The following is a 57,005-nucleotide window of genomic DNA, read 5'->3' as shown; positions in this document are numbered from 1 at the left end:
ACCCCCGGTCGCACGACCACACTGCTTGCCGAGGCCGCGGCAGTCATCGGCGTCGTCGGGCTGTTCTTCCTCGCCCCGGTCTCCACCTCACTGGCCGTCATGGGCGGTGGGGTCTTCGGTGCCGGACTGCTGGTCTTCCTCGTCATGCGCCACACTGAGAAAGCCCCGGAGGTGGCCCCCACCCCGGCCGCCCGCCAGGTCTCCAGCACGTCACGGCCCACACCACGCCCCTCGGCCCGGCCAAGCACAACAACGAGCACCAGGTCCGCCGAAACGACCAGCGACTCCGCGGCGGTCACAGCGTCCGATCTCGTCACCCGGTGGGACACCGCCACGACCGGGCACGACGATGTCCTGGAACGCTACGCCGCCTGGGAACTCGACCCCGAGATGCTGCTGCGCTTCCCCGCCTTCTGGGACCTGTCACTGCAGGTGAACCAGGACTTCCACAATGCCATGGAACGAGCCACCCAGCTACGCACCACCACGGTGCCCGGCGGCACGAGCACACCCCTCACGAAGGCCATCGACGACTACGACACGGCCGTCAACACCCTGACCCGGACCTGGAAGATCGCTGAGCAGAACGCCCGACGCACTGGCCTGGACAACCTCTCCGACCAGCTGCGCGGAGATGCCGACCGGGCACTGAAGCTGATCCGGCACGCCGACCAGGCCGCCACCCGGCAGGAGGAGGCGTCCTACCTCGACCAGGCCACCAAACTGCTGCACCGGCTGTCGGACCGGGGGATCATCCCGCCGCACACCAAGGTCGAGGTCGCCATCGAGGAACGCAGTGTGCGCGCCCCGAAGCCCGTGTCTGACCAGACGTGATGTGCCAGAGTCCCTCGTTTCACCGGGACACACCGTAGGGTGTTACGAGTAACCCGACCAACCCTGCCCACGGGATACACACAGGAAAGCCTGTGACGGTCCCGAGGCAGAGAACGGAAAGGCCCCGTGCCGCATACGCCGGAGAACGACCCTGATGGTCATCAAGACGGTTTCCTGAACTCCGCCTCACACCGTGATGTCGGGGTCTACCCCGACGACATGCACCCCGGACTGGTGCCCGGTATCAGCGTCGATGAGCAACGCAACCGCTTCGGTCTGGACAAGATCGTGTTCAGCATCACCGCGGTGCTGATCGTCTCGTTCATCACCTGGGGCGTCACCAACCCCGATTCCGTCTCCGACGTCTCCTCGACCATGTTCTCCTGGGCAATGGAGAACACCGGATGGCTGCTGAACTTCGTGATGGCAGTCGCCCTGATCGTGATGATCTACCTGGCGTTCTCCCGCTTCGGGCAGATCAAGCTCGGCAAGGACGACGAGGAGCCCGAATTCTCCCGGTTCTCTTGGGTCGCGATGATGTTCGGTGCCGGCATCGGCGTGGGCATCTTCTTCTTCGGCCCCTCCGAACCGCTCTGGTACTACATGTCCCCGCCGCCGCACACCGTGGAGGCCGACACTCCCGAGGCCGTCCACCAGGCGATGGCCCAGTCTCACTTCCACTGGGGCCTGTCCCCCTGGGCGCTCTACGCCCTGGTCGGCGGCGCACTGGCCTACAGCACCTACCGGCGTGGCCGGGTGTCCCTGCTGTCCTCGGTGTTCCGAACCCTGTTCGGTGAGAGCCAGACCAATGGCTTCGCCGGACGCCTCGTCGACATCATGGCGATCATCGCCACCCTCTTCGGCACCGCGGCGACGCTGGGCCTGTCCGCCATCCAGATCGGTACCGGTGTCGAGATCGTCTCCGGCATCGGCACTCTCGGCAACAACGCCCTGATCGTGGTCATCGCCGTGCTGACCCTGGCGTTCATCATCAGTGCCGTCGCCGGTGTCGCCCGCGGTATCCGGTACCTGTCGAACCTCAACATCACCCTCACCCTGGGGCTCGTCCTTTTCGTCTTTCTCGCCGGACCGACCCTGTTCCTGCTCAACCTCATCCCCTCCGGTATCGCGTCCTACGCCTCCGGGCTGATCGACATGATGGGCAAATCGCTGTCCTGGGGCCAGGACACCGTGGACTTCCAGGCCTCGTGGACCGCGTTCTACTGGGCCTGGTGGATCGCCTGGACCCCGTTCGTGGGTATGTTCATCGCCCGCATCTCCCGCGGCCGAACCCTCCGCGAGTTCGCGACCGTCACCACGCTGGTCCCCACCGCTATCCTCATCCTGGCCTTCACCATCTTCGGCGGTACCTCGATCAGTCAGCACCAGGACAGTGCCGAGGGCATGGACGGCGACGGCTCCTCCGAGCAGATCCTGTTCTCCATGTTCGACAACCTGCCGGGTGGGGCAATCACCCCGTTCATCATCATCTTCGTGCTGGCCGTCTTCTTCGTCACTTCCGCGGACTCCGCCTCCCTGGTGATGGGCACCCTGTCGGAGAAGGGCAACCCGTCCCCCCGCAAGCTGGTCGTGGTGTTCTGGGGCCTGTGCATGGTGGGTATCGCCGTGGTCATGCTGCTCACCGGTGGCGAGGACGCCTTGACCGGGCTGCAGAACCTCACCATCCTCATCGCCATCCCGTTCTCGGTTGTGCTGCTGGTGCTGATCGTGGCGTTCCTGCGGGATCTGGCGAACGACCCGGCGGCGATTCGTCGGACCTACGCCCGCACCGCAATCCAGAACGCCGTGGTCAAGGGCCTGGAGGAGCACGGGGACGACTTCGAGCTGTCCATCGCCCGCTCTGCCGAGGGTGAGGGAGCCGGTGCCGACTTCGACTCCACCGCAGACAAGGTCACCGAGTGGTACCAGCGCACCGACGAGGACGGCAACGACGTCGGCTACGACTACGATTCCGGTGAATGGGCCGACGGCTGGACCCCCAAGGAAGGTCGCGCCGACCACGTCGGTTACGAAGATGCCGACGGTGACCCCGAGACCCCGGAGCGCAACAAGGATTAACTGGTTGACGGACCAGGAGCGGATGTCCGCTACTGCAGTTTCACCGTCAGCAGTGAGAGCAACAGGTCGTGCAACGGGGTCTCCACACCGGCACGGTCGCCTGCCCTGACCACCGCGCCGAGCTGGGAGTCAAGCTCACCGGGATTGCCGTCGGCGATGTCACGCTGCATCGAGCTGGTCGCCTCCGCCGACTGTTCGTCGGTGAAACGCATATTGTTCTCCACCGTGTCCTCCGGCAGGTCCACCCCACTGGCCCGCGCCGTCCGGTGGACCTCCTGCATCAGTGCGATCAGGTCGCCGCGCATCATGGTCCGCAGTACGCCCAGTGGTTGATCGGCGACAGCACCCAGCGCCCCGAAACACGTGACGAACATTGCCTTGGTCCAGATGTCGGTCCAGACGTCCCCCTCGACGATCGCGTCGATGTCCGCATCCTCCAGTGCCTGGGCGAACCGGCCGAGGGTGGCATCCGGCGCTCCGTCCTGCTGCCCATCCCATGTCCCGACGGTGTAACTGCGCACCCCACCCTCGAAGCGCACCTCCGCCAGGCCGGTGTGGATGTAGAAACCACGCACCACGCCGGGCCATGTGCGCTGCTCACCGACGATGTCGGCGACCAACTGGTGGGCCTCCACAGAGTTCTGCGTCGTGGCGATCACCGGCTCACCCGGGATAGCTCCGATCAGGGCCTCGATCTGCGCGCGCCGTTCCTCCAGTGTCTCCCCTGTGGCTTTCACCGCCAACAGGACAACGTCCTGCCCCGCCAACTCCTCAGGAGCACCGACCCCGGTGACCGGCACCGGGGCCTCGTCGAGCACCCCGCCGGTGACTGTGAGACCGGTCGCGCGGATCTGCTCCAGCGCCGCACCGCGGGCCAGAACGGTGACCTCGTGGCCGGCACGTGCCAGCGATGCGCCGAAGAAAGTGCCGACTGCGCCAGCGCCGATGATTCCGATTCTCATACCGACCATCCTAGATCCGACGTAACCCGGTACGATGAACTGCCATGAACTCCACTGGAACCGAACGTGAGATCCTCACCTACGACCTCTTCGGCCACGCGATCAAGGACCTGGCCCAGACGATCGTCGACGACTACAAGCCTGACCTGATCCTCTCCATCGCACGCGGCGGACTGCTCATCGGCGGAGCGCTCGGCTACGCGATGGGTGTGAAGAACGTCTCCGTGATCAACGTGGAGTTCTACACCGGCATTGGCGAGACCCTCGAAGCACCGGTGATGCTGCCCCCGACCCCGGAGGCCGTCGATCTGTCCGGCATGAAGGTCCTCATCGCCGATGACGTCGCCGACTCCGGCAAGACCCTGGAGCTGGTGCAGGAATACTGTGCCGCGACCGTGGCCGAGTCCCGCACCGCGGTGATCTACCACAAGCCCCGCTCCATCATCACCCCGGACTACGTGTGGAAGAAGACCGACCAGTGGATCGACTTCCCCTGGTCAGACTTCCCGGTGATCACCCCGTCCGGCACCGCCACCGGCGGCGACGCCAGCTGATTCGCACAGCTGATCATCCCTGGGGCGCACCTAGCCGCGACTGTCGCGTGCCGCCTCCAGCTCAGCAGCGAGTCCGACCAGGGTCTCCTCGGAGTTGTCCGGTCCCACCAGCTGCACCGACAGCGGCAGGCCGTCCTGACCGGTGCCGACGGGGACGGCGGCGGCCGGGAACCCGGTGACGTTCCACATCGCCGTGTAGGCTACCGGCCCTGAGGCCGCCAGCAGCGAACGCACCGCCCCACGTCCGGTGATGGCGTCCGCCTTGCCGGGACGCCCCGGCACCGTAGGGGTCAGCAGGACGTCCACCTGCTCGAAGGTCCTGCCCATCGCACGGGCGATTGACTTCCCCCTGCGCTCTGCCACGCGTCGTACCGGCTCGCGTGCCCAGGCACCCATCAACGCGACCGTGCGTGTCCGGCGCTCCAGCTTCTCCGGGTGCTCCACCCCGCGCTTCTCGGTACGAATCCCGGCGAAGAACTGGGGGATGAACGCGAGCGTCGGATCCGGGTACGACGAGGACGGGTCGACCTTCACCACAGTGTGCCCGAGGGCTCTGAGTTGATCTGCAGCGTGCTCGACTGCCTCCTCGTGCTCCGGGTGCAACGGGGCCGTCTTCGCAGGTGCCTTCAGCACCACCCCGACGCGCAGTCGTGGACGGTCGGACGCTCCGGCAACCGCGTCCGCCAGCGACCCGATGGGGTCCGCGGTGTAGGCGTCGGTGTCGCTGTTTCCTGCGATGACGTCGTAGACCAGGGCGGAATCCCGCACACTCCTGGTCAGCGGGCCGGAGGTTCCCAGCGCATGCCACAGATGCGGGTACGGGGCCGCGGAAACCCGACCACGTTGGGGCTTCAGGCCGAACAACCCGCAGTGTGCCGCCGGGATGCGAATGGATCCGCCGCCGTCACCGCCGATGGCCAGCGGGACGAGACCAGCGGCGACCGCGGCCGCCGATCCGCCGCTGGAACCGCCGGGGGTACGGGTCTGGTCGTGGGGATTGCGGGTGACCCCGTAGCCGGTCGTGTCGGTGAACGGCCACGCCCCGAACTCGGGCATGCGGGTGGTTCCGATGATCACTGCACCGGCGTCGCGCAGCCGGGAGACAACCTGGCTGTCCTGTGCTGCCGGGATCGTGTTCGCCCTGGTTCCGAAGGTGGTGACGACACCGGCGACATGCATCTCCTCCTTGATGGCGACCGGGACACCGTGCAACGGGCCCCGGTCCTGCGGTGCCAGCTGGTCGAGCTGATGTGCGGTGACAAGGGCCTCCTCGGCGAGGACGGTCGCGAAGGCATTGAGTTGCCGGTCGTACCGGGAGATCCGGTACAGCGCGGCGCGGATCCCCTGGACCGCTCCCCCGCCTGTACGGTTCCCGTCTGCGTCGGAGCTGTCAGGGCCGCCGCTGTCGGTGCATTCAACCACCCGCTCCCGCCACTCGTAGGCATCGAGGGTGTGCCAGGGTGCGTTGGACTCGTTGGGGTTGATCTGGTGGCGTTGTCCCATGCCCCGAGCCTAGTTGGCGCGACGGCAGCGCGGGTGGAAGGTGACCGCCCGTCAGAGCTTGGCCAGCGCCTCGCCGACGCGCTTACCGCTGTGGATGCAGCCGCCGAGGAAGGTCCCCTCCAGCGCATTCTGGCCGTGCATGCCGCCGCCACCGAACCCGGCGACTTCACCGGCGGCGTACAGACCGGGCAGCACCGAACCGTCGGAATGCAGGCAGCGGCCCGACAGGTCGGTCTCGATACCGCCGAGGGTCTTGCGGGTCAGGATCCGCAGCCGTACGGCGATCAGCGGGCCGTGCTTCGGGTCCAGGATCTTGTGTGGTCCCGCCGTCCGGACGATCTTGTCGCCGAGGAAGTTGCGGGCCGTCCCGATGTAGTTGACCTGGGCGTCCTTGGAGAACTTGTTGTCGAGCTGGCTGTCACGGTCCTCGACCTGGGCTCGCAGGTGCCCGGCATCGATCAGCGGCGCGCCGGACCCATCGCCCGAGTTTCCTGAGGCCCCGGTCAACTCGTTCATCTTCTCCACCAGGGTGTCCAGGTCATCGGCGATGACCCAGTCCTCACCGTGGTCCATGAAGTTCTGCACCGCCACATGGGTGCCGGGGCCGACCTTGCCGGCGAGCTTCTTGAAGGACTTGTCGGTCAGGTCCGGGTTCTGCTCGGAGCCGGAGAAGATGTACTCCTTGTCGGCGATGGTCTGGTCCAGCACGAACCAGCTGTAGCCGTGACCGGTGTGTCCGATGTGGGACAGGGAGCCGAGGTTGTCGGCACCGGGGAAGAGGTTGGTCGGCAGCCGGTCGCCGGCGGCGTCGAACCACATGGAGCTCGGGCCGGGGATGATGCGGATACCGTGGTTGGGCCACACCGGATCCCAGTTGAACATGCCCTCGGTGTAGTGCCACATCCGGTCGGTGTTCACGGTGGAGGCACCGGCGGACTCCGAGATGCCGATCATGCGGCCGTCCACGTGAGCGGGCACGCCGGTGACCATGTCCTCGGGGCACCCACCCCACCGCTCGGTGGGCCAGGAGCGTCGTACGAGGTCAAGGTTTCCGCCGATGCCACCACTGGTCACCGCCACCGCGTCTGCACGGTACTCGAAGGTGTCGACGACCTCGCGCGGCGAGGCGACACCGCGCCCCAGCTCATCGCAGGCAGAGAGGACACTGCCGCGCACACCGACGACTCTGTCTTTACCGTCCTCCCCGGGCTCGACGATGAGTTCGTCGACCTGGTGGCGGAAGGCGAAAGTCACCCGTCCTTCCTTCTCGGCCTGCAGCAGCGGCTCGCGGAAGACCCTGACGACCTCGGGGCCGGTGCCCCAGCTCAGGTGGAACCGTGGCACGGAGTTGCCGTGGCCGGAGGCGTCGCCGCTGCCGCGCTCAGCCCACCCGATCGTCGGCAGCACGTTCAGCCCGAGGGCCTTCATGTAGTCGCGCTTCTCGGTGGCGGCGAAGCGGACGTACTCACGTCCCCACTGCGCCGGCCAGTAGTCATTGCCCCCGGGAGTGGTGTCCTCGAACTGGGCGGAGTTGGACCAGTCTCGCCAGGCGAGCTCCTCGGAGTCCTTGACCCCCATCAGCTTCTGTTCAGGGCTGTCGACGTAGAACAGGCCCCCGAGGGACCAGAATGCCTGGCCACCGAGGTTGGACCGGTTCTCCTGGTCAAGGACCAGGACTTTCTTCCCTGCCTTCTGTGCCTCGTAGGCGGCGACGAGTCCGGACAGTCCGGCGCCGACGATGATTGCTGTGTGGTGTGCGTTGTCTCCCATGAGAAAGCAGTCTAACGACCTCGTCGGCCCGGCGGCTCAGAACCGACGCAGCACGTACTGCTGGCAGTCGATGGCCCCCACGGTCGCCAGGGCCTGGTGCAGTGCGAGTTGGTAGTCCCAGAGCCGCCGGTAGACGTGGTCGTATCCGGCGGCAGCAGCAGCCCGCTCCCGGGCTCCGAACGCCGAACGCCACAGCCCCAGGGTCAGCGCATAGTGCGAGCCCATCCGGTTGCGGGCGGTCAGCTGCAGTCCCGCCCGGTTCGCCTGGGCGGTCACATGGGACACCGTCGGATAGTTCAGGGCCGGCCAGATGTAGGCCCGCACCACGTCCAGGCTCTCGGCGACGATTTCCGGGGCGACCGGGTCCACCGGGTCGGACGCACCGGCCGCGGCACCGCCGGACGTATCGTCCTGCTCACCGGGGGTCGAGGTGATCGTCTGGATCATCGCGACACCGTCACCGGCGAGCATGCGTTCCACCGCCCGCAGGAAGTGGAAGGTACCGTCGTCGCCGAGCACCTCCATGCGCTCGACACTGAACACCGCATCGTAGGTGCCCGACCACTGTCGCGGCGACGGCACCGGTCCCCGGATGGTCTGCACCCGCACCGCACCGCCGACACCGGCGTCATGGGCACGCTCACGCACCGTCGCAGCATGCTCGACATCCGAGGTCAACACGTCGACATGCGCGCCCCGCCGGGCCGCCAACACCGGCAGAGCCCCGCCGGACGAGGGCATCTCCAGCACCCGGGACCCTGGCCCGACCTGCGCCTCGTCCAGCATCGCGTTGATCCGGTAGAGCTGCGCGGAGTCGATGTCGCTGCGCTCGACCTGGCCCGGATCGTCCGGCGCGTCGAAATGCCGGACGACGACCGGGGCGCTCTCACCACCCTGGGTGGGGTTCTGCACCTCCGAGGACCGGGTACCGGAGGCGAACAACGCCGAACCGGTCGCGCGGGTCTCGCCGGTGTAGATGTCGACCAGGGCGTCCGGAAGCTCACCGGAGCGGACCTGACCACTGACCCGCCGCCGACGCTTCGACAGCGCCCGCCCCAGTCCGCCTTCCAGCGGTTGCGACAGCAGCACCCCGAGCACCTCGGGCAGGGGGTCGGCGGTCCACTCTCCTGCCATGTACCCCTCGGCCAACCCCAACCAGCCGCCATCCACGATCCGGTCCAGGACCTGTCCGTCCTCCACCACGAAGCGCGGTGTGGCCCCCGGGGTCAAGGACACCCCGTGGTCCAGGGTCAGTTTCTCAAGTCGTTCCTGCAGGTGGGTGGCGCGGCGACCGAGGAAGGGCGCATCGGGCGTGCGGCTGATCCCCGGCCACCGCTCGGGGTCCACGTAACCGTTTGCTGACACCGGCCACTCCTTAACACTGTCGCTACCGTCACTACCGTCGCTAGTATCGTCACTGGCACTTACTATCGCTGACGAACCTACCGTGCATCAGGGTGCCCGATCCGTACTCCAACGTGTCCGATCGGCCCCTGTCACAGGCCCCCGATCCCCCCATTCCCAGGAGGAACCGGAAACACCATGTCCGATACACCACCCAGCCACTGCCCACGTGATGAGTAATGCGACTACAACCACTACTATGGATTCCAGGTCCGACGTGACCGGAAGGTCCGTCGGCAGACGACACTACACCGGACGACACCGGATCAGCCCGGACAACACGGGCGAAGAACGCAGAATGAGCACACCAGCCGCACCGCACACGGAACACGGTGGGCGCTGCAGAACCAGGAGATAGCGCACTATGACCCCCACCCCGACTCGCCCCTCGGGCCGCCACCACGTCGTCATCATCGGCGGCGGATTCGGCGGATTGTTTGCCGCCCAGAAGTTCGCCGGCGCCGACGTGGACGTCACCCTGATCGACCGCACCAACCACCACCTGTTCCAGCCGCTGCTGTACCAGGTGGCCACCGGTGTGCTGTCCTCCGGTGAGATCGCCCCGACCATCCGGCAGATCTTGCGCAAGCAGCGCAACGCCCGGGTTATCAAGGCCGAGGTGCGCGATGTCAACGTCGCCGAGAAGACCGTCACCGGTGACCTCGGCGGCAAGGATGTCGTCCTGTCCTACGACTCGCTCATCGTCGCCGCCGGCGCCGGCCAGTCCTATTTCGGCAACGACCACTTCGCCGAGTTCGCCCCCGGCATGAAGAGCATCGACGATGCCCTGGAGCTGCGCGCGCGCATCACCGGCGCCTTCGAGCGTGCCGAGATCACCGAGGACCCGGAGGAGAAGAAGCGACTGCTGACCTTCGTCGTCGTCGGCGCCGGCCCGACCGGTGTGGAGCTGGCCGGCCAGCTCGCCGAGATGGCCCACCGCACCCTGCGCAACGAGTTCCGCCGCACCGACACCGAGCAGACCCGCATCCTGCTGGTCGACGGTGGCCCCCAGGTCCTGCCGCCCTTCGGCAAGAAGCTCGGCCGCAAGGCCCACAAGACGCTGAACAAGCTCGGCGTCGAGGTCGTCACCGACTCGCTGGTCACCAACGTCGACAAGAACGGCGTGACCTGGAAGAACATGAAGACCGAGGAGGAGACCAGCGTCGCCGCATACTGCAAGATCTGGTCCGCCGGTGTGGCCGCCAGCCCGCTGGGCAAGCACATCGCCGACCAGATCGACGGTGTCGAGGCCGACCGCGCCGGTCGCGTCCCGGTGAACAGCGATCTCTCCGTGGGCGACCACAAGGAGATCTTCATCGTCGGTGACATGATGAGCTACGACAAGCTGCCCGGCCTGGCCCAGGTGGCCATCCAGGGTGGCGTGCACGCCGCCTCGATCATCATCAACGAGGTCGAGAGCGGTGCCGGCGAGCGCCCGGCCTTCGAGTACTTCGACAAGGGCACCATGGCCATCGTCTCGCGTTTCAACGCGGTGGTGAAGCTGGGCAAGACCGAGATCTCGGGCTTCCCGGGTTGGCTGATGTGGCTGGGGGTCCACCTGATGTTCATGGTGGGCTTCCGCAACCGCTTCGTCGCCGCCTACAGCTGGGGCATGAACACCGTGTCGCCGAACCGCTGGCACCTGGTGGCCACCCGCCAGCAGCTGCACGCCCGCAACGCCTTCTCCAAGCTGCGCGCTCTCGAGGATGAGGCCGACGTCCGCTCCATCGAGGTCCGCGACAACCTGAAGTTCGGCGAGGGCCGCGACGTCAAGACTGTCTCCGACTAGTCTGTTCCTGCCTCCAGCCAGCACCTGCAGTACCCAACGACACGGGGTGCGCTGCACCGGTCCCACCGGTCACGCGCTGAGATCACACCCGCCGAACCTGCTCTAGTTCACACTAGCGAAGGGATTGTCCATGGCATCCACACTTGCCCACGCTTTCACCGCCGCCCAGGCGGAGTTCTCCCGGGCCGCCCCCTTGGTCCAGTGCCTGACCAACATCGTGGTCCCCCAGATCACGGCCAATGCCCTCCTTGCCGCCGGGGCGTCCCCGGCAATGGTGGACACCCCCGAGGAAGCGTCAGACTTCGCCGCCATCGCCTCCGGGGTCCTGGTCAACACCGGCAGCCCCACCGCCGCCCAGTACACCGCCATGCGCGAAGCCGTCCGCGGTGCCACCGCCAACGACACCCCGTGGGTGCTTGACCCGGTGGCCTGCGGTGGACCTGCTGCCCGCACCGGTTTCGCCCGTGACATCGTCGCCCACCGCCCTGCCGCTGTCCGGGGCAATGCCTCCGAGATCATCGCCTTGTCGGGGGTTTCCGCCGGTGGCCGTGGTGTCGACTCCACCGACGAGGTCGCCGCCGCTCTCGACGCCGCCCGTGACCTCGCCGCCCGCACCGGTGCGGTGGTGGCGGTTTCCGGCCCCCGGGACCTCATTGTCTCCGACGACCGTGTGACGTGGCTGCACTCCGGTGACCCGATGATGCAGCGAGTCGTCGGCACCGGGTGTTCCCTGGGCGCACTGTGCGCGGCCTACCTGTCGACCTCGCTGGACCCGCACGACGCCGTTCTTGCCGCCCACGCCCACGTTGGTGCGGCAGGCAGCATCGCCGCTGCAGAATCCACCGGTCCCGGCAGCTTCGCCGTTGCCTGGCTCGACGCCCTTTTCGCACTCTCCGCCCCCTCCACCCCTGAACCGGGTGGGTCCCACGACCGTCTGGACCATCTTGTCAGCGTCGAGGAGACCGGGGCGTGACCCCGGCATCAGCTGATACCCGACGACCGTCACCTGCCCCGGACTGGTCGCTGTACCTGGTCACCGACCCCGATCTCGGCGGCGGACGCGATGCGGTGCGCCCACTGGTGAGCGCCGCTGTCTCCGGTGGAGTCAGCGTGGTGCAACTGCGCGACAAACACCTGGACCTCGCCGGATTCACCGCCCGGGCGGCAGAACTTGCCGCGGCCCTGCGTCCCACCGGGGTTCCGCTGTTCCTCAACGACCGGGTCGACATCGCCGCCGAACTTGGCCTGCACCTGCACATCGGGCAGGACGACATGGACTACGCCGGGGCTCGCGCAACCCTGCCGGATACCTCGATGATCGGCCTGTCGGTCGACCGGCACGAGCAGATCGACGAGCTCCAACGCCTGGTCGGGCTCGGGGTCCGTCCGCCGGACGTCCTCGGTCTCGGCCCGGTGCACCTCACCGACACCAAGACCAATACCGGCCGCGCCCTGGGGGTGACGGGCCCCGGCAGTGTGTCCGAGCTCGCCGCCCACGCGCTGACTCTCGGTATCCCCTCGGTGGCCATCGGAGGGGTCGGCACCGGCAACGCGACCGCTTTGGCGCATACCCCCGTCGCCGGACTGTGCGTGGTCTCGGCGATCATGGCCGCCGGATCCACCAGCGCCGCCACCACGGCAGCACGACAGCTGCTCTCCCTGTTCACCTCATCGAAGGAAGCCTCATGACCAACCCCGCCCCTGCCCTGCCCCGCGTCCTCAGCATCGCCGGTACCGATCCCACCGGTGGTGCCGGGATCCAGGCCGACATCAAGTCGATCGGAGCCGCCGGAGGGTTCGCCATGAGCGTGGTGACCGCCCTGGTCGCCCAGAACACCCACGGGGTGCGGTCGATCCACACCCCGGGCACCGGTTTCCTCGTCGAACAGCTCGACGCAGTCTTCGACGACGTCACCGTCGACGCGGTCAAGATCGGGATGCTCGGCACCGCGGAGATCACCGACGTGATCGCCGACTACCTGGCCGCCCACCCCGTGCCGGTGGTTGTCGTCGACCCGGTGATGGTCGCCACCAGTGGCGACCGGTTGCTTACGGAGGACGCCGAGGCCGCACTGGTCGAACTGTGCCGGGCCGCGGACGTGATCACCCCTAACCTCGCCGAGCTGGGCGTGCTGTGCGGCTCCCCCCGGGCACAGGATCTGGACGAGGCGCTGGACCAGGGGCGTACCCTCGCCGCTGAGCTGGAGACCACCGTCATCGTCAAGGGTGGACACCTGTCCGGTCGGGGTGCCGACAATGCGGTCGTCGAGCCGGACGGCACGGTGACCGCCATCCCGGTGCCGCGGGTGGACACCAACAACACCCACGGCACCGGATGCTCCCTGTCCTCGGCCCTGGCCACCCGGCTGGCCGCCGGTGACTCCCATGCCGAGGGTCTACGCTGGGCGTCCGGCTGGCTGGCCGAGGCGATCCGTTACGCTGATGACCTGCAGGTCGGCTCCGGCAATGGCCCGGTTGACCACACCCACCGGGCACGTCGGCTGGCCGCGGCCGCCGACACCACCCCGTGGGCGCTGACCGCCGCTGTGCCGGCGGCGGTGGAGACCCCGGACCAGCTCGCCGGACTCGGTAGCGTCAGCGGGGTCACGAGCGCCGCCCGGATTCCCGCGGCCGGCCCTTGGACCCAGGCACTGTGGCAGGCCTCCACCAGCCTGCTGGACGATATCTGCGACCTGCCGTTCATCACCGACCTCGCCGCCGGTACGGTCAACACCGACGACTTCTCCTTCTACCTCGCCCAGGACGCCCTGTACCTCTCGCTGTACTCCCCGGCGCTGGCCGCCCTCGCCAGCTCCGCACCGGATCAGAACTCCGCCCTGTTCTGGACCAAGGGTGCCGCCGAGTGCCTCGAGGAGGAGGCTGAACTGCACCGCACCTGGCTCGCCGGATCCGGCGAGCCCGGCAGGGCAGACACGCCGTCCCACGTCACCGCGTCCTACACCTCCCACCTGGTGCGCTGCGTGCAGACCCGTGACCACGTGGTCGGCGCGGCGGCGGTGCTGCCGTGCTACTGGCTCTACGCGGAGGTCGGCCTGCGACTCAACGACACCTCCGACGACTCCAACCCCTACGCGGCCTGGATCGACACCTATTCCGGTGACGAGTTCACCAGCAGCGTGGAGCAGGCACTGACCCTGGTGGAGGACGCCCTGGCCGCCGCCACCCCGGCCCAGCGGGCCGAAGCCACCCGCGCCTACCTCGACGCCTCCCGCTGGGAGGTCGAGTTCTTCGCCCAGGCGGATCGCCGCCTGTCCTGAGTGCACCTTCCCCCGTATACTTTTCGGTGTGAACATGATTAAAACCTATCGGCGGGACGAGGCCGGGGCCCTGCAGTACCTCGAGTGCTGGGACCACAACTCCACCTTCTACGTCCACAAGGGCAAGGTCGGAACCAAGGGACAGTCGCTGACGCGTGTCCTCAGAGGACGTAACCGTCCCACGAGCCCCACCCTGCAGGAGAGCGTCGACTCCTTCCGGACCGAGGCCGCCGCGAAGGGGTACGCGGAGCTCGCCGACGATGACCGGGGGTGGCTCGTCCTGCAGGTCACGCTCCTCTCCGAGGATCTCAGTCATGAAGCCGACCTGCGGGTCTTCGACGAGCTTCCCGACGCCATCAACGACTACGTTGGCTGGCGCGGGGTCGGCCACTACGACGGCAACGACATCGGCGGCGGGAAGATCAACTTCTTCCTCCCGGTGGCCGACAACGAGATCGCGGTGAAGGTCGTCCGGCGTTTCCTCAAGGAGTTCGGGGCCCCACAGCCGATGCTGATCGCCACCCGCGCACCCGTGAGTTCAGACCCGGAGGCCGACTACACCGTCGCCTGGGCCCAGCGTAAGGGTGACCGGGAGTCCTTCAGCCTGTTCTAGCGTTGATCGTCAGTCGTTCCGGACGACAGTGCGCAGCTCCGTGGTCGCCAGCAACTTTCCGGACTTCGCGCTGGTGTGCTCGATCCGCCACAGCTGGCTGGTGCGGCCGGTGTGGACGGCGTGAGCGGTCGTGCGGATGACGTCACCCGGACCGGACGGGCGCAGGAAGTTGGTGGAGTTCGTGGTCCCCATCACTCCCTTGCCCCCGCTGGCGATGAACCCGGCGAAGGAACCGGCGGACTCCCCCAGTGCGGCGTAGGTACCACCGTTGGTGATGCCCCACGGCTGAACATGGTCGCCGGTCACCTCGAGTTCCAGGACAACTTCCGGTGCGAAGGCGATGTACTTCAGCCCGAGCAGTGCGTCCAACCCGCCGACCTTCGTCTCGAAGATCGTGGCCAACTCCGAGGACTCCTCCTCGGAGATCTCACCGGCACCAGCCTTGGACAGTAGCTCTGTCATCCGTGCCATCACCGTCGCCTTCTCTGCCTGGTAGGCCTTCTTCTGCTCCTCGGTGTATTCAGGCTGGGCCTCACTGTTCGCCATAGTCGGGGTCCTTTGTTTCTCAGTTGTCGTCGGTGGGGTCATCGGTGGGACGGTGCGGGCCGCTGGGTTGTCCGGCGGCCGCGTCCTGCCGTGAGTCTACCGGCGATCTCGATCGCCGGGGGTCTGAACGCCGCCACCGGTGCAGCTGTCTCAGCTGCCTGCGGTGGGTCTGCGGTAGGCATCGACGGTGGTGGTCGGCGGGGGCGGTAGTATGTGGGACCATGACTGATTCCTCCGCTCAGATCGGTGTCGTCGGCCTGGCAGTGATGGGCTCCAACATCGCCCGAAACTTCGCCAGCCACGGCCACACGGTCGCCGTGTACAACCGCACACCTGCGAAAACGGATGCCTTCGTCGCCGAGTTCGGCGAGACCGGCAGCTTCGTCCCCGCCGCCACCATCGAGGAGTTCGTCGCCTCCCTGGAGCGCCCCCGCCGCGCCCTGATCATGGTGCAGGCCGGCCTCGCCACCGATACGGTCATCGGCCAGCTGGCCGATGCCATGGAGCCCGGCGACATCATCATCGACGGCGGCAACGCCCTGTACACCGACACGATCCGTCGTGAGGCCGAGATGGCCGGGCGCGATCTTCACTTCGTTGGCGCCGGCATCTCCGGTGGCGAGGAAGGCGCACTGAACGGCCCGTCGATCATGCCCGGCGGCCCGGCGAAGTCCTATGAGTCGCTCGGCCCGCTGCTGGAGGACATCTCCGCCAAGGTCGACGGCACCCCCTGCTGCACCCACATCGGCCCTGACGGTGCCGGCCACTTCGTCAAGATGGTCCACAACGGCATCGAGTACGCCGATATGCAGGTCATCGGCGAGGCCTACCACCTGCTGCGCTACGCCGCCGGTATCGAACCCGCTGAGATCGCGGACATCTTCCGCACCTGGAACGCAGGCGACCTGGACTCCTACCTGATCGAGATCACCGCCGAGGTGCTCTCCCAGACCGACGAGTCCACCGGAAAGCCGCTGATCGACGTCATCGTCGACGCCGCAGGGCAGAAGGGCACCGGACGGTGGACGGTCAAGGCCGCCCTCGACCTCGGTATCCCCACCACCGGCATCGGTGAGGCCGTCTTCGCCCGCGCCCTGTCCGGTGCCCGCGACCAGCGTGCGGCCACCACCGGCAACCTGCCGTCGGGCGAGCTGACCTCGCTGGAGGCCCTCGGGGTGTCGAAGGAGGACTTCATCGAGGATGTCCGCCGTGCGCTCTACGCCTCCAAGCTGGTCGCCTACGCGCAGGGCTTCGACGAGATCAAGGCCGGTTCTGCCGAGCACGGCTGGAATGTCGACCCGCGTGACCTCGCCACCATCTGGCGCGGCGGCTGCATCATCCGGGCGAAGTTCCTCAACCGCATCGTGGACGCCTACAACACCGACCCGGACGTCCAGTCCCTGCTGCTCGACCCCTACTTCAAGGGCGAGGTCGAAGACCTGGTGGATTCCTGGCGCCGCGTGGTCGTCGCCTCGACCCAGCTCGGCCTGCCCATCCCGGTGTTCGCCTCCTCGCTGTCCTACTACGACTCACTGCGCGCCGAGCGCCTTCCCGCTGCCCTAATCCAGGGCCAGCGTGACTTCTTCGGCGCCCACACCTATGAGCGGACCGACCGTGATGGTCACTTCCACATCCTCTGGTCCGGCGACCGCAGCGAGGTGGAATCCTAACCCGTGTCAGGTCATTCTCAGAGCCGACGGTCCGGTGGTTCCGACCGTCGTGGCTCCGGTCAGTCCGGTTCCAACACCTCCGGTGGCTCCAGCAGTTCCCACAATTCAGGTCGGCGCGGCAACCAGGGCGGCTCCGGCCACTCAGGTCAGGGCGGACAGGGCGGCCAGAACAAGCGCCGCCGGGTCGTCCGCGGCAGCCGCGCCAACGGCGGCGATGTCGTGGGTGGCAGCTCCCGGGGCAGCGGCTCCCGCGGCGGTAGCCCGAAAGGCAGTGTGAAGGGTAGCCCGAAGACGGGCAACGCACAGTCCGGCAACGCGCCCTCCGGCGGTGCCAAGTCCGGCGGCGGCCAACAGGGCGGCGGTGCCAAGGGCAACCGCCAGCGTTCACGCTCCGGCCAGGGCCAGCGTCAGCAGGGCAACCGCCCGCAGAACCAGCGCCAGAACAACCAGCGCCAGCAGAACCAGCGTCCTGCTGCCACGGCGGTGGCCAAGGCCGCCACCGCAGCAACCGCAGCCAGTCCTGCGACAGCCGGTGTCCCGGCCGGTGTCGACACCTCGACAACCTTCGGCGACATGGGTCTGCCGGTGCCGGTGGTCCAGGAACTGACCGCCCAGGGCCTCAAGCACCCCTTCCCCATCCAGGCCGCCGCCATCCCCGATGCCCTGGCTGGCCGGGACGTCCTCGGCCGTGGGCCCACCGGCTCCGGCAAGACCTTCACCTTCGGTCTGCCAGTGATCACCCGGCTTACCGGCGGTGCTTCGGCGACCCACCGCCCGCGGGGGTTGATCCTGGTCCCGACCCGTGAGCTCGCCCAGCAGGTCGCGGGCCGACTGCGTCCGCTGGCCGAATCCGTCGGACAGCGCGTCATCGAGGTCGTCGGCGGAGTCAACATCAAACGCAACCTCAGCGCCCTGGCCCGGCCGGTGGACATCCTGGTGGCCACTCCGGGCCGCGCCGAGGACCTGTGCAACCAGAAGGCACTGGACCTCTCCGCAGTGGAGATCCTCACCCTCGACGAGGCCGACCAGATGGCAGACATGGGGTTCCTCCCCCAGGTGCGCCGACTGATCAACCGGGTCCCGGAGGACGCCCAGCACCTGTTCTTCTCCGCCACCCTCGACGGTGACATCAACGTCCTGGTCAAGCAGTACATGAACGACCCTGTCACCCACTCCACCGGTGAGGTGAAGGCCAAGGTCGACACCATGGACCACTTCCTCGGGGTCGTGGCGGACAAGCCGGCCCGCAACGACGTCGTCCTGCAGCTCGGCCGGGCATCCACCCGCACGATCATGTTCATGCGCACCAAACACACCGTGGACCGTCAGGTGAAGAAACTCGTGCGTGACGGCACACCGGCCGTCGGTCTGCACGGCAACAAGGGCCAGGGTGCCCGGACCCGTGCGGTCGACGAGTTCTCGACCGGCAAGGCCACCGTCCTGGTCGCCACCGACATCGCCGCCCGCGGTATCGACATCAAGGGCGTCGACCTGGTGGTCCACATCGACCCGCCGGCCGAGCACAAGGCCTACGTGCACCGTGCCGGACGCACCGCCCGTGGTGGAGAGTCCGGCACCGTCCTGACCCTGACCACCGCCGACACCCGGCGGGACACCGAACAGATGATGCGCAAGGCCGGGGTCACCCCGACCGAGTGGGTACTCGACAAGCACGGCATCACCGCCTACCTCGGCGAACTCGGACTGCACCGGTAACCAGACGGATCGACGATTCCCATGGACATCCTGCTCAGCATCCTCGGCCTCCTCGGCTTCGTGCTGTTGACCGCCGGCACCGGGCTGTTCGTCGCCGTGGAGTTCGCGACGACCAGCCTGGAACGCTCGACCATCGAGAAGGACGTCGCCGAGCGTGGCGACGCCGCCTCCCGCATGGTCAAGCGTGCCCACGGCAACCTGAGTTTCATGCTCTCCGGCATGCAGCTCGGCATCACCCTGACCACCCTGGCCACCGGCTACCTCGCCGAACCGATCCTGGCGAGGTTCTTCACCCCGGTGCTGGAGTTGGTGGGACTGAGCGAATCAGCCTCCGGCACGGTCGCGTTGATCCTCAGCCTGATCATCGCCACCGTGCTGTCCATGGTCTTCGGCGAGCTCGTGCCGAAGAATCTGGCGATCAGCAACCCGCTGGGAGTCGCCCGTGTGCTCACCCGGCCGGTGTGGCTGTTCAACAAGGCCTTCCACTGGTTCATCCAGGCGCTCAACGGGAAGGCGAACTTCATCGTCCGGCGCTTGGGCATCGAACCTGCCGATGAGCTGGCCTCGGCCCGTTCACCCCAGGAGCTCTCCGCCCTGGTCCGGCACTCCTCGGGCTCCGCGGGGTTCAGCTCCTCGAAGGTGCGCATCCTGGACCGCTCCCTGCGGTTCGGCGATGCCACCGCCGAGGACGTGATGACCCCGCGGTCCACCGTCGTCACGCTGGAGACCACCGACACCGCCCTGGACCTGATCCGCGAGGCCCACGAGTCCGGGCATTCGCGTTTCCCGGTGGTCAACGGTGATCTCGATGAGACGGTCGGGGTGGTCCACGTCAAGGACGCCCTGACCATCCCTGCGGCAGAGCGTGCGACCACACCGGTACGCACCCTGGCCCGGACGGTACCGACCGTGCCGACCAGCCTGGGCGGCGACGCGGTGCTCGACCTGGTGCGGTCGGCGGGCTCCCAGCTGGTGCTGGTCGCCGACGAGTATGGCGGCACCGCTGGCATCGTGTCCATCGAGGATGTCGTCGAGGAGATCCTCGGCGAGGTCTGGGACGAGCACGACAACCGTGACGAGGACACCGAGGTCCGTCGTCGTGGGCAGCTGTGGGAGATCTCCGGGTTGGTTCGCTGCGATGAGCTGGAGGACGCCTGCGGCTACATTCCGCCGGACGGCCCCTATGAAACGCTCGGTGGGCTGGTGATGTCCACCCTCGGACGTATCCCGGCCGAGGGTGACACCGTCCTGTTGCCGGCCAGCACCACCCGCGAGGCCATCGACGTGCTGACCGCCGACACCCCGGTGCGGTGGGAGGCCACCGTGGATTCCATGGACAACCGGCGGGTCGACAAGGTGACCTTGCGCCCGGTGACCGAACCTGACACCGCCGATACCGAGGGAGGTGACCACCGTGGGTGACCTCTGGGCAATCCTCTTCGCCGTGTTTCTGCTCGCGCTCAACGCCTTCTTCGTCGGGGTCGAGTTCTCGCTGATCTCCTCGCGCCGTGACCGCGTGGAGAACCTCGCCGCGGCGGGAAATCGGCGCGCACCCAAGGTGCTCTACGCCATGGAACACCTCACGATCATGCTGGCCGGCGCCCAGTTCGGCATCACCGTGGCATCGGTGCTGCTGGGTAAGGTCGGCGAACCGGCAATCGCGCACCTCATCGAGGCGCCCTTCCACGCCATCGGGATGCCGGACGACCTGCTGCACCCGGTGTCATTCGCGATCTCCCTGCTGATAGTGACGATCCTGCACATCATCCTCGGCGAAATGGTGCCGAAGAACATTGCGCTGGCAGGTCCGGAGAAGGTGGCGACAATTCTCGTCACCCCGCACCTGTTGTTCTGCAAGCTGGCCCACCCGATCATGGTGTTCCTGAACTGGATCGCCCGCATCACGCTGCATGCCTTCGGTGTGGAGCAGCGTGATGAGCTCGACTCCACCGTGTCCCCGACCGAGCTCGCCGAGATGATCTCCGAGTCCCGGTCGGAGGGTCTGATCGACCAGGCGGAAGCCACCCGACTGTCGAAGGCCCTCGACTCGTCGAAGCGCACGCTCCGCGAGGTGCTGATCCCCTCCGACCAGGTACACACCCTCGCGATGGGCCCCAAGGGAATCACCGTGGGCCAGGTGGAGGACGCGGTGTCCGAGACCGGGTACTCCCGCTTCCCGGTGACCGGGGCCGACGGGGCCTACCTCGGCTACGTCCACGTCAAGGACGTACTGGACAACCTGCTCGACCCGGCGACCGGCCGGGATCAGCTGCTGGATCCGGAGGACGTCCGGACGTTGATCACCGTCGAGGGTGGGGCGAACTTCGACCAGGCGATGATCCAGCTCCGTCGCACCGGTTCACACATGGCCGAGGTCTTCCACGACGGGCGGATCGTCGGTGTGATCACACTGGAGGATGTCATCGAGGAACTGGTCGGCACCGTGCGCGACTGGAGCCACGACGACTGATGGTCGGGCAGGTGCCCGGGCGTAGGATTCAACGCATGGAGGGAAAGGTGACAGTGCTCAGCGCCGAACAGTGGCGCGCCCAGCAACGCAGCCACGTCGAAACGGTGGACGCTCTCACTGCCGCACACCGCGCACGGCGGTCGCAGGGTGAGCGTCACCCGGTGTGGGACTTCATGTTCACCTACTACCCCGTGAAGCCGTCTGCCCTGCGGAAGTGGAGCCCGGGACCGGGCATTGCACTGGTTCTCGACGGCGCTGCGACGGGCAGGAACAGCGATTCCATGGTTGCCGGGAATGACGGGAATGCCGGAGATCCACTGCCCGCGGGCCTGAACGGACCGTCCTACTTCCGCGTCCAGTACGACGCCCCCAGCGGCACCACCGTTGCCATACTGGACACCGAGGCCTTCGCCACCGCCCGGGGCCGGGCGGTCAGGCACATCCACCGGCTACTCACCGCCACCGCCGCCCGTCCGGCCCAGATGAACTGCTTCGGCATGCACGAGTGGGCGATGGTCTACCGCGATACCCCACGACACCCGGAACGACTCCGGTTGGGCCGCGACGCCACCGATGCCGTGGTCGAGTCATCCCGGCTGCGCTGCACCCATTTCGACGCCTACCGGTTCTTCACCTCCCCCGCCGCCCCGCGAAACTCCCTGGCTCTGACCCGCGAGTCCCAGGTGGATCTGGAGCAGCCTGGCTGCCTGCACGCCACGATGGACCTCTACAAGTGGGCGACGAAGCTCGGCCCGCTGATCCCCGGGGATCTCTGGTTGGACACCTTCCGGCTGGCCTGCGATGTCCGGGCGACCGACATGGAGGCCAGTCCCTACGATCTGGCGGACTGGGGGTTCGAACCAGTGCAGGTGGAGACCCCGGCAGGGCGTGCCGAGTACGTCCGACGGCAGCGTGATTTCGCCGACCGCGGCCGGGATCTTCGCGGAAGGATCATCTCGGTGATCGAGGATTGCTATCCTCATCTGCAACGACACTCTTCCGCCATTGTCAAGGAGACCGCCGATGTCACGACACGCAGCCACTGATTCCCCCACCCGTCTCGCCGCGTGGATCTGGGTCGTGTTGGCGGCCCTTCTCATTGCAGCCGTGGTGGTGGCGTGGACGGTCATCTCCGGCGACGACGAGGACTCCACCACCGCCGAATGCATAGACGGCGACCAGGAGTTGCTGGTCTGGGTGGATCCGGCGGCTGCGGAGATCGCAGAACAGCTGGTCGACGACTACAACGACGCTTCCCCGGTCGTGCGCGACCGATGCATCACCGCCACCTACGAGGTCCGGCCGACCGCGGATGCGGTGCGTGCCTACCGTGAGGGTATGCCTGGGGTCGCACCGGTGTGGATCCCAGCTGGTACCGGTTTCATCCCTGGTCTGTCCGGTGCCCCTGGCAGGGTACCGATCGTCGGTACCGACGACCTGGTGCACGTGGTGCCTGACGGGGCCGATGCGGCACCAGGGGCGGCTGCAGTGCCGATCGGTCCGGAGAACATGGTCTCGGTGTTGGCGGCTATCGCCGCGGTTCCCGACGACGACCCGGCGGTCGACGCGGTGGGCGCATCAGTCGGACGCTCCGCACATGAGCGCATCACACTGCAGCAGGCCGAGAATGACGGGCTGCCGTTCTACAGCTCGGCCGCATTCGCCGACGGCAACACGGTCGGCGAGGTCCAGTTCCCCCTGGTCGCGTTCGGATCGTCCCCCTCTGTCGACGAGACCGATGCGCGTATCGCCGCTGATTTCCTTGCCGTGTCCACCCCGGAGCAGGACGGGGAGGATATCACGCCGGAACCCGCGTCACCTCGACTGGCGAGGTACGCGGGACTGGACTGAGCGGCTAGGAGGACTTGCGACGGCGGCGTGCGGCCAGCTCGTCGGCGGCGGAGTCCACGACCGGCTCGGCGTCCTCCGGAGCCTGGGCAGGCTCCGACGGGAAGGCGGTGATGGTACCGCTGAGTTCCTTCATCAGGCCCGGGACGGCGATGCCGAAGACGCCCTGTCCACCGGCGAGCAGGTCGATGACCTCCTCGGGCGAACGGCACTCGTAGACGGTCTTGCCGTCGGAGACCAGGGTGATCCCGGCGAGATCGTCTACACCGAGGTTGCCGAGCTTGTCCACGGCCCGACGGATGTTCTGCAGGGAGATGCCGGTGTCCAGCAGTCCCTTGACGATCTTGAGCACCAGGATGTCACGGAAGGAGTACAGGCGCTGGGTACCGGAGCCGTGAGCGGTGCGGATGGAGGGCTGCACCAGCTTGGTGCGTGCCCAATAGTCCAGCTGGCGGTAGGTGATGCCGGCGACCTGGCAGGCGATGGTGACACGGTAGCCGACTTCCTGGTCGGGGCCGTCCACCTCGAACAGTGCGTCCTGCTGGGGCGTCTGCGTCGCGAAGTCGGCGTCTGACGCGGACTCGGCGTTCTGCCGGGAGTCGATGCGCTCCATGGGTTCTCCTGTACCTGGCGCACCTGCACGCACGCCTGTCATTCAACTGATGTCAACAGTAGACGGCTTCGGCGTGGAGTCAACCCCGCCGCGTCTAACTCTCAACTTGAGGTCGAGGGTTACTTTAACACCAATCGTCACACGACACACCTGTAACAACACGCGTGTCGTTCAGTAGCACAAGAAAATTCCCCCACGACCGCGCCAGCAGTCCCCCAGGCTCAGCGCGGCAGGTTCCCCTTGATCAACGCCGCATGCAGCGAGACCACCAACGCCGAGATCTCACGGCTCAGCTCGGCGGAACGCTCCCGGGCGTTCTCGTCCCGACCATGCGCCACCGGCTCGGCAACCCGGTTGACCAGGCCACTCTGGCGCTGCGCCTGCGTGACCAGGGTCTTGAGGTGACGGTTGTCGATACCGTACTCCCCGATCCGCGAGGCGATGCGTGCCACATCGACATCATCGACCGAGAAGAACCCGGCGGCGTCAGGGGTGAACATCCCCATCTTCACCAGCGAGGCCACGAAGGCCTCGTCCACCCCGGCCTGGGAACAGATGTCCGTGCGGGTCAGCCTGCGGACCGTCGCCTGTCGGAACTGGTCGGGGGTGACCGTGCCGGCCACCGAACGGCGGGAGTCCACCGGAGTGACCTTGCCGGAGTCCATGGCCTCCAGCTGCTCCTTGATGACCTTCAGTGGCAGGAAGCTGTCACGCTGGTTGGCCAGGATGTAGCGCAGCCGGGAGATGTCCTCCGGGGAGAACCGCCGGTAACCCGACTTGCTGCGCTGCGGGGTGATCAGCCCCTCGGACTCCAGGAAACGGATCTTGGAGACCGAGACATCAGGGAAATCAACCTGCAGCTGCTTGAGCACGTCCCCGATCGACGAGGTCGGCAATACCCTGCCCGCACGGGCGGGCGACCCCATGGCCGACCGGCCAGGGGTTCCGGAGTCTTCCGGCAGTGCGGGCATCGATGCCATCGACGACATGGATCCGGACTACGCTTCCTTGGCGCCGTTGAGGAAGACCAGACGGAACTTGCCGATCTGGACCTCGTCGCCGTTGCTCAGCACCGCGGAGTTCTTCGGCTCGCGGTTGACGTAGGTGCCGTTGAGGCTTCCGACGTCGACGACCTCGTACTGGTTACCGTTGCGGCGGAACTCCGCGTGACGGCGCGAGACGGTCACGTCATCGAGGAAGATGTCGCTGTCGGGGTGGCGGCCAGAAGCGGTGGTGTCCTGGTCGAGCAGGAAGCGCGAACCGGCGTTCGGCCCACGCTTGACCACGAGGAGCGCAGAACCTGAGGGCAGGCCCTCGACCCCGGCGGGAGAGGATTCAGCCTGCGCACCGGTCTCCATCTCCTTCAGGAGGTCGGCGCGGAAGACCGAGGTAGTCTCAACCGAGGCTTCCGGGATCCCGGTGTTGTCGCTCATGTTTCAATTCCTCCTGGAATCTATTTGCTCTGTCACTGTCGGGTGTTCGTCCCCTCCGCTGGTCGCGGATGAGAACACGGTGCGGCAGGCGGTCCGCCTGCGATTCGCTTCCATCATACTACCGGGTGAGCCGTCGGCATGGCGTAAATGCCTCGCCGTGGGGTGTGGCAGGGGGTTAGCGGAAGATCGCCGCAATCGACCCGACCACGGATCCTCCGGACGAAGACAAGGGATTGTCGTTGACCATATAGGTCCAGGTTGCGCTGGGCTTGTGCAGACCCAGGCCCTCCAGATCGGCTCCGTCGGCAGTGACGGTGACTTCGCTGAAGGTCTCCCGAGCCTTCGCCACGGCCCGCTCGGCGAGTTCGCCGAAGGCAGCGATCGACATCCGGTGGAACTCGTCGATCGGGCTTTCCCGGGCGATGGCGCGCAGGTGTATCGACTCCCTGATGTCGTCCAGGTAGGCCAGGTGCTCACTCCATTCAACGTCCAGGTGGTAGAGCATGATCTCGCGGGCGGCCTGGTGCAGGACCTCATCCTCGATACCCGCAGCCTGCAGTTGGCCGGCGCGCTCCACGTCGTGGTAGCTGAGATCCTCCCACGCCGTGTCGGTGTCCAGCACCTTGTTGCGCCGCTCGTTGACGATCTCACGCTGGTCGTTGATCAGCTTGTTGTACTTCCACGTCGTGGCGTGGATGTCGAGCATCTGTCCTTCTGCGACCCGCTGGCAGTGGTCGATGAACAGCAGTACCTTCTTCTGGGTCAGCTGTCCGTCCTCGTCGGGTTGGGCGCGCAATTCCTCACCGGAACCGCCGACGCCGACCACGTCGTCCTCCAGGGAGACGAAGAACACCGAGGATCCGGGGTCCCCCTGTCGTCCTGCGCGTCCGCGCAGCTGGTTGTCGAGACGTTGGGAACGGAAACGTCCGATGCCGACGACGTGCAGTCCGCCGAGTTCCACGACCTTGTCGTGCCCGTCGTCACCGGCGTGGTCCTCCCCTGATCCACCCAGCCGGATGTCGGTGCCACGTCCGGCCATCTGGGTCGACACGGTGACGTGACCGGCCCGCCCTGACTCGGCGACGACCCCGGCCTCGGCCTCATGGTTCTTCGCGTTCAGGACGCTGCAGTCGATACCGCGTTCCTGCAGAGCCTCGGCAATCCGCTCGGATTCCGCGATGTCCTGGGTGCCCACCAGCACCGGCTGCCCGGTCTGGTGGATCGTGGCGATGTGCTCGATCGCGGCAGTGTCGCGGTCCTCCTCGGAGACGTACACCCGGTCCTGCTCGTCGAAACGCCTGGTGGGGACGTTGGGCTCGATCACGCTGACCGACAGGTCGTAGAACTGCCGGAGCTGGTCACCGGCGGCCACCGCGGTACCGGTCATCCCGCATTTGCCCGGGTAGAGTCCCAGCAGTGCCTGGACGGTGATCTGGTCCAGGATGCGTCCACCGCCGGTGACCTGCAGTCCTTCCTTGGCTTCCACGGCCGCCTGCAGGCCGTCCGGCCAGCGCTGCAGCTCAGCCACCCGGCCGCGTGAGCCGTCGATCAGGGCGACCTTGCCGTCACGGACGATGTAGTGGACGTCGCGGGTCAGCAGGTGCTGCGCGTGCAGTGCCACATTGACCTGGGACAGCAAGGATCCCGGAGCATCTGCGTCACTGTCAGCGTCGCCATCGCTACTGTCCCTGCCACCGCCATACAGGGACTCGATGCCGAGCCCCTTCTCCACATATCGGGCGCCGGAATCGGTGAGGAAGACATTGCGTTGGTCACCAGCGACGGTGAAGTGCCGGTTCTCCTCCATGCCGCGCACGATGTCGGTGATCTGCCCGGCCGGTGCCGGTCCGGGCTCGGAACCGGCGAGCACCAGCGGGACCAGGGCCTCGTCCACCATGACCGAGTCCGCCTCGTCGATGATCGCGACGTCCGCCGGGGTGCGCACCGCATCGGCGCGGCGGGTGATCAGCTGGTCGCGAAGTACGTCGAAGCCCATCTCGTTCACCGCCCCGAATACGATGTCGCGGCGGTAGATCTCCCGGCGCTCGTCACCGTCGGCCTCCTCGGCGATCGCCCCGTGGGTCAGCCCGAAGAAGTCGAGCAGCGGGCCCATCCACTGCTCGTCACGTCCGGCGAGAAAGGAGTTGACCGTGATCACGTGCACCCGTCGACCCTGCAGGCCATAGCCAACGGCGGTCATTGCACCGGTCAGTGTCTTGCCTTCACCGGTGGCCATCTCGATGACATCGCCGACGATCATGCGCAGCGCACCCTGCAGCTGCACATCGAAGGGGCGCATGCCGATAGTCCGCTCGGCGGCTTCACGGATCGCGGCGAGCAGCTGCGGAGCATCATTGATGACGGGGGCGTCGCCGGTGGTGACGCATCCCTTGGCGATCTCGACGATCTCCTCGTCGGTGGCTGCGGCGAGCTTGTCGGCGACATTGGCCGCCTCGCCCACGATGGTCTTCGACTTCTTCTGGTTCGCCGTCGCCGACGAACCCATGGCCTTCCAGAACCAGCCGAATCCGGCCATTCTCGCCTCCGCATCGATGTTCTTCGGGCAGCCTTCGGGCAGCCTCGGATGATCTCGTCTCCCACACGGTACCCGTCTAGTGTTGTGCCCGTGGCATCACGAAGCGTCTCCTCGGTCAATGTTCAGATCCCGCGTCCGGCTTCCGACCCTGTCGCCGGTCCTGCCCCCGACACCATCACCGGCACTGTGGACCTCCCCGGCGACGTGGCCGGCCTGTCCCCCGAGGACTTCCGGGCCGCGAATGTCCCCGTGGCACTGTTCGCCCACTGCTTCACCTGCAACCGCAACGTGCCCGCGGCGTTCCGGATCTCCAAGACCCTCGCCCGGCACGGCATCGCCTGCCTACGCATCGATTTCTCCTCATTGTTGTTCTCCGAGAACCTCGCCGACCTGGAGAGCGCGGCGAGGTGGCTGGACCAGCGGCTCGCCGCACCGTCCCTGCTGGTCGGCCATTCCCTCGGCGGGGCGGCGGTACTCCAGGTCGCCCACCGTCTCGCCTCGGTGCGGGCGGCGGCCACCATCGGTGCACCGTTGCGTCCGGCGTCGGCGGCACGGACGTTGATGGAGTCGGTGGATGCTGTAGACCGGGCCGGTAGAGAAGCCCCGCAAGACGCGGCGGTGCAGGTGACGCTCACCGGACGCGAGATCACCCTTCCGACCGGTTTCTTCACCGACCTCGCCGACAACTCGGACGCCGACCGAATCACCCACGACGTCCGCGCCATCTCGGCGAACCCGGCAGACCTGCTGGTGCTGCACTCCCCGACCGACCAGACCGTCCCCGTCAGCGAGTCGCAGCGGATCTTCGACGCCGCCGGGTGGCCGAAGTCGCTGATGAGCCTGCGCGACTCCGACCACCTGCTGACCAGACGCGGCTCTGCGGTGCGGGCCGGGGAGATGATCGCCGACTGGTTCGACACGCTCGGCTGACACGCTAGGCTGTGAAGCCATGAGCAACATCACCTTCATCCCCACCGCAGACCTCGTCGACATCATCGGGGCGGACGTGCGCAGCTGCGACACCCAGTTCCGCAACCTCGGCGGCCACGTGGACTTCTGCGGCCCGATCACCACCGTCCGCTGCTTCCAGGACAACGGCCTGGTCAAGAAGATCCTGCAGGAGGACAACCCCGGCGGCGTGCTCGTCGTCGACGGTGACGCCTCGGTCCACACCGCCCTGATGGGTGACATGATCGCCGAGTTCGGTATGGAGCACGGCTGGGCCGGGGTGATCATCAACGGCGCGATCCGCGACTCCGCCGCGGTCGGCGGCATGGAGTTCGGCTGCAAGGCCCTGGGCACCAACCCCCGCAAGTCCGCCAAGGACGGCGCCGGCGAGCGCGACGTGGTCGTCAGCTTCGGCGGGGTGGACTTCACCCCGGGCCACATCGCCTACGCCGACGCCGACGGTGTGGTCGTCACCGACGCCCCGGTCGATCCGCCGGCCTAGGGCGAGCCCGGCCGGTCCCCTCGCGCTCCCGCCGACCCCCGCCGAGCAGGCGATTGGCGAAGTCGAATCCCGGTGTTGTAACCTATGCGAGGTCCAGAGATGGACCGGCGGACTGTGGCGCAGTTTGGTAGCGCACTACACTGGGGGTGTAGGGGTCGCAGGTTCAAATCCTGTCAGTCCGACCATTTTCCCACCCTTCACGGGGTGGGATTTTTTCATGTCCGGGGTGCCTACGGGGAGTAGCCTGGCGGCATGGCGAAACTCCAGCGTTCACGTAACCACCGGGTCGTAGCAGGGGTCTGCGGCGGGATCGCGGACTGGCTCGGCTGGTCGCCGAACACCGTGCGTCTCCTGTTCGTGCTGTCCTTCATCTTCCCCGGACCGCAGGCGATCTTCTACTTCGTCGCCTGGATCTTCATGCCTGCACAACGCTGAAGGACTTCTGACAGCTCAGGAGAGTGCCGGTAAAGTTGTGTGGCAGAACGTTCCTTCCGAATCCACCACACCGAGAGGACGCCATGTTCACCCGCACCACCTACTCCACGGCCCGGACCACCCCCGCCCTCCCGCCTGAGCGCCGGCACCGCAGACTGTGCCTCGCGGCGGTCGGCGTCACCGGGCTCCTGGCCCTGTCCGCCTGCAGCACGGACGAGACCACACAGGACACCACGGAGAACACCACGGAGAACACCGCCGATGCTGCAGACTCGACCGGTTCGGAGAGCACCACCGACACCGGGTCGTCGGACGTACTCGCCACGGCGTCGGTCGCCAACGCCGACGGCGAGGAGGTCGGCACCGCCGAGATCTCCGGGGCCGACGGTGCCTCCGAGCTCTCCGTCGACGTCTCCGGGCTGGAGCCGGGCATGTACGGCATGCACCTGCACGCCGTCGGCGCCTGCGAGCCCGACAGCACCGCCCCCGACGCCGATGCAGACGATCCGGAGACCGGTGACTTCCTCTCCGCCGGCGGGCACCTGGGCGCCGACGGCCACGACCACCCCGACCACGGCGGCGACCTGCCCGCCCTGCTGGTCAACGAGGACGGTTCGGGGTCGATGACGGTGACCACCGACCGGATCGATGAGGCGGAGCTGCTCGACGACGACGGTTCGGCGATCATCATCCACGAAGACGCCGACAACTACGGCAATGTGCCGGAGCGCTACGCCCCGGACGGCCCCGACGAGGACACGTTGTCGACCGGGGACGCCGGCGGCCGCCAGGCCTGCGGCGTCTTCGAGGCTGTGTGACGCCTCGTGACGCCTCACCGCCCACTGTTGACAGCTCAGCGCGCTGACCGTGAAGGTGAGGCATTGCTAATCTTCCGGGCATGACCACCACGAGAACCACCGACCCCAGCCGCCGCGTCACGACCCGCCTGCTCGCCACCCTGTTCACCGCCGGACTCGCCGGGGCCGTCCTCAGCGCCTGCGGCAGCGACGGCGGCAGCGACAGTGACGCAGACGGCTCCGCGACGTCCGGCGAGACCCGCACCGTCGACACGCTGCGCGGCGAGGTGGAGGTTCCGTCCGACCCGCAGAACGTCGTCGCCGTCGACTGGCAGCTTCCCCCGGTGCTGGTCGACCTGGGGATCACCCCCACCGGCATCTACGAGGGCTACTACGAGCAGGACGCCGCGGCGGCGCGTGCGGTGCCCGAACGCTACGTCGACGCCCTCGCCGACTCGACCCGCATCGGCAACTGGGACGCGATCGACGTGGAGACCGTCAGCTCCCTGGAACCCGACCTCATCGTCACCACCGGTGTCGGGCTGGACGACGCGCAGATTGACCGCCTCGCCGACATCGCCCCCGTCGCCCACTTCAGCAGCGAGGACGACGTGGAGTCCCAGCGCCAGCTCGCCGACATCGTCAACCGCTCCGAGGAGTTCGACGAGTTGGAGCAGGCCTTCGACGACAAGGCCGCGGCCGTCGCCGAGGAGCACGCCGACGTGCTGGCAGACTCCGCGTGGGCGTCGGTCAGCGGCAGCCAGGACAACACCTGGTTCGCCGAGGGTGGGCAGACGGCCACGGGCAGCCTGCTGCGCGCGGTCGGTGCCAAGTTCAGCGACGTCGTCGACCCCGACGGCTGGTGGGGTGACCCGCTGTCGTTGGAGAACCTCGACCAGCTCGACGACGCCACCGTTATCCTCTACCCCGCCGAACCGTCCGGCGAGGCCGCCGAGAACTCCCGCCCTCTGCTGGAGAACTCCCGTTTCCGGGCGCTGCCGGCGGTGGAGGCGGACAACCTGTTCGGCTTCACCCAGGGCGGGGCGTCCAACATCGGCTGGGCGACCGACGCCCTCGACGAGATCGACGACATCCTCTCCCAGGTCAGCGCCACGTGAGCGGACGCCACCACCGCTCCCGGGTCCTGGACAAGCAGTGGGTGACCCCGCGCATGGTGCGGCTCACCCTGGACTGCGGTGCGGACTTCGTGCCCACCGGTACCGACAGCCACGTGGCCGTCTACTTCTACCCTCCCGAGGCCCGGGTACCGGCGGAGTTCACCGCCGAGAACCTCACCGACCTGCACCGGTTCGCCTCACCGCAGGTCCGCCGCTACACGGTGCGCAACGTGTGCAACATGACGGACACCGGTACCGGTGCCGCCACGATCGACCTCGACGTCGTCGTCCACGAGCCGGCCGGCCTGGCCTCCGGGTGGGCCCGCGACGCCGTGGTCGGTGACGAGGTGCTGTGGTGGGGCCCGACCGAGGCCTGGCACCTGCCCGAGCAGACACGTGAGCTGGTGCTCGTCGCCGACGAGACGGGCCTGCCGGCGGTGGCGGAGATCCTGGCCGTCTGCCCGGACGAGGTGCGCACCCATGTTCTCGCCCTGGTCGACGACGAGCGCGACGAACCCTACCTCGCCACCACCGGACAGGAGCAACAGGCACAGCTGACATGGATCCACCGGGGCCCGGCCGCCGGCGTCGTCCCGAAGGAGTTACCCCGCGCCCTCGACAACCTCCTCGCCGCCGTGACCGCGAACGCGACCGGACCGGTGTCCCTGTGGGCGGGCGTGGAGTTCGCCGAGGCCGGCACGCTCCGCCGCCACTTCTCCGACCTGGAGAGGAGCCACTCCCACGTGACGTCGTACTGGATCCACGGCCAGGCGCAGGACGCCCGCCCCGACGCCCGCAACCGCCGGCGCAACCTCGCCAACCGGGCCGAACACCCCGACGAGGCCGCAGCACACCTCACCCCGCCTCACCCCGCGAAGTAGCTCGCCGGGGTCGTTCCGAAGTGACGGCGGAAGGCACTGGTGAACCCGTTGGTGCTGGAATAGCCCATCCGCGCGGCCACCGACGCTACCGGCACCCGGTCGGCCAGCAACGGCAACGAGCGGTACAGACGGACCTGCGCGCGCCACGCAGAGAACGTCATCCCCGTGTCGGCGAGGAAGGCGCGCTGGATCGTGCGCTCGCTGGAGTGCAGCCGGTGGGCCCACTCGTCCAGGGCGTGCGGCGCGCCGGGATCCTCCAGCACCGCCGAGGCCACCGAGCGTGCCCTCGGGTCATCGGGCATCGGCAGGTCGACGCCCACCGCGTCGGCCGGGGCGAGCACGCTGAGCAGGGTGGCGCGGGCATGGCGGGCGGCAACGTCGTCCAGGTCGTCTCTGGCGAGGTGACGCACCAGCTCCCCGGCCAGCGGGCCCATACGCAGCACGGTCAACCCCTCCCAGGCGACCTCGCACTCCTCCTCCCACAGGTAGGCGCAGAAGAGCTCTGTGCCGGCGGGGGTGCGCACGTCGTGCACCTCCTCGGCGGGGATCCACAGCGCCTGCGACGGGGCCAGGATCCACCGGCGCTCCCCGCCGGTGCCGACGAACACGGCGATCTGCCCGCGGTCGGCCCACACGATCTGGGCCTTGAGGTGACTGTGCGGCCCGAACACCAGGTCACCGGCCGGGTCGTCCTCGCCGCCGAAATGCTCCACCCAGATGCACTCACCGTCGCGCAGCCCGTACTCCGACATCAGGACGCTCCCCGTCCGATCCACGCCGCCCACAGCTCGGCGTAGCGTCCACCGGCACCGACGAGCTCCTCGTGGGTGCCGGACTCCACCACCCGTCCGTGTTCCATCACCATCACCCGGTCGGCCAGGCGCGCCTGTGACAGGCGGTGGGCGATGACCAGTGCTCCCCTGCCGCGGATCACCGCGGCGGAGGCGTCCTCCAGCTCCCGGGAGTTCGCCGACCCGGCCTCGGCGGTGGCCTCGTCGAGAACCACGTAGGACGGATCGAGCACCTGCAGGCGCACCAGCGCCAGGTGCTGCTCCTGGTGGGTGCTCAGCCGGTGGCCCGCCTCGCCGACCTCGGTGGACAGCCCGTCCGGCAGGTCGTGGACCCAGCCCGCACCGGCGGCATGCAGGGCAGCCTCGACCCGCTGCCCGGCGTCCTCCCCTGCGACGCCCAGCGTGATGTTCTGCCACACGGTGCCGGCGAAGACGTGGCTGTGCTGGGAGGCCAGGCACACCCGCGGGCGCAGGTCGGCCGGCGCCAGGGCTCCGAGGTCGACCCCGTCCAGGGTGGCGCGCCCCTCCTGCACGGGCAGTACCCCGGCGAGCAGGCGGGCGACGGTCGTCTTGCCCGCCCCCGTCGAACCGACCAGGGCGACGGACTCACCCGGCGCGACCGTCACGTCGACGTCGGTGAGCACGCGGTGCGTCCCGTCGAAGCTGTGCCCGACGCCAGCCAGGCGCAGCCCCGTCGCGTCCTGCCCCGTACCGTCCTGCGCGGTGACGTCACACCCTGCCGCACGCACCTGCGCCTGGGTCACCCCGGCCAGCCGACGCAGCGCGACCCCGGCCTCCTGCACGGTGCCGAAGGTCTGGAACACGGTGGCCACCGGGTCGAAGAGTCGGTGGTAGAGCAGGGCGGCGGCGGTCACCGCGCCGACGGTCGTCCACCCGGCGTCGACCACGACGAACCCGACGACGAGCACGGCGGCGGTGGCCACGAACTCGGCGCGGTTGTTGCGTGCGAAGAAGCGGGTCAGCATGCGCCACACCGTGTTCTCCACCCGGCGCGACTCATCGGACGCCGCGTCGAGCCGGGCGGTCTCCCGCGCGCCCCAGCCCTGGGCGGTGAGTGTCTCGCGACCGTTGGCCGCGTCGAGGAATGCGGCGGTGCGACGCCCCAGGATCTCACGCTCCTCCAGGTAGAGCGGCCCACTGCGCGGCAGGTACCAGCGCAGCGCCATCACGTAGAGCGGGATGCCCGCCAGTCCGGCGAGACCGAGCGTCCAGTGCAGGGCGAACAGGCCGGGCACGGACACCACCAGCAGGGTCCCCGCCGACAGCACCGTGGGCAGCACGAAGGCGACGGCGTTGGAGATCAACCGGGAGTCGTCGCTGACCCGGGACACCAGCTCACCCACTCCGGCCTCCTCCAGCACGCCGGCCTCGAGGTCGAGCGCATGGTCGACGGCGTCCTCACGCAGGGCACCGACGGTGGGCTGGGCGACGCGGGCGAAGAGCACCATGCCCACCCACGCCAGCGCGGCGTTGAGCACGATCGCACCACCCATGAGCGACAGGGGCAGGACCACGTCGGCCATGGAGGCCCCCGCGGCGGACAGCCGGTCGACCATCCACCCGATCATCAGCGGCGGTACCACCGCGCAGGCGCTGGACGCGAGGGCGACCAGCAGCGCCAGCGCCACGAGCCACCGGTGCGGGCGCAACCGTGCCCACAGGAAACGCCAGGCGGCACGGGCGTCGGCGGTGGGAAGAGCAGTGGGGAGTGTGGGATTCGGCTCGGCGCTCACCGGGTCACCACCTCCCGGTAGTCGGCGTCGGCACACAGTTCCCGGTGTCCCGCCACACTCACCGAACCCTCGCGCACGAACACCACGGTGTCGGCGACGGCCAGCAGGCTCGGCGCGGTGGTGACGACCACCGCCGTGCCCTGGTCACCGCCGCCGCGCAACTCACGCAACCCGTCGGCGATGCGCGCCTCGGTCACCGAGTCCACCGCCGTGGTGGGGTCCACCAGCACCCGTGCAAGGGCGCCGCCGTGCAGGGCGCGTGCCAGGGCGATGCGTTGACGTTGCCCGCCGGACAGGTTCGCCCCCTCACCGTCCACCCTGTGGTCCAGGCCGTCGGCGAACAGGTCGACGAGCTCGTCGACGCCGCTGGCGCGCAGGACGTCCTGCGACACAGTGTCCCCATCGCTACCCGTGATGTTGCTGCGTACCGTGCCCCGGAACAGGTGGGCCTCGTGCGGGGAGACGCGCAGCACGCCCGGCAGCACCGCCGGGTCGACACCCGCGACGTCCTGCCCGTCGAGGAACAGCCGGCCGCCACCGGCGGAACCCAGGGCGTCCAGCACACCCCTGCGCGCCTGCGGCGAGGCGCACACCACGGCGGTCAACGCGCCGGGTGCGCAGTGCAGCGGCTCCCCGTCGCGCGGCAGGACGGTCAGGGTGCGGTCGGCGTCCCCGCCACCCGCCGTCTCGCCGCTACCTCCGTCCCGATGCGCGACAGGTGCGTCCACCCCGTCGGTGAAGTCGGCGATACGCGCCGCCGACGCCGACGAGCGGGTATAGGACTCCACGACGTGCACGATGATGCCCAACGGGGTGGCCAGGAACGAGGTCACACCCAGCACGCCGACCATCGTGCCCACGGTCATCGCCCCGTCGACCACCCGGACGGCGCTGAATACCGCGGCGACGAGGAGCACCACACCGGTCAGCAGCACCTGGGCGCCCTCGACGCGCCCGGACGCCGCGGCGGAGTCGACCCCGGCGGTGGCCGCGGCACGGCTGCGCCGGGCGTACCAGCCGGCCGCCGTGGACTCGCCGCCGATACCGCGCAGCACCTCCACCCCACGCAGGATGTCCGCGGCCGACGCCCCGGCCGCGGCGATGCCGCTCTGCTGGCTGTGGGTCGTGGCCGACAGCCGCGGCATCAACCACCGCAGGGCGAACAGGGACAGCGGGGACACCAGGACCACCGCCACCCCGACCCAGAGGTCCGCCCACAGCAGGTAGCCGGCGGAGACCAGCAGGCCGAGCACCGCCGACCCGCCCATGGCGATCTGCATGATCACGCTGCTGGCGTTGTCGCTGTCGGCCGCCGAGAGGGCGGCGACCTCGCCGGCAGGACGCTGGGGGTGCTGGGCATCACCGGTACGCGCGGGCGCGAGGGCGGCGGCGGTGACCCGGCAGCGCAGCAGGTGCTTCTGCCGGTTCATCGCGTAGGTGCCGACCCGTGAACCCCACATGAAGCCGAAGCTGAGCATGGCGAAGCAGGCTGCCAGCACCACCAGCCACAGCACCAGGGCCGAGAGGTCGGACGGCCCGACGGCCTCGTCGACGGTCGCGCCGATCACCGCCGGGACCAGCGCCTCGCCCACCGACCAGCCGGTCAGCAGGGCCGCGGCACCGAGGATCGGGCCGCGTTCCTGCCGGATGACCGTGGTCAGCAGGGACCGTCCGCCATGTCGCCTCTGTTGGGTGTCAGTATCCACCCCGACATTCTATGCCAGTCTGTGTCAGCCTTTGTCAGCGACGCATCGGGACCGCACAGTCGGCCCGGACGTCGTCACGCACCACTCCCCAACCCTGCAGACGGGCGAAGAGCAGGCAGCCCAGACAGATCCCGAGGAAACCCTCCAGGGACGCCGCGACGACGAGCAGCAGGAGCACCACGTCCGACGCCCCGGTCAGGCCCGCGACGCGCAGGCCGAGCGCGGCCGCGGAGAACACCAGGCCGATAGTCTGGGCGAACCGTTTCGGCGCCCCGCCGACCATCACCGGTTCCCCGAAGACCCGCGGGGCCAACCACCGCACGCTCAGCTGTCCGAAGGGGTCGAAACGGGGTCCGGCGAGGACCCGGAGGACGAATCCGGCCAGGAGCAGTGAACCGGCCACCAGCGCCGCGACGTCCAGCCCCGCCCGCGACAGGGCCACGGTGACCAGTGCCAGGACCACAACGAGCATCGCCGTGGTCCGCGCCGCGCGGTCGTTGACCACCGGTGGGAACCACCACAACGAGCGGATCCCGCCGGGCGGTTGCGCATTCGGCGCATTCGGCGCAGACGCCACAGCGTCCTGCCCGGCGATGAAGCCGGGGCGCTGGCGTCCCAGGCGGTTCAGTTCGGTGAGCTGCTCGTCCATGACTCCAAGAAGCTACCCCCGTCGGCTCCCGGGGGCCAGGGTTGCGCTCACCGGGAAACCGCGTACCCCCCTACTTCTACTTCTTGCGGCCGCGCTTCTCGCGCACGCGCACGGCGATGCGCACCGGCGATCCCTCGAAACCGAAGGACTCACGCAGTCGCCGCTCCAGGAACCGACGGTAGCCGTGCTCCAGGAAACCGGTGGTGAACAGCACGATCACCGGCGGCTCGGAGGATGCCTGGGTGGCGAAGAGCACCCGGGGCAGACGTCCGCCGCGCATCGGCGGCGGGGTCTGGGCGATCACCGCACGCAGCCAGGTGTTCAGCTGGCCGGTCGGGATGCGCTGATCCCAGCTGTCCAGCGCCTCGATCATCGCCGGCTCCAGCCGCTGCAGGGCACGGCCGGTCTTCGCGGAGATGTTGACCCGCCGGGCCCACGGCACGTGGGCCAGCTGCAGGTCGATCTCGCGCTCCAGGTCTTCACGCCGGTCTTCGTCGACCAGGTCCCACTTGTTGTAGGCCACCACCAGGGCACGACCGGAGTCCAGGATCATCCGCAGCACCCGCTGGTCCTGCTCGGCGATCGGCTCGGAGGCATCCACCAGGAAGATCACGACCTCGGAGGCGTCGATCGCCGCGCGGGTACGCAGTGAGGCGTAGAACTCGTGGCCGCGGGCGGTCTTGACCTTCTTGCGGATACCGGCGGTGTCCACGAAGCGCCAGGTTCGTTCGTCGAGGTCCACCACCGAGTCCACCGGGTCCACGGTGGTGCCGGCGACATTGTCGACCACCGAGCGCTCTTCGCCGGTGATCTTGTTCAGCAGCGAGGATTTGCCCACGTTCGGGCGTCCCACCAGTGCCACTCGGCGCGGCCCGGTGACCACCGACTTCTGCCGGGGCTCGTCCGGGAACGATGCCAGCACCTTGTCCATGACGTCCGCGGCACCGCGACCGTGCTGCGCAGACACCGGGAAAGGATCATCCAGGCCCAGGGACCAGAACTCGGCCATGTCCGCGAACTGCGAGTCGGAGTCGACCTTGTTGGCCACCAGCACCACCGGGATCGCGGAGCGCTGCAGTCGGCGGGCGATCAGCTCATCGGTGGAGGTGATGCCGACCTTGGTGTCCACGACGAAGACGATGACGTCGGCGGTGGCCATGGCGGTCTCCGCCTGGCGGGCGATCGCGCCGTGGATGCCCTTGGCGTCCGGGTCCCAGCCGCCGGTGTCCTGGACCCAGAACCGTCGTCCGCCCCAATCGGCAAGGTAGGAGATCCGGTCGCGGGTGACACCCGGGAAGTCCTCGACGACGGCCTCGCGGCGTCCGATGAAGCGGTTGACCAGGGTGGACTTGCCCACGTTGGGCCGTCCCACGATGGCCACGGTGCACAGTGCCTCCTGCTCGGCCTGCTCGTCGCCGAGCACGCCGAAGGCGTCCTCCACCGCGGACCAGTCGGTGTCCTCGGCATCTGCGGTGAGCAGGTCGAAGGAGTCAATGTCGGGGGTGTAGGCGGATTCTGCACCATCGACGAAGTCGTCCTCGTCGTAGTCCTCGAAGAACTCCTCCTCGGAGGAGATGTAATCCTCCTCGGCCACGATGTCGTCGAACTCGGTGTCGTCGACCGTGACCTCGCTGACCTCAGCAGCATCGTCCGATTCGCTACTGCCGGCATTGCCGTCGTTGAGCACGGTGCCGTCGGTGGTGCGGAACACCAACTCCTCCGGCTCCTCGGCGGACGCAGCATCGGACGCGCTGGCGGTGCCGGACTCCACGACGAGGCCGACGATGGTGTCCAGTACCTGGTCGACATCCATGTCACCGGTGTCGATGAGGTTGGCGTCGTTGGCAGGACGCAGCGGCGAGACCGTACGGGAGGAGTCCGCGGCGTCGCGGCGCTCCACGTCCGCCAGGACGGCGTCGAAGTCGACCTCACGGCCGGCAGAAACATCCTGGTCGTAACGGCGGCGTGCCCGGATTTCCGCACTGGCGGTCATGTAGATCTTGCAGGCAGCCTCGGGGAACACCGCGGTACCGATGTCTCGGCCCTCGACGACGCAGCGTCCGGCATCCAGCGCCAGGGAGCGCTGCAGGGCGACGAGGTTTTCACGGACCTCGGGGATCGCCGAGACCGCGGAGACGTGCTGGGTGACATCCGCACCGCGGATCTCACCGGAGACGTCCTCACCATCGAGGAGCACCTCGGTGGAGGTCGGGTCCTCGTTGACCACCAGGGGCAGGTCCGCGGTGGCGGCGATGACGGCGTCGGCGAAGTCCTCGGACTCCGGGTCGATGCCGTTGCGTAGGACATGCAGGGTGGCGACCCGGTACATCGCACCGGTGTCCAGGTACTTCGCGTCGGCGATCTGGGCCAGCCGACGGCTGACGGTGGACTTGCCGGTGCCGGACGGCCCGTCGATGGCGACGATGAAGCCGCCGCCGGGGACATTCTCGACCGCTGTGATGGCGGGGGCGGGCTGGGTGCTGCTCACAGTGGGGTTCTCCTTCATCATCACAGCTGGACGGCGTTGTAGAGGCTGGTCAGCTCGGAACGGTTCAGGGCACGCAGGGTGCCGGGCTTCTGCTCACCGAGCTGGACGGTGTGGACCTTGGTGCGCACCAGAGCCTGGACCGGGAAACCGGCCTCCTTGAGCATGCGACGCACGATGTGCTTGCGACCCTCGTGGATCTCAAGCTTGATCAGGGACTTGCCCTGCCACACGTCGATGATCTGTACGTAGTCGGCACGGGCGATGCCGTCCTCCAGGTCCACACCCTCCTTGAGCTTCTGGACCAGGGCGCGGTCGGCCTCGCCCAGCACGGTGGCCAGGTAGGTCTTGGAGATCTCGTAGCGCGGGTGCATCAGTCGGTTGGCCAGCTCACCGTCATTGGTGAGCAGCAGCAGACCCTCGGTCTGGGCGTCGAGACGTCCGACGTGGAAAAGTCGCTGACCGGCGGCGATGCGCTCGCCGACAAGATCGTAGAGACAGGGGCGACCGAACTCGTCGTGCATCGTGGAGTGGATGCCGCGCGGCTTGTTCAGCGCGAAGGTGACGATCTCCTCGTCGGCGATGACGCGGACACCGTCGACGCGGATGACGTCGTTCTCCGGGTCGACACGCATGCCCTGCGAGGTGACGATGGTGCCGTTGACCTCGACACGGCCGGCCTCGATGAGCTTCTCACTCATCCGGCGGGAGGCGACACCGGCAGCGGCGAGGACCTTCTGCAGGCGGGTCTTCTCCGCGTCCGACTTGGACGCCTTCTTCTTCTGGTTCCCCTGTGCCCCGGCCTTCTTCGGGGGCTTACGGTCCGCCACATGCTGGTGGCGGGCGGGACGCGCATTGGAGATGTAGTTCTCTGCGTCCCTGACGTTTTCGTTGCGTTCCGGTGTGCCGTCTCGGCGAGCGGGCTTGCTCACGGTATCCTCAAAATCTTTCTGATGCCGCGGTCGCGGCATGGTCGAGGGATGTTCAATTGTCTAGCCGGTCAGTGTAGCCGTTCTCCTGCCGTAAGGACACTTCGACGATGACGGATTCACCTGGTGGCCGACAGGAAACTTCTCCTCCATTTCCCATTCGGCACATGTCATCACTCTGTATTGTTCACTCCACGAAACGAGACGACACCACCTTCCCCTCCGGCGACAGCGACTGCGCCGCATGGCTGTACCGCCCCGCCTACATCGAAAGCGATGACTCCAGTCCTCGTCCGATCGTCGTCATGGCCCACGGTCTGGGAGGCGTCAAGGAGATGCGACTGGACGCTTTCGCCGAACGCTTCACTGAGGCTGGTTACCTCTGCCTCGTCTTCGACTACCGACACTTCGGGGCCAGCGGCGGCCCGCCCCGTCAGCTGCTCAGCGTCCGCCGTCAACGGGAGGACTGGAAGGCTGCGGTCACCCACGCCCGCACCATCGACGGGGCCGACCCCGAGCGCGTCATTGTGTGGGGCACCTCCTTTGGCGGCGGACACGCCATGGCAACTGCAGCCGATGACCCGAGCATCGCCGCAGCGGTGGCACAGTGCCCATTCACCTCGGGTCTGTCCTCCTCCTTGGCGATCCCGACTCTGACCGCAGCGAAGATCGGTGTCCTCGCCGTGCGTGACATCGTGGCGAACCTGCGGGGAAAGGATCCGGTCATGGTGCCCGCCTACGCCGGCCCGGGTGAGACCGCGCTGATGTCGGCCCCGGACGTCGTGGCCGGTTGCGAGGCCCTCATCCCCGACGGTTACGACCTGGACAATGCGATCACCGCCCGTTTCGCGCTCGACATCATCCGGAGCTTCCCGGGATCGCGTCTGAAGGACGTCACCTGCCCCATCCACGTCGCGGTCTGCACCCAGGATTCGGTCGCCCCTCCCGGCCCCACCACCCGCTACCTGGAGAAGGCACCCACCGCCGAGCCGGTGTTCCTCGACGAGAACCACTTCAGCATCTACGTCGGCGAGGCGTTCGAGAACAATGTCGCCCAGCAGCTGGAGTTCCTCGCCCGGCACGTCCCGGCGAACTGACCGGCCAGTCCCCGATCAGTCCAGGTCGATACCGTCGACGTCCGGCAGCAGCGGGGCAAGGTTCGGAAGCTGCTCCAGTGACTCCATCCCGAGCTGCTCCAGGAACAGGTCGGTGGTCGCGTACAGGTGGGCTCCACCGACCTCGCCGGTGACGCCGACCTCGGCGATCAACCCGCGCAGGGTGAGCGTTCGCATCACTCCGTCGCAGTTCACCCCACGGATCCCGGCGACCTGGGACCGGGTCACCGGCTGTCGGTAAGCCACCACGGCCAGCGTCTCCAACGCTGCCCGGGACAGCCGCTGCTGGGCACCGTCGAGGATCTTCGCCTCGACCACCGGCGAGTTCTCCCGTCGGGTGTAGAGCCGCCACAGCCCCTCACGTTCCCGCAGCTCGAACCCCATTCCCCGGTCGGAGAACTCGGTGGCGATCTCGGCCAGCGCGGCGGCGACGTCCTCCTCGGACTGTTCCAGCACCCTCGCGAAATCTGCCGCGCTGGTCGGCTCGTCCGCGACCAGCAGCAGCGACTCCACCTGGCTACGCACCAGGCTCACCGGATCCCGTGATGTCTCCGACATATCTTCCATCCCTTCGACTTCCCGCACTCAACTGTCAGTCCCAGTTACTTGCTGCAACCACGGCCGGGTCAACATCCAACCCGGTCCACGCCACCGACATCTCCTCCAGCGGCTCGGCCTGTTCGATGCCCACCGCCCGGGCCTTGTAGAGCTCCAGCAGGGCCAGGAAGCGTCCGATCACCGTCATCGACACATCGCAGTCGGAGATCAGGGTACTGAAACTGACCCAGGTGTCCGCCCCGGCGACACGCAGCGTGGAGAGGATATGGCCGGCCTGCTCCGGAACCGACACCGCCTGGACATGCAGGTGCGAAGTCGACACCTCGCTGGGCTTCGGACGGAACACGGCGGCGGCCATCTCGGCGAAGCTCTCCGGGGTCATTCCGATCTCCACCGGCGGCATGAGATCCACGAACTGCTCCTCCGGGGACAACTGCACCGGATAACGCCGGGCGGCGTCGCGCTGCCATTCAGCGAACAGGTCCGCCACCGACTTATAGGCCTTGTACTGGAGCAGTCGGGCGAACAGCAGGTCACGGGACTCCAGCAGCGCGAGATCCTCCTCGTTCTCCACCTCGCCGCGGGGCACCAGCCGGGCGGCCTTGAGGTCCAGCAGGGTCGAGGCGACCACAAGGAACTCGGTGACCTCGTCGAGGTCGTCCACACTGCCGGTCAGGGTGCGGGTGTAGGCGATGAACTCGTCGGTGACGGTGGCCAACGCCACCTCGGTGACGTCCATCCGGTGCGAGTGGATCAGCTGCAGCAGCAGGTCGAAGGGCCCGTCGAAGTTCGCCAGCGCAACCTGGAAGCCGGTGAGTTCGGGCTGTTCCATGGTCTCGGGCTCGTCGACCACTCCGACAGTGTCCGCCACGGTCGACCTACGACCGCTCGACGACCTCGGCCGCCAGATCAAGGTACTGCTGCGCGCCGTCGGAGGCCGGTGCCCAGCTGGTGATCGGCTCACCGGCGACCGAGGTCTCCGGGAAGCGCACCGTGCGGGTGATGACGGTGTCGAAGACCTTGTCGCCGAAGAACTCCACGACCCGGTCCATCACCTCGCGGGAGTGGTTGGTGCGCCGGTCGAACATGGTCACCAGGATCCCGAGGACCTCCAGCCGGAAGTTCAGCCGGTCGCGCACCTTCTCCACCGTGTCGGTGAGCAGCGCCAGTCCACGCAGCGCGAAGTACTCGCACTCCATCGGGATGATCACGCTGTCGGCACAGCTCAGTGCATTGACCGTGAGCAGGCCGAGGGAGGGCTGGCAGTCCACGATGATGTAGTCGTAGTCGTTCATCACCGGGCGCAGAGCACGGGCCAGTGCCTGCTCGCGGCCGACCTCGTTGACCAGCTGGATCTCCGCGGCAGACAGGTCGATGTTCGCCGGAACCACGTCGAGTCCCTCCACCGGGCTGCGGTGCAGTGCCTCGTGGATGGTGGCGGAGTGGTCGACCAACAGGTTGTAGACGGTGATGTCGAGCTCTTCGTGGTCTATGCCCAACCCGGCGGACAACGCGCCCTGCGGGTCCAGGTCGACGAGCAGCACCTTGCGACCGTACTCGGCCAGTGCGGCACCCATGTTGATGGTCGAGGTGGTCTTGCCCACCCCGCCTTTCTGGTTGCACATCGCGATGATGGTCGCCGGGCCATGACGGTCCAACGGAGCCGGGCGCGGGATCTCGCGCAGCGGTCGACCGGTCAGCCCCAGCTGGGGCTTGTCGAACAGCCCACCCTCGGCGTCAGCTGCCTCGCCCATGGCCGTGTCACGCTCCCTCCGGGTCGCTGTCGATGAATAACACGATTCAGATTATCACGGTCGTGATCACGCACGCGGGTGTGACTCCGCCCAGCTCTCCCGCAACAGGTCCGGTGAGACCTTCGTGTAGATCTGGGTGGTCGACACACTTGAATGGCCCAGCAGCTCCTGCACCACCCGCACATCCGCCCCGCCGGTGAGCAGGTGGGTGGCGAAACTGTGCCGCAGACTGTGCGGCGAGACCTCCGGCAGCCCGGCCCTCTGCGCGGCAGTGGTGATGATCTTGTGGCCGCTCTGCCTGGTCAGCCGTCCGCCACGGGCGGTGAGGAACAACGCGCTGGCGTCCGCCCCGGTGCGGCTGCGGGCAGCCAGGTCGGGACGCGCCCGTCGCAGGTAGGCGTCCACCGCCTGCAGTGCGGGATCGCCGACGGGGAGGACGCGTTCCTTGTCCCCCTTGCCTCGCACCAGCAGCGTCGCGGCCAGTTGGTCGGCGCCGTCGCCGCGGACGTGGTTGCGGACGTCAGTGCGCACATCGAGGTCGTCGAGGTCGAGGTCACAGATCTCACTGATCCGCGCCCCGGTCGAGTACAGCAGCTCCACGACCGCCCGGTCGCGCAGTTGCAGCGGGCCCGCCGCCGGACCGTCCGGGCAGGCCTCGATCAAGGCCACAACCTGGTCGACGGTCAACGCCTTGGGAAGATCGCGTCGCCCCGGTGCCAGCGGGATATCCGCCACCACGTCCGGCAGGCCACTGTTCGCGGCAGTGAAGCGGTGCAGGCCCCGGACGGCACTGAGAATCCGGGCGACGGTGGACTGGGCCAGCGGCGCCCCCCCGGTCACGGGGTGGCCTTTGCGCAGGTCCATGATGAAATCCTCGACGTCGCCGGTGGACACCGAGGTCATATCCAGTGAGCGCGACGCCAACCAGTGGAGGTAGCGGTCGATGTCCCGGGAGTAGTTGTCCAGGGTGTTGCGGCTGCGGCCGCGTTCGGTGCGAAGATGCCGGAACCAGGCGCGGGCGCGTCGCTGGTCCTCTTCGGATGCCCCCGCCGGGGCGGGTGTCGAGCTGTCCTCAGCGGACATGCTTGAGGTCCGTGCCGGCCGGCTGCCCCGGACTACGTCGCTCGATCAGTCCGGAGTGGTGGTGGTAGGTCTCGGATACATCGCGGCGGGTGCCGGCGTGCAGGTGCAGCAGGCCAGCCACGGCGATGACATTCTCGATCTTTCCGGTCTGCACCCATTGCACCGCCTCATCGACCGGCAGCCAGAGGCTGGTCATGTCCGCCTCCTCACCGCTGGCCTGCTCCAGCTCGGCGGCATCGTCGGCGGTGATGTTGCGGACATCCTCGGCGAGGAAGATGCGGCACATCTCCTCACTGATCCCCGGAGAGGTACTCACGTCCCCCAGCAGTGACCAGGTGTCCGCGGTCAGTCCGGCCTCCTCCGCCAGTTCGCGCTGCGCGGTGGCCAGGGCGTCCTCCCCCGCCATGTCCAGCAACCCGGCAGGCAGTTCCCAGAGGTAGCGTCCGACCGGCCGACGGTACTGGCGGACCAGCATGACCTCCGGCCCGGTGTCGCCCTGACGGACCGCGACAACGGCCGCGGCACCGAAATGCTCGATGACCTCCCGGTCGACCTCTCCGGTGGCGGTGGTGATCCGGTCACGACGCACCGCAATGACCGCGGTGTCCACCAGCACCTCGCTGGAGAGGGTGCGGTACAGCTCAGTCATCGTGGCGGCTCCTGGGCGATGCTCTAGCGCCCGGAGCGCTTGTTCTCGACCGCGGCGTGGATCAGGCCGGCGAACAGCGGGTGCGGGCGGGTCGGACGCGACTTGTACTCCGGGTGCGCCTGGGTGGCGACCAGGTAGGGGTGGATCTCGGTCGGGTACTCGACGAACTCGACCAGGGTTCCGTCCGGCGAGGTGCCGGAGAACTGCAGGCCGGAACCCTCGGTGATCTGCTCACGGTAAGCGTTGTTGACCTCGAAGCGGTGACGGTGGCGCTCGGAGACCTCGGTCTCGCCGTAGGCCTCGGCGACAACCGACCCCTCCGCCAAGGACGCGGGGTAGGCGCCCAGACGCATCGTGCCGCCCAGGTCGGCCTCGCCGGACACGGCGGCCTGCTGCTCGGCCATGGTGGAGATCACCGGGGCGGTGGTGTTCTCGTCGAACTCGGTGGACGAGGCGTCCTCGACACCGGCGGCACGGGCCGCCTCGATCACGGTGCACTGCAGGCCGAGGCAGATACCCAGCATCGGCACCTTGTTCTCGCGGCAGTAGGTCACCGCGGCGATCTTGCCCTCGATGCCCCGGACACCGAATCCGCCCGGGACGACGACCGCGTCGACGTCGCCGAGTGCGGCAGCCGCACCCTCCGGGGTCGCGCAGTCGTCGGCGGCAACCCAGCGGATGTCTGCCTTGTGCCGCTCACCGAAGGCGCCGGCGCGGATCGCCTCGGCGACCGACAGGTAGGCGTCCGGCAGGTCGATGTACTTGCCTACCAGGGCGACGGTGATCTCACCCTCGGGGTTGTGCACCCGGTCGAGCAGGTCGCCCCACACGGTCCAGTCCACGTCACGGAACGGCAGGTTCAGCTTGCGGATGAGGAACGAGTCGAGGTGCTCACGGTAGAGGACCTGCGGGATGTTGTAGATAGAGGAGGAGTCCGCGCAGGACACCACGCCCTCCTCCTCCACGTCGGTCATCATCGCGATCTTCTTCTTCAGACCCTGCGGGACCTCACGGTCACACCGCAGGACGATCGAGTCCGGGATGATACCGATGCTGCGCAGCTCGGCCACCGAGTGCTGGGTCGGCTTGGTCTTCAGCTCACCGGAGGGAGCCAGGTAGGGCACCAGGGAGACATGGATGAAGAAGATGTTCTCCCGGCCGACCTCGTGGCGCACCTGGCGGGCGGCCTCCAGGAAGGGCTGGGACTCGATGTCACCGACGGTGCCGCCGATCTCCGAGATGACCACGTCCGGCTTCACACCGTCGGCGCCCGGCTCGGCCTGGGCCAGGATGCGGGACTTGATCTCGTCGGTGATGTGCGGGATGACCTGGACGGTCTTGCCCAGGAACTCGCCGCGACGCTCCTTGGCGATGACGGTGGAGTACACCTTGCCGGTGGTGACGTTGGCGTTCTGGGTCAGGCTACGGTCCAGGAAACGCTCGTAGTGCCCCAGGTCGAGGTCAGTCTCGGCACCGTCGTCGGTGACGAAGACCTCACCGTGCTCGAAGGGGTTCATCGTGCCCGGATCGACGTTAAGGTACGGGTCCAGCTTCTGCATGGTGACCGTGAGCCCCCGGGAGACGAGCAGCTGGCCGAGGCTAGCGGCAGTCAGTCCCTTCCCCAGTGAGGACACGACACCGCCGGTGACGAAAATGAACTTGGTGTGCTGTTCGGTGCGGCCTTGTGACACGTCAACTCCCGTAATGGATCCGGATAAAACCTACGGGGCTTCAATCTAACACAGCTTGGCGTTCTAGCCCGCACCGACGGTGGTCGCTGCGGCGCTCGGGGTCACCCCGTAGGACCCCGAATTGCCGTCGAGTTGCTCAGCTACCGCACGGACGGTGGTGATCCGGCCTGCGACATCGGAGACATGGTCGACTGTACTGATGCTCTCGGTCGCACCCTGATCGGCCCGGATCAGGCCGATGGCGCCGTTGGGCTCGGCCGAACCCTGTCCGCCGGCCAGCACAACACCACCGGTGGTGGCGTCGAGACCAGCGGTGAGATCGGCGACGAAACGGGTCGAGTAATTACCGTCCCCGTCGCCCTCTGAGGCATCACCAGTGACGACCACGACGGCATCGACCTCACCGTCGACGGCGGAGATCGCCTCAGCGCCGTCGGCGAAGAAACCGGCGTTGTCCAGTGCGCCGACGACCACGGCCCGGTCGGACTCGCTGGCATCTCCGAGAGTCTGACCCAGCAGCTCGCCGGTGTGGTAGCCGGGGTCCAACCGGTCCTCGGAGAGCGAGGCCCCGGCCGGCAGCGAAGAGGCGGCGATGGACTTCAGCTGGTCGCCGGAGCCCGGGGCGGTGGCGTCCTCACTGAGCTGCACGGTGCCGGCAGCCTCTCCCCCGGCGGTCGCGATCAACTCGCCGACACCGGTCACCGCAGCCTCATCGGTGTCGGCGGTGGCGAGCACCAGGACGTTCTCCCCGTCCAGGACTCCGTCGAGGATCCCCTCGACGGAGCCGTCGAGCAGTTCGTCCGCACCTCCGACGGAGGCCTCCGCGCGGTCGGCACGCACGGTCTCGGCGTCCAACTCGGTCCGGGTCTCACTGTCGACCGCGGTAGGGCCGCCCTCGACGTTGGGTGCCAGGACGTAGAAGCCCAGCAGCGTTCCGGCGGCGATGCCTGCCGCGGCCAGACCCGTTCCCTTACCCGCGCTCATCAGAAGAGGTCCTGGAAACGCAGGGCGATGTTGTTCCAGCTGTCGATGAGGTTGTCCACGAAGCCTTCGGAACCACTGAGCCCGGCGATGAGCACGATCACCACGAGCGCCAGCAGGACACCGAGGACTGCCCACAGCCAGCCACCGCCGGAGCGGGACACGCGGTAGAGCTCGGCGACAGCACCGGAGTCGACCAGTCGGCCCCCGACACGCAGTCGCGACAGCATCGCCGAGGGGGTGTCCGGGGACTGGGCGGTGTCGAAGATCCGGTCCAGGTCCAGGGTGGGTCCAAGGTTCACCACCATCGACGCACCGTGGTAGTCGGCCAGCAGCAGGGCCAGATCGGTGGCATCGGAGGTCGCCGCCGGGAAAGTCATCGCGCCGATACCGAGATCCTGGATCCGCTCCAGGCCCGGGGCGTGACCGTCCGGCTCGGCCGGGAGGATCACCGTGGCACCGGAGTTCAGTGCCTCGGTGGAGATCACCTCGGGGTCACCGACGATGACCTGCGGCTTGTAGCCCTGCTTGATCACGGCGTCCACCGCCGTGTCGACGGCGATGATGATCGGGTCGTACTCGCGGATGAAGTAGCGCAGCGACTTGATCTTCTCGTCCAGCTGCGGATCGGAGCTGATGACCAGGACCTTGCGGTCGTCCATGTCCACACCGGTCTCCGGCACGCCGAGGCCATCGATCAACAGCGGAGCCTCGGAACGGACGAACTCGGCGGTGTTGCCGGTGAAGGCCTCCATGTGGTCGGCGAGCGCGTCACGTGCCTCGGTGAACCGGGTGGACGCGGTGTTCTCGTCGAGGAGGTCGCCCTTGCCGATCGACCGGTCGCCGTAGAGGACCTTGCCCTCGTGCAGGCGGCCCTTCTTGCCGTTCTTCACCCGTTCGACGATGCCGGGGTCGGCGTTCTCCACCAGGGTGATGTCGGCGTCCAGCAGCATCTGCGGGCCGAAGTTGGGGACGTTGCCCGTGGTGAAGGCGGCGGTGTTGACCACGGCAGACACCTGGGCGTCAATGAGTTTCTGGGCCAGTGCCCGGCTCACATCAGGTTGGTCGATGACGGCGATGTCACCCTCGTGCAGGCGTCCGGTGCCCTTGTTCCCGGTGCAGTCCCGGGTGTGGCCGTGGATGCCGGGGGTGTCGGTACGGGAGAAGATCATGCGCACCATTGTGACCGGAGTGACTGGCTGGACTCGGTAGGCGCGCCGTAAGGGGGGTGAGGCTTCTTTCGGGATACCTACTCAGGGCAGCCTCGTCCCGCGCCTTCTACAACGCCTTGTCCAGTACGTTATCCACTGCCTTATCCAACGCGGTCGCCAAGGCGGAGACCGGACGGGTGTCTAGCCTGGCCAGGACCACCGGGACCCGTACCGTCGGGTCCGCCAGTCCACGCACCCGCAGACGCTGGCCTACTCCCGCTGCTCCCCCGATTCCCCCGGCTTCCCCGGTTCCTCCGGTACCGTCCGCGGGCACGACCGCCGCCCACCGCCCGGTGGCGGCCAGGGCGCGCAGCGCTTCCACCGAGTCCGCCTCGGCCGCCGGTGCCACAGGCACGCCCGCATCGGCCATCGCCCGGTCGAACTCCTCGCGCGCCCGCATCCCCGGGGACAACACCGCCACGGGAGTATCCACCAGATCCGCGCCGGTCATCATGGTCTTGTCCTCCGGCACGAGATCCTCGGCGGCGAGCAGCACGAAATCCACCGAACCCAGGTCAGTGACGTGCAGCCCTGTCACAGACTGCGCGGATCCCAGCGCCGGGTGGATGATCCCGGCATCCAGTTCCGCGGACTGCAGCTTCGCGAGGATCTCCTCGCTGCGCAGCCCGGCGACCAGGTCAACGCTGACTCCGGGGTTCTCCCGGCACAATGCCTCAAGCACCGCCGTACCGCGGCTCAGTCCAGCGGGGATGACACCGAGGCGCACCGTGGTCTCCAGCTGCCCACGCCGGGCCGAAAGGTCCTCCACCAGGGCACGGTGGTCGGTGACGATACGTCGGGCGTAGCTGAGCACCAGTTCGCCTTCCGGGGTCAGCCCACGGTAGGTCGAGCGGCCGCGGTTGACCAACGGCACCTTGAGCTCGGCCTCGAGCTTGCGGATCGCCTCCGACAGCGTCGAGGTGGTGACGAAGCAGGATGCCGCGGCGCGTCCGAAATGGCGCTCACGGGCCAGCGCCTCGAAGTAGCGCAGTTGGGTGAGCAGCATCTAGGCGCCTGCTCCGGAGTCGGCCGGGACGGGGGCAGGAAGCTCCTGTTTGGCGGCCCGGGCCGTGGCGAGCAGCTCCTCGGCGTGGGCGCGTCCGGTGTCGGACTCCAGGCCGGCGAGCATCCGGGACAGTTCCTCGACCCGCTCATCGGCGTCCAGGGTGCTGACGCGGGAGACCACGGAGTCGTCGGTGGCGGATTTGGCGACGTGCACGTGCGCGTCGGCGAAGGCGGCGACCTGAGGCAGGTGGGTGACCACGATGACCTGGTTGTCCACGGCCAGCCGGGCCAGACGTCTGCCGATCTCCACCGCGGCGCGTCCACCGACCCCGGAGTCGACCTCGTCGAAGACCATGGTGCGCCCGCTCCCGGCGAGGATGACCTCCAGGGCCAGCATGACCCGGGACAGTTCACCACCGGAGGCGGTCGCCGCCAACGACGAGGGCTTCCCACCCTGCACCAGCAGGAACTCGACGGTGTCGATCCCGTCAGGTCCGCAGTCGGCGGTGCCCGGTGTCCCCACCGCGGTGACCTCGACGCGGAAGGAGGCGCTCATGTGGAGTCCGGTGATCTCGGTGCTTACGGCCTCGGCGAAGCGCCGTGCGGCCTCCTGCCGGGCGCCCGAGAGTGTCCGGGCGGCCTCGAGCATGGCCTCGCCGGCGGCGGTGACCTTCTCGGCGAGTTCGGAGAGGGCGTCGCCGGAGACGTCGATCTGTGCCAGACGTTCCCGGGCGCGGTCGCGCCAGAGCAGCGCACCGTCGGCACCGGTGGTGCCGGGCAGGGTGCCGGGCAGGGTGTCGGGCGGGGTGTCGGGCGGGGTGATGTCTGGGGCACCGTCCGGGGAGTCCACGGAGGAGGCCTCGGCGTACTTGTGCAGTTCGCGGAGTTCCTGCTGGCGTGACAGCAGCCCCTCCAGACTTTCCGGGTCCGGGACATTGGACAGTGCCGCGCCGATCTCGGTGGAGATGTCACCGACGTCGGCGAGTACGCCTTCCAGGCGGGTGACCAGCCCGGCGAACCGGGGTTCGGAACCGGCCACACCACGCAGCGCGTCCACCGCAGCGGTCAGTGCGTCCACCGCCGAACCTCCGTCGCCGACGGCGGCCTCGTCCCCACCGTCGATGGCGTCGAGGGCGGCGGACGCTGCGGTGCGCACGTCGTCGGCATCCTGCAGTCGACTCACCGTGGCCTTGATCTCGTCTTCTTCCCCGGGCTGGGGGTCCACCCCGTCGATCTCGTCCAGGGCGCGCCGAAGGTTGTCGGTCTCCAGGGTCAGCTCCCGGCGACGCAACGTGCGTTCATTGAGGTCTCTGGCCAGCGTGGCCCACTCTCGCCGCAGCCGGCGGTAGTCGCGGCGGGCATCGTCCAGTCCGGCGAAGCGGTCCAGGTTGCGCAGCTGACGGGTGGGGTCGAGCAACTGCAACTGATCCGACTGTCCGTGGATGGTCAGCAGTCGGGAGGCGACGTCGGCGAGCACCCCGGCGGCGACGGTGCGTCCGGCAAGGTGGGCGCGGGAACGTCCGGAGGCGTTGACGGAGCGGGAGACCACGACATCACCCTCGTCGACGTACCCGCCGACGTTCTCGACGAGTTCCTGGACCTTGGCGTCGTCGCCGGTGTGGAAGACACCGTCGACGGTGGCCCGGTCGGTGCCGGCGCGCACCCGCTGGGCGTCCGCCCTCGCACCGGAGAGCAACTTCAGGCCGGTGACCACCATGGTCTTGCCGGCGCCGGTCTCACCGGTGACCACGGTGAAGCCCTCGGCGAACTCGGCGACGGCTTCCTCGATGACTCCCAGATTGCGGATCTGCAGCTCAGTCAGCATGCGCGTCACCGTCGCGGCCCACGCCACCCCGTCACCGGGAGGCGGAACTTCTGCACGAGACGGTCGGTGAAGGGCTCGGTGTCCAGGCGTACCCAGCGTACGTCCTGCGGACCCCGGCGGATCTCCACCCGGGCACCAGGCGGCATGTGGATCTGACGGAAGCCGTCCATCACCGCGGTCGCCGGCGAGGTCTGCGGGTTGGTCTCCACCGCGACCGTCGAGTCCGGGCTGACCACCAGCGGTCGGGCGAAGAGGGTGTGGGCGTTGGACGGCACCACCAGGATCGACGCGAGCTCCGGCCAGAGGATGGGCCCGCCGGCGGAGAAGGCGTAGGCGGTGGAACCGGTGGGCGTGGAGACCAGCACGCCGTCGCAACCGAAGGAACTCACCGGACGCTGGTCGACCTCCAGGATCGTGTCCAGCACGCCCTGACGGTTCATGTTCTCCACCGAGCACTCGTTGAGCGCCCAACCGGTGCCCAGCACGCGGCCGTCGATGTCGCGGGCGGTGATCGAGAGCGTCATGCGGTTCTCGATGCGGTAGTCCCCGGCGATCACCCGGTCCAGGGCCTCCTCCAGGGAGTCCTGCTCCCATTCGGCGAGGAAGCCGATGTGTCCGAGGTTCACGCCGAGGACGGGGACGTCCTGGGCGTGGGCGATGTCCGCGGCGCGCAGGAATGTGCCGTCACCACCCAGGACGAGCACCAGGTCGACGCCTTTGGCCGCGTCGGTGGTGTGCCCGTAGCGCGGGAAGCGGCCGAGGATCTCGTGGCGGGCGACTGGCGCTGGGTCGCCGGTGGACATGACCCGCACGGTGAGTCCGCCGTCGGCGAGCCGCTGGGCTGCTGTGGCCGCCATGCTCAGTTTGTCGGACGCGCCCGTGTGCGCGACGAGCAGCACCTCCCGGACGGGGGCAGCAGCGTCGGCGATCTGCTCACCGCCGTCCTCGGCCGGGGTGGCGGCGGTATTGTTGACCTCGTTGACCTCAGTCACTGCGGACCCTCCTTCACTGCGTCGGCGACCATCGCTTCCAGGGCCTCATCGGACGGCGCGGTTGCCCCGCCGTCCTTGACCAGCCACAGAAAGTATTCCACGTTTCCGCTGGGACCGGGCAATGGTGAGGCGGTGACGGCTCTGGTCGACAGCCCGTGGCGTTGCGCCGCGCGGGCTACATTCAGTGTAGCTTCGACCCGAAGTGCCGGGTCCCGAACGACCCCACCATGTCCCAGCCGGTTCTTCCCCACCTCGAACTGGGGTTTGACCATCGGCAACAGGTGCCCACCGTCGGCCACGCACTCTGCCAGGGCCGGAAGCACCAGTTCAATGGAGATGAAGGACAGGTCACCGACCATCGCATCGGCAGGTCCACCGAGCTGGTCGGCGGTGAGGGTGCGCACGTTGGTGCGGTCCAGGACGGTCACCCGGTCGTCATTCTGCAGCCGCCAGATCAGCTGGCCGTAGCCCACGTCGACGGCCAGGACCTCAGCGGCTTCACGGTCCAGGCAGACATCGGTGAATCCACCGGTGGATGCACCGGCGTCCAGGATCCGGCGTCCGGCCAGGGTGAGTCCGTCCGGTTCAAAGGCCGCCAGGGCCCCGAGCAGTTTGTGTGCCCCGCGTGACGCCCAGCGGTCATCCTCACTGGCTGCCACCCGGATAGAGACGTCCCCGTCGACTCCGGTGGCGGGTTTCGTGGCGAGGATGCCGTTGACGCTGACCCGACCGGCCTGGATCATCTCGCGGGCGTGTTCGCGGGAGCGTGCGTCCTTGCGCTTGACCAGTTCGGCGTCGAGACGCTGCAGTCGTCTTCCCTTGTTCTGCTTCGCCATCAGCGCCCCTCAAGTGCGTCGTTGATCAGTCGGTGAGCCTGCTCCAGCAGCGCTGCTTCGTCGTTGCCCTCGGCGTCGGATGACAGCAACCGGTCGACCTCGGCGACCAGCTCGTCGACGTTGGTCGGTGCCCCGGGAACGGGTGTGCTGCGTTCGGGCTCAGTCTGGTCGGTCACCGCCATGCCTCCAAGGCTTCGGCTGCGGCAGTATCACCGTCGGCGGGGTGGACCTGTGGTGCCTCCGCGCCGGCGTCCAGCGCCGCCCACGACAGTGGGGCCGCGACGGCAACGGCCTCTGCGGCCATCACCGCTACCGGTCCGGTCTCACCGGAGTGCACGATGATCGCCGTGGGGTCATCGAGGGTGCCCGTCGTGGCATTCCACCCGGTGAGGTGGTCGCGCAGATTCGCCGCAATGTGGGTTGGTCGGTGCTCGGTGGTGAGCAACTGGGTGTGGGTCGCCACACCGGTGAGCACGCAGAGCGTGTCGATACCGGCGGCGATTCCTCCGGCGATGTCGGTGTCGAGGCGATCTCCGACGGCCAGTGGGTGCTTTGCTCCGGTGTTCGCCACAGCGGTGTCGAACATGGGGGCCAGTGGCTTGCCTGCGCTGTACGGGGTCACCCCGGTGGCGCTGGTGACGGCGGCGACCATGGAGCCGTTACCGACGAGGAATCCTCGTTCGGAGGGCAGCGTGTTGTCGAGGTTCGAGGCGACGTGCAGTGCCCCGGCACGGATCGCCAGGGCTGCCTCGGAGAGTTCCGCCCATCCGTTGTCGGGGCTGTGGCCCTGCAGGACCACGTCCGGTGTGCCTTGCGGACCATCCGCAGAATCGACGAGAGTGAACCCGGCCTGTCGGGCGAGTTCCCGGAAAGACTCCGCTCCGACGACATAGGCACGTGGATCCGTGCGCCCCTCGAGCAGACCGGCGGCCAGGACGCACGCAGCCTGGGCCGAGGTCAGGACGTCATCGGCGGTGGCGGAGAAACCGAGGGAGCTGAGGTGCTCGGCGACCTGGCCGGGTGAACGGGAGGCGTTGTTGGTGATGAACACCAGTCGCCGACCGTCCAGCCCCTGATGGGCACCGTCGATCGCACTACCGCCGGCGAAGACGGTCCCGTCAAGGTCGACCAGCAGGACGTCGTAGCCGTCCAGTACGTCGAGGCCAGCCTGGGCCGGTCCGCGTGTGGTCATGACTAGGCGCCCCCGAGCTCGCGCAGACGCTCGTCGGTGTCGAGGACGTTCTCGGTGTCCATGTCCTTGGCACGGTTGAACCACTGGCGTGCCTGGTCGAGGTCGCCGGTGGCCAACAGGGCGTCGGCGAAGGCGTAGGTCACACGCAGAGCGGTAACCGGGGGAAGATCGGTCGACTCGGACTCGGGGCGGAGAGTCTCCAGGGCCGCGCTGTAGTCGCCGAGGTCATGGTGGGCTCCGGCGATCACGATAGCCAGCTCAGCGCGGCCTTCCTCGTCGAGTTCCTCAGCCTCAGGCGTCTGGCCGAGTTCGATGGCCTTCTCCGGTTTGCCGAGGCCGCGCTCGCAGTCGGCCATGACCGCGAGCAGGCCCGGGCCACCGGCCATACGGCGTGCGGCACGCAGCTCGGAGAGAGCTTCCTTCCACTCGCCGGCGTGGTAGGCGGCGATGCCGAGGGTCTCGCGGGTGATCGAGACACGACCACCGCGGTCCTTGGCGGCGCGGGCGTGGGCGAGGGCCTTGTCGGCGTCGCTGTCCATCAGAGCTGCGGCCATGATCAGATGGCCGGCAACCTTGTCGGCATTGTCCTTGGACAGGCTCCGAAGCTCCTGGCGGACGCCTGGGTCAAGCTCCTTCGGGTTGACGTCGGAGGGGATCGCGGGCTCGTTGTCACGGAGGTTGAGACGTTCCTCGCGGTAGCCGGAGCGCTGCGGGCCGTTGTGGCGGTCGCGACGACGATCGTCATGCTGGCCGGCACCACCGCGATTGGCGTGTTGCGGACGGCCGCCGCGGTTGTCTCCACCACGACGATCATCGCGGCGCCCACCTCGGCGGTCGTTCCGGCGGTCATCACGGTAGCCCCCACGACGGTCATCGCGACGGTCGTCACGACGGTCGTCACGACGGTCGTCACGACGGTCATTGCGGCCGCCGCCCTGGTATCCACCGCGACGGTCGTCCCGGCGGTCATCGCGGTATCCCCCACGACGGTCGTCCCGGCGGTCACCACGGTATCCCCCACGGCGATCATCGCGACGGTCATTACGGCCGCCGCCCTGGTATCCACCGCGACGGTCGTCCCGGCGGTCATCGCGGTGTCCCCCACGGCGGTCATCCCGACGGTCGTCGCGGTATCCGCCGCGCTGACCTCCCCTGTTATCTCCTCCACGTCGGTCGTTACCGCCGCGGTTGTAGCCTCCCTGACCGTTGCGACCGCTGTGGGAGGAGCGGTTGTCGCCCCCCTGATGACCGCGCGATCGATTGTCGCCGGAAGACTCGCTCATGTGTTTCCTCTTTCTCACAGTATGTACCTCACCGATTCTAGGTGAGGGCGCCCGGACAGCCAACCATTGGTGCACGGTGGTCTGGGGAGACCTCCTCCGGTGGAATCCACCGAAGGATGGGGGTGCAGTTGCACCCCGTTGCACGAAGAAAGACCCCGGTTGCAGACGACGGTGATGTCATCAGCAACCGGGGCCCAACCCCATTCTTCAAATTTAA

The 57,005-nt window shown here is 68.0% G+C and carries 51 protein-coding genes, 1 tRNA gene and 1 riboswitch (1 of these 53 running past the window's edge); of the genes, 22 read left to right on the top strand and 30 right to left on the bottom strand.

Annotated features, from left to right (window positions below; genetic code table 11):
* Window positions 1-834 carry the 3' portion of a hypothetical protein gene (locus ACTXPP_RS08085; protein WP_301520670.1) on the top strand. The gene continues 12 nt to the left of window position 1, outside the view, so only the last 834 of its 846 coding nucleotides appear in the window; the start codon falls outside the window, past its left edge; the stop codon is at window positions 832-834.
* Between the two features lie 219 nt (window positions 835-1,053).
* A complete protein-coding gene (locus ACTXPP_RS08080) occupies window positions 1,054-2,913 on the top strand; it encodes a BCCT family transporter (RefSeq protein ID WP_443341754.1) in 1,860 nt (619 codons plus the stop codon).
* 29 nt (window positions 2,914-2,942) lie between these two features.
* Here ACTXPP_RS08080 and ACTXPP_RS08075 read toward each other — a convergent pair whose 3' ends face one another.
* Window positions 2,943-3,875, bottom strand: coding sequence for a 2-dehydropantoate 2-reductase (locus ACTXPP_RS08075; RefSeq protein WP_301497234.1), 933 nt, complete (start codon window positions 3,873-3,875; stop codon window positions 2,943-2,945).
* A gap of 44 nt (window positions 3,876-3,919) precedes the next feature.
* Here ACTXPP_RS08075 and ACTXPP_RS08070 point away from each other — a divergent pair, with 44 nt between their 5' ends.
* The gene (locus ACTXPP_RS08070) at window positions 3,920-4,429 is read left to right on the top strand and encodes a phosphoribosyltransferase (protein ID WP_301497235.1); all 510 of its coding nucleotides are present in this window, start codon (window positions 3,920-3,922) and stop codon (window positions 4,427-4,429) included.
* Between the two features lie 30 nt (window positions 4,430-4,459).
* Here the strand turns inward: ACTXPP_RS08070 and ACTXPP_RS08065 are convergent, their stop codons facing one another.
* Genes ACTXPP_RS08065 through ACTXPP_RS08055 form a run of 3 tightly spaced genes read right to left on the bottom strand, consistent with a single transcriptional unit; the run spans window position 4,460 to window position 9,067 of the window.
* Window positions 4,460-5,932 (bottom strand): amidase family protein, encoded by a 1,473-nt coding sequence (locus tag ACTXPP_RS08065; RefSeq protein ID WP_301497237.1) that lies wholly within the window; start codon window positions 5,930-5,932, stop codon window positions 4,460-4,462.
* 51 nt (window positions 5,933-5,983) lie between these two features.
* Window positions 5,984-7,702, bottom strand: a complete 1,719-nt coding sequence (locus ACTXPP_RS08060; RefSeq protein WP_301497239.1) for an FAD-binding dehydrogenase — start codon at window positions 7,700-7,702, stop codon at window positions 5,984-5,986.
* A gap of 36 nt (window positions 7,703-7,738) precedes the next feature.
* Window positions 7,739-9,067 (bottom strand): class I SAM-dependent methyltransferase, encoded by a 1,329-nt coding sequence (locus ACTXPP_RS08055; RefSeq protein WP_443341698.1) that lies wholly within the window; start codon window positions 9,065-9,067, stop codon window positions 7,739-7,741.
* Between the two features lie 403 nt (window positions 9,068-9,470).
* On the opposite strand from ACTXPP_RS08055, the gene ACTXPP_RS08050 reads away from it, so the two are divergent.
* The 5 genes from ACTXPP_RS08050 to ACTXPP_RS08030 all read left to right on the top strand — a co-directional run bounded on the left by ACTXPP_RS08050 (window position 9,471) and on the right by ACTXPP_RS08030 (window position 14,786).
* Entirely contained in the window at window positions 9,471-10,895 is a 1,425-nt protein-coding gene (locus tag ACTXPP_RS08050; protein ID WP_301494181.1) for an NAD(P)/FAD-dependent oxidoreductase, read from the top strand.
* Window positions 10,896-10,927: 32 nt separating this feature from the next.
* Window positions 10,928-11,037: riboswitch (TPP riboswitch) on the top strand.
* The gene (gene thiM, locus ACTXPP_RS08045) at window positions 11,026-11,868 is read left to right on the top strand and encodes a hydroxyethylthiazole kinase (RefSeq protein WP_443341696.1); all 843 of its coding nucleotides are present in this window, start codon (window positions 11,026-11,028) and stop codon (window positions 11,866-11,868) included. (Overlaps the previous riboswitch by 12 nt.)
* Window positions 11,865-12,584, top strand: a complete 720-nt coding sequence (thiE, locus tag ACTXPP_RS08040) for a thiamine phosphate synthase (protein ID WP_443341694.1) — start codon at window positions 11,865-11,867, stop codon at window positions 12,582-12,584. Before thiM ends, thiE begins: the two co-directional genes overlap by 4 nt.
* Window positions 12,581-14,173, top strand: coding sequence for a bifunctional hydroxymethylpyrimidine kinase/phosphomethylpyrimidine kinase (locus tag ACTXPP_RS08035; RefSeq protein WP_443341691.1), 1,593 nt, complete (start codon window positions 12,581-12,583; stop codon window positions 14,171-14,173). Before thiE ends, ACTXPP_RS08035 begins: the two co-directional genes overlap by 4 nt.
* A gap of 34 nt (window positions 14,174-14,207) precedes the next feature.
* Window positions 14,208-14,786: a hypothetical protein gene (locus ACTXPP_RS08030; RefSeq protein WP_443341689.1), complete on the top strand. Its 579-nt coding sequence runs from the start codon at window positions 14,208-14,210 to the stop codon at window positions 14,784-14,786.
* A gap of 9 nt (window positions 14,787-14,795) precedes the next feature.
* On the opposite strand, the gene ACTXPP_RS08025 is transcribed toward ACTXPP_RS08030, so the two are convergent.
* Complete coding sequence (locus ACTXPP_RS08025; protein ID WP_443341687.1) at window positions 14,796-15,332, bottom strand: PaaI family thioesterase; 537 nt, start codon at window positions 15,330-15,332, stop codon at window positions 14,796-14,798.
* A gap of 221 nt (window positions 15,333-15,553) precedes the next feature.
* Between ACTXPP_RS08025 and gnd the strand changes: the two genes are divergently transcribed.
* The 6 genes from gnd (at window position 15,554) to ACTXPP_RS07995 (ending at window position 23,039) form a co-directional block, all read left to right on the top strand.
* Complete coding sequence (gene gnd / locus ACTXPP_RS08020; protein ID WP_443341685.1) at window positions 15,554-17,002, top strand: NADP-dependent phosphogluconate dehydrogenase; 1,449 nt, start codon at window positions 15,554-15,556, stop codon at window positions 17,000-17,002.
* A 573-nt stretch (window positions 17,003-17,575) separates the two neighbouring features.
* Window positions 17,576-18,718, top strand: a complete 1,143-nt coding sequence (locus ACTXPP_RS08015) for a DEAD/DEAH box helicase (protein WP_443341752.1) — start codon at window positions 17,576-17,578, stop codon at window positions 18,716-18,718.
* Between the two features lie 21 nt (window positions 18,719-18,739).
* Entirely contained in the window at window positions 18,740-20,140 is a 1,401-nt protein-coding gene (locus ACTXPP_RS08010; protein WP_443341683.1) for a hemolysin family protein, read from the top strand.
* Window positions 20,133-21,188, top strand: a complete 1,056-nt coding sequence (locus ACTXPP_RS08005; RefSeq protein ID WP_443341681.1) for a hemolysin family protein — start codon at window positions 20,133-20,135, stop codon at window positions 21,186-21,188. The genes ACTXPP_RS08010 and ACTXPP_RS08005 overlap by 8 nt, the downstream gene beginning before the upstream one ends.
* 35 nt (window positions 21,189-21,223) lie before the next feature.
* A complete protein-coding gene (locus ACTXPP_RS08000; protein WP_443341679.1) occupies window positions 21,224-22,234 on the top strand; it encodes a 3-methyladenine DNA glycosylase in 1,011 nt (336 codons plus the stop codon).
* Window positions 22,212-23,039: a hypothetical protein gene (locus ACTXPP_RS07995; RefSeq protein ID WP_301494199.1), complete on the top strand. Its 828-nt coding sequence runs from the start codon at window positions 22,212-22,214 to the stop codon at window positions 23,037-23,039. Before ACTXPP_RS08000 ends, ACTXPP_RS07995 begins: the two co-directional genes overlap by 23 nt.
* Window positions 23,040-23,043: 4 nt before the next feature.
* Here ACTXPP_RS07995 and ACTXPP_RS07990 read toward each other — a convergent pair whose 3' ends face one another.
* The 4 genes from ACTXPP_RS07990 to secA2 form a co-directional block, all read right to left on the bottom strand.
* Window positions 23,044-23,649 (bottom strand): MerR family transcriptional regulator, encoded by a 606-nt coding sequence (locus ACTXPP_RS07990; RefSeq protein WP_301494201.1) that lies wholly within the window; start codon window positions 23,647-23,649, stop codon window positions 23,044-23,046.
* A 221-nt stretch (window positions 23,650-23,870) separates the two neighbouring features.
* Entirely contained in the window at window positions 23,871-24,620 is a 750-nt protein-coding gene (gene ftsR / locus ACTXPP_RS07985; RefSeq protein WP_443341750.1) for a transcriptional regulator FtsR, read from the bottom strand.
* Window positions 24,621-24,647: 27 nt separating this feature from the next.
* The gene (gene odhI, locus ACTXPP_RS07980; protein ID WP_301494203.1) at window positions 24,648-25,082 is read right to left on the bottom strand and encodes an oxoglutarate dehydrogenase inhibitor Odhl; all 435 of its coding nucleotides are present in this window, start codon (window positions 25,080-25,082) and stop codon (window positions 24,648-24,650) included.
* Window positions 25,083-25,257: 175 nt separating this feature from the next.
* A complete protein-coding gene (gene secA2 / locus ACTXPP_RS07975; RefSeq protein WP_443341677.1) occupies window positions 25,258-27,618 on the bottom strand; it encodes an accessory Sec system translocase SecA2 in 2,361 nt (786 codons plus the stop codon).
* Window positions 27,619-27,708: 90 nt separating this feature from the next.
* Here secA2 and ACTXPP_RS07970 point away from each other — a divergent pair, with 90 nt between their 5' ends.
* The 7 genes from ACTXPP_RS07970 (at window position 27,709) to ACTXPP_RS07940 (ending at window position 32,299) form a co-directional block, all read left to right on the top strand.
* Window positions 27,709-28,548: an alpha/beta hydrolase family protein gene (locus ACTXPP_RS07970; RefSeq protein ID WP_443341675.1), complete on the top strand. Its 840-nt coding sequence runs from the start codon at window positions 27,709-27,711 to the stop codon at window positions 28,546-28,548.
* Between the two features lie 19 nt (window positions 28,549-28,567).
* Window positions 28,568-29,068 carry a ribonuclease E activity regulator RraA gene (rraA, locus tag ACTXPP_RS07965; RefSeq protein WP_301526009.1) on the top strand — a complete coding sequence of 167 codons (501 nt, stop codon included), beginning with the start codon at window positions 28,568-28,570 and terminating at the stop codon, window positions 29,066-29,068.
* A 108-nt stretch (window positions 29,069-29,176) separates the two neighbouring features.
* Window positions 29,177-29,253: transfer RNA gene (locus ACTXPP_RS07960), tRNA-Pro, on the top strand.
* A 67-nt stretch (window positions 29,254-29,320) separates the two neighbouring features.
* On the top strand, window positions 29,321-29,503 hold the full coding sequence (locus tag ACTXPP_RS07955; protein ID WP_301443601.1) for a PspC domain-containing protein: 183 nt from the start codon (window positions 29,321-29,323) through the stop codon (window positions 29,501-29,503).
* Window positions 29,504-29,586: 83 nt separating this feature from the next.
* On the top strand, window positions 29,587-30,321 hold the full coding sequence (locus ACTXPP_RS07950) for a superoxide dismutase family protein (RefSeq protein ID WP_443341673.1): 735 nt from the start codon (window positions 29,587-29,589) through the stop codon (window positions 30,319-30,321).
* 80 nt (window positions 30,322-30,401) lie between these two features.
* On the top strand, window positions 30,402-31,418 hold the full coding sequence (locus ACTXPP_RS07945) for an ABC transporter substrate-binding protein (protein ID WP_301443600.1): 1,017 nt from the start codon (window positions 30,402-30,404) through the stop codon (window positions 31,416-31,418).
* A complete protein-coding gene (locus ACTXPP_RS07940; RefSeq protein ID WP_301443599.1) occupies window positions 31,415-32,299 on the top strand; it encodes a siderophore-interacting protein in 885 nt (294 codons plus the stop codon). The genes ACTXPP_RS07945 and ACTXPP_RS07940 overlap by 4 nt, the downstream gene beginning before the upstream one ends.
* Here ACTXPP_RS07940 and ACTXPP_RS07935 read toward each other — a convergent pair.
* From ACTXPP_RS07935 to ACTXPP_RS07910, 6 genes are all read right to left on the bottom strand, one after another.
* A complete protein-coding gene (locus ACTXPP_RS07935; RefSeq protein WP_441579821.1) occupies window positions 32,284-33,051 on the bottom strand; it encodes a helix-turn-helix transcriptional regulator in 768 nt (255 codons plus the stop codon). The two genes, ACTXPP_RS07940 and ACTXPP_RS07935, sit on opposite strands and share 16 nt — an antisense overlap.
* Window positions 33,051-34,844, bottom strand: a complete 1,794-nt coding sequence (locus ACTXPP_RS07930; protein WP_301443597.1) for an ABC transporter ATP-binding protein — start codon at window positions 34,842-34,844, stop codon at window positions 33,051-33,053. The genes ACTXPP_RS07935 and ACTXPP_RS07930 overlap by 1 nt, the downstream gene beginning before the upstream one ends.
* On the bottom strand, window positions 34,841-36,550 hold the full coding sequence (locus ACTXPP_RS07925; RefSeq protein WP_441579820.1) for an ABC transporter transmembrane domain-containing protein: 1,710 nt from the start codon (window positions 36,548-36,550) through the stop codon (window positions 34,841-34,843). Before ACTXPP_RS07925 ends, ACTXPP_RS07930 begins: the two co-directional genes overlap by 4 nt.
* A gap of 34 nt (window positions 36,551-36,584) precedes the next feature.
* Window positions 36,585-37,199, bottom strand: coding sequence for a DUF4395 domain-containing protein (locus ACTXPP_RS07920; protein ID WP_301444126.1), 615 nt, complete (start codon window positions 37,197-37,199; stop codon window positions 36,585-36,587).
* A 76-nt stretch (window positions 37,200-37,275) separates the two neighbouring features.
* Window positions 37,276-39,705: a bifunctional cytidylate kinase/GTPase Der gene (der, locus tag ACTXPP_RS07915; RefSeq protein ID WP_443341748.1), complete on the bottom strand. Its 2,430-nt coding sequence runs from the start codon at window positions 39,703-39,705 to the stop codon at window positions 37,276-37,278.
* Between the two features lie 2 nt (window positions 39,706-39,707).
* Entirely contained in the window at window positions 39,708-40,616 is a 909-nt protein-coding gene (locus tag ACTXPP_RS07910; RefSeq protein ID WP_301499002.1) for a pseudouridine synthase, read from the bottom strand.
* Window positions 40,617-40,780: 164 nt separating this feature from the next.
* Between ACTXPP_RS07910 and ACTXPP_RS07905 the strand changes: the two genes are divergently transcribed.
* Window positions 40,781-41,710 (top strand): alpha/beta hydrolase, encoded by a 930-nt coding sequence (locus tag ACTXPP_RS07905; protein ID WP_443341668.1) that lies wholly within the window; start codon window positions 40,781-40,783, stop codon window positions 41,708-41,710.
* Window positions 41,711-41,725: 15 nt separating this feature from the next.
* Here the strand turns inward: ACTXPP_RS07905 and scpB are convergent, their stop codons facing one another.
* From scpB to ACTXPP_RS07830, 15 genes are all read right to left on the bottom strand, one after another.
* On the bottom strand, window positions 41,726-42,286 hold the full coding sequence (gene scpB, locus ACTXPP_RS07900) for an SMC-Scp complex subunit ScpB (protein ID WP_301520225.1): 561 nt from the start codon (window positions 42,284-42,286) through the stop codon (window positions 41,726-41,728).
* 34 nt (window positions 42,287-42,320) lie between these two features.
* A complete protein-coding gene (locus ACTXPP_RS07895) occupies window positions 42,321-43,118 on the bottom strand; it encodes a segregation and condensation protein A (protein ID WP_443341747.1) in 798 nt (265 codons plus the stop codon).
* A gap of 46 nt (window positions 43,119-43,164) precedes the next feature.
* Complete coding sequence (locus ACTXPP_RS07890; protein WP_443341665.1) at window positions 43,165-44,040, bottom strand: ParA family protein; 876 nt, start codon at window positions 44,038-44,040, stop codon at window positions 43,165-43,167.
* 66 nt (window positions 44,041-44,106) lie between these two features.
* Entirely contained in the window at window positions 44,107-45,123 is a 1,017-nt protein-coding gene (locus tag ACTXPP_RS07885) for a tyrosine recombinase (RefSeq protein ID WP_443341663.1), read from the bottom strand.
* Window positions 45,113-45,772 (bottom strand): NUDIX domain-containing protein, encoded by a 660-nt coding sequence (locus ACTXPP_RS07880; RefSeq protein WP_443341661.1) that lies wholly within the window; start codon window positions 45,770-45,772, stop codon window positions 45,113-45,115. Before ACTXPP_RS07880 ends, ACTXPP_RS07885 begins: the two co-directional genes overlap by 11 nt.
* A gap of 23 nt (window positions 45,773-45,795) precedes the next feature.
* Complete coding sequence (pyrG, locus tag ACTXPP_RS07875) at window positions 45,796-47,463, bottom strand: CTP synthase (protein ID WP_443341659.1); 1,668 nt, start codon at window positions 47,461-47,463, stop codon at window positions 45,796-45,798.
* 63 nt (window positions 47,464-47,526) lie between these two features.
* Window positions 47,527-48,447 carry a copper transporter gene (locus ACTXPP_RS07870; RefSeq protein ID WP_443341657.1) on the bottom strand — a complete coding sequence of 307 codons (921 nt, stop codon included), beginning with the start codon at window positions 48,445-48,447 and terminating at the stop codon, window positions 47,527-47,529.
* A complete protein-coding gene (gene steA, locus ACTXPP_RS07865; RefSeq protein WP_443341655.1) occupies window positions 48,447-49,625 on the bottom strand; it encodes a putative cytokinetic ring protein SteA in 1,179 nt (392 codons plus the stop codon). The genes ACTXPP_RS07870 and steA overlap by 1 nt, the downstream gene beginning before the upstream one ends.
* Window positions 49,626-49,722: 97 nt before the next feature.
* Window positions 49,723-50,661 carry a LysR family transcriptional regulator gene (locus ACTXPP_RS07860; protein WP_301521071.1) on the bottom strand — a complete coding sequence of 313 codons (939 nt, stop codon included), beginning with the start codon at window positions 50,659-50,661 and terminating at the stop codon, window positions 49,723-49,725.
* Complete coding sequence (locus ACTXPP_RS07855) at window positions 50,662-52,485, bottom strand: DNA repair protein RecN (protein WP_443341653.1); 1,824 nt, start codon at window positions 52,483-52,485, stop codon at window positions 50,662-50,664. It abuts the gene before it with no gap.
* Between the two features lie 5 nt (window positions 52,486-52,490).
* Window positions 52,491-53,414, bottom strand: coding sequence for an NAD kinase (locus tag ACTXPP_RS07850; protein ID WP_301498254.1), 924 nt, complete (start codon window positions 53,412-53,414; stop codon window positions 52,491-52,493).
* A gap of 59 nt (window positions 53,415-53,473) precedes the next feature.
* A complete protein-coding gene (locus ACTXPP_RS07845; protein ID WP_301498248.1) occupies window positions 53,474-54,313 on the bottom strand; it encodes a TlyA family RNA methyltransferase in 840 nt (279 codons plus the stop codon).
* Entirely contained in the window at window positions 54,313-54,489 is a 177-nt protein-coding gene (locus ACTXPP_RS07840) for a hypothetical protein (protein WP_301498249.1), read from the bottom strand. The genes ACTXPP_RS07845 and ACTXPP_RS07840 overlap by 1 nt, the downstream gene beginning before the upstream one ends.
* Window positions 54,486-55,505 (bottom strand): HAD-IIA family hydrolase, encoded by a 1,020-nt coding sequence (locus ACTXPP_RS07835; protein ID WP_443341649.1) that lies wholly within the window; start codon window positions 55,503-55,505, stop codon window positions 54,486-54,488. The genes ACTXPP_RS07840 and ACTXPP_RS07835 overlap by 4 nt, the downstream gene beginning before the upstream one ends.
* 2 nt (window positions 55,506-55,507) lie before the next feature.
* A complete protein-coding gene (locus tag ACTXPP_RS07830) occupies window positions 55,508-56,788 on the bottom strand; it encodes a tetratricopeptide repeat protein (RefSeq protein ID WP_443341648.1) in 1,281 nt (426 codons plus the stop codon).
* Window positions 56,789-57,005 lie beyond the last annotated feature (217 nt).

Source organism: Candidatus Corynebacterium faecigallinarum (assembly GCF_052264515.1).
In the GTDB taxonomy this organism is placed as follows: domain Bacteria; phylum Actinomycetota; class Actinomycetes; order Mycobacteriales; family Mycobacteriaceae; genus Corynebacterium; species Corynebacterium faecigallinarum.
The sequence above is the reverse complement of the archived record's forward strand: the minus strand, read 5'-3'. Positions and strand labels throughout refer to the sequence as shown.

Excerpts from the sequence above, each read along its gene's own strand:
- ftsR (WP_443341750.1), bottom strand. The coding sequence starts at position 24,620 with ATGCCCGCACTGCCGGAAGACTCCGGAACCCCTGGCCGGTCGGCCATG.
- ACTXPP_RS08080 (WP_443341754.1), top strand. The coding sequence starts at position 1,054 with ATGCACCCCGGACTGGTGCCCGGTATCAGCGTCGATGAGCAACGCAAC.
- ACTXPP_RS07870 (WP_443341657.1), bottom strand. The coding sequence starts at position 48,447 with ATGAGCGCGGGTAAGGGAACGGGTCTGGCCGCGGCAGGCATCGCCGCC.
- ACTXPP_RS07830 (WP_443341648.1), bottom strand. The coding sequence starts at position 56,788 with ATGAGCGAGTCTTCCGGCGACAATCGATCGCGCGGTCATCAGGGGGGC.
- ACTXPP_RS07845 (WP_301498248.1), bottom strand. The coding sequence starts at position 54,313 with ATGGCGAAGCAGAACAAGGGAAGACGACTGCAGCGTCTCGACGCCGAA.
- ACTXPP_RS08010 (WP_443341683.1), top strand. The coding sequence starts at position 18,740 with ATGGACATCCTGCTCAGCATCCTCGGCCTCCTCGGCTTCGTGCTGTTG.
- ACTXPP_RS07885 (WP_443341663.1), bottom strand. The coding sequence starts at position 45,123 with ATGTCCGCTGAGGACAGCTCGACACCCGCCCCGGCGGGGGCATCCGAA.
- thiM (WP_443341696.1), top strand. The coding sequence starts at position 11,026 with ATGGCATCCACACTTGCCCACGCTTTCACCGCCGCCCAGGCGGAGTTC.
- ACTXPP_RS08050 (WP_301494181.1), top strand. The coding sequence starts at position 9,471 with ATGACCCCCACCCCGACTCGCCCCTCGGGCCGCCACCACGTCGTCATC.
- der (WP_443341748.1), bottom strand. The coding sequence starts at position 39,705 with ATGAAGGAGAACCCCACTGTGAGCAGCACCCAGCCCGCCCCCGCCATC.
- ACTXPP_RS07935 (WP_441579821.1), bottom strand. The coding sequence starts at position 33,051 with ATGTCGGAGTACGGGCTGCGCGACGGTGAGTGCATCTGGGTGGAGCAT.
- gnd (WP_443341685.1), top strand. The coding sequence starts at position 15,554 with ATGACTGATTCCTCCGCTCAGATCGGTGTCGTCGGCCTGGCAGTGATG.
- ACTXPP_RS08035 (WP_443341691.1), top strand. The coding sequence starts at position 12,581 with ATGACCAACCCCGCCCCTGCCCTGCCCCGCGTCCTCAGCATCGCCGGT.
- ACTXPP_RS07920 (WP_301444126.1), bottom strand. The coding sequence starts at position 37,199 with ATGGACGAGCAGCTCACCGAACTGAACCGCCTGGGACGCCAGCGCCCC.
- secA2 (WP_443341677.1), bottom strand. The coding sequence starts at position 27,618 with ATGGCCGGATTCGGCTGGTTCTGGAAGGCCATGGGTTCGTCGGCGACG.
- ACTXPP_RS08000 (WP_443341679.1), top strand. The coding sequence starts at position 21,224 with ATGGAGGGAAAGGTGACAGTGCTCAGCGCCGAACAGTGGCGCGCCCAG.
- ACTXPP_RS08025 (WP_443341687.1), bottom strand. The coding sequence starts at position 15,332 with ATGGCGAACAGTGAGGCCCAGCCTGAATACACCGAGGAGCAGAAGAAG.
- ACTXPP_RS07890 (WP_443341665.1), bottom strand. The coding sequence starts at position 44,040 with ATGGGCGAGGCAGCTGACGCCGAGGGTGGGCTGTTCGACAAGCCCCAG.
- ACTXPP_RS07860 (WP_301521071.1), bottom strand. The coding sequence starts at position 50,661 with ATGCTGCTCACCCAACTGCGCTACTTCGAGGCGCTGGCCCGTGAGCGC.
- scpB (WP_301520225.1), bottom strand. The coding sequence starts at position 42,286 with ATGTCGGAGACATCACGGGATCCGGTGAGCCTGGTGCGTAGCCAGGTG.
- ACTXPP_RS07945 (WP_301443600.1), top strand. The coding sequence starts at position 30,402 with ATGACCACCACGAGAACCACCGACCCCAGCCGCCGCGTCACGACCCGC.
- ACTXPP_RS07835 (WP_443341649.1), bottom strand. The coding sequence starts at position 55,505 with ATGACCACACGCGGACCGGCCCAGGCTGGCCTCGACGTACTGGACGGC.
- ACTXPP_RS07955 (WP_301443601.1), top strand. The coding sequence starts at position 29,321 with ATGGCGAAACTCCAGCGTTCACGTAACCACCGGGTCGTAGCAGGGGTC.
- ACTXPP_RS08070 (WP_301497235.1), top strand. The coding sequence starts at position 3,920 with ATGAACTCCACTGGAACCGAACGTGAGATCCTCACCTACGACCTCTTC.
- steA (WP_443341655.1), bottom strand. The coding sequence starts at position 49,625 with ATGGTGCGCATGATCTTCTCCCGTACCGACACCCCCGGCATCCACGGC.
- ACTXPP_RS08030 (WP_443341689.1), top strand. The coding sequence starts at position 14,208 with ATGATTAAAACCTATCGGCGGGACGAGGCCGGGGCCCTGCAGTACCTC.
- ACTXPP_RS07990 (WP_301494201.1), bottom strand. The coding sequence starts at position 23,649 with ATGGAGCGCATCGACTCCCGGCAGAACGCCGAGTCCGCGTCAGACGCC.
- ACTXPP_RS08060 (WP_301497239.1), bottom strand. The coding sequence starts at position 7,702 with ATGGGAGACAACGCACACCACACAGCAATCATCGTCGGCGCCGGACTG.
- ACTXPP_RS08075 (WP_301497234.1), bottom strand. The coding sequence starts at position 3,875 with ATGAGAATCGGAATCATCGGCGCTGGCGCAGTCGGCACTTTCTTCGGC.
- ACTXPP_RS07855 (WP_443341653.1), bottom strand. The coding sequence starts at position 52,485 with ATGCTGACTGAGCTGCAGATCCGCAATCTGGGAGTCATCGAGGAAGCC.
- ACTXPP_RS07995 (WP_301494199.1), top strand. The coding sequence starts at position 22,212 with ATGTCACGACACGCAGCCACTGATTCCCCCACCCGTCTCGCCGCGTGG.
- odhI (WP_301494203.1), bottom strand. The coding sequence starts at position 25,082 with ATGAGCGACAACACCGGGATCCCGGAAGCCTCGGTTGAGACTACCTCG.
- ACTXPP_RS07895 (WP_443341747.1), bottom strand. The coding sequence starts at position 43,118 with ATGGAACAGCCCGAACTCACCGGCTTCCAGGTTGCGCTGGCGAACTTC.
- ACTXPP_RS07905 (WP_443341668.1), top strand. The coding sequence starts at position 40,781 with ATGTCATCACTCTGTATTGTTCACTCCACGAAACGAGACGACACCACC.
- ACTXPP_RS08065 (WP_301497237.1), bottom strand. The coding sequence starts at position 5,932 with ATGGGACAACGCCACCAGATCAACCCCAACGAGTCCAACGCACCCTGG.
- ACTXPP_RS08015 (WP_443341752.1), top strand. The coding sequence starts at position 17,576 with ATGGGTCTGCCGGTGCCGGTGGTCCAGGAACTGACCGCCCAGGGCCTC.
- rraA (WP_301526009.1), top strand. The coding sequence starts at position 28,568 with ATGAGCAACATCACCTTCATCCCCACCGCAGACCTCGTCGACATCATC.
- ACTXPP_RS07880 (WP_443341661.1), bottom strand. The coding sequence starts at position 45,772 with ATGACTGAGCTGTACCGCACCCTCTCCAGCGAGGTGCTGGTGGACACC.
- ACTXPP_RS07950 (WP_443341673.1), top strand. The coding sequence starts at position 29,587 with ATGTTCACCCGCACCACCTACTCCACGGCCCGGACCACCCCCGCCCTC.